Origin of the sequence: Corynebacterium sp., from assembly GCF_030530965.1 — a bacterium.
Lineage (GTDB): Bacteria > Actinomycetota > Actinomycetes > Mycobacteriales > Mycobacteriaceae > Corynebacterium.
In genome coordinates this window covers 1,368-43,651 of the sequence record NZ_JAUMTY010000016.1, presented here as the reverse complement: position 1 = coordinate 43,651, position 42,284 = coordinate 1,368, and the positions used below count along the sequence as shown (strand labels likewise).

Below are 42,284 nucleotides of genomic sequence, written 5' to 3'. Positions count from 1 at the left end.
AAGAGGATCCGTAAACGGGCTGCCACCAGCATGGTTGCCAAGGCACTTCCGCTGGGCATTGGCGCTCTCATGGGCGGTACCCTCAACAGGAAAATTGCCTCGAAAGCCATCGAGCACGTCAGCGCAACGCTAGGCGAACCGCCGCTCGTGTGGCCCGACACTACCCGTGCCCTGGAGCAAGGTGACGCCGGATCATCCGACGCTGCCACAGCGTTAGAAAACGCATGGGAAAAGATGGCCCAGAGCGGCGATGACAAGAGTAACGACACAAGCAGCAGCGACTAACGAGCAAGCGCTAATAATCATTGGAAACAAGGAACACGACAACGACGAACACCAAGGACACCTCCACTGGCGCCGTCGCCAGTGAGAAGACTGATGCCGAAGCCCCACGAAAGCATGATCTACGTGGACTTTTCCGCGTATGCATGATTCACCCGTACTACACGTGGGGAGCGATGGAAGCCACATTGGCCGTCACCATCGCAGAAATCTTGATTCCGCTTGTCACCGCACGAGCCGTCGACACAGCGACGGAACAAGCGCGCCCGACCGCCTTGTGGTCGTGGATAACTTCCTCGACCGGGTGGACGCCGCTGACCGCGGTGATTGTTGTCATGGTGGTCATCGCGCTCTTGAGATACGCGTTCCAATTCTCGCGACGCTACCTAGCAGGGCAGATGAGCCAGTGGGCGCAGCATGAACTCAGGATTCGTGTCCTTGGCAGCCTTGTCCGCCTGGGCGGTAAGGATCAGGACGACATCCGCACGGGGCAAGTTGTCTCTCGTTCAATTTCCGACCTCAACATGGTCCAGGGGCTCCTAGCGATGTTTCCTCTCGCGGCAGGAAGCGTCGTTAAGTTTGCCATCATTCTTGTGGTCATGTTCACACTGTCGTGGCAGATGTCGCTGGCCGCGGTGATCGTGACGCCGATCCTGGTCATCGTCGGTTTATGGAGTAAGCGTTCGATTTTTGCGTCGACCTGGACGGCCCAGCAGCAGGCCGCGAATGTCGCTACACATGTTGAGCAAACCGTGACGGGTGTGCGGGTTGTTAAGGGATTCGCGCAGGAGGAGCGCGAGATCACCACTCTGGACAAACTGGGCCGGACGCTGTACGCGCTGCAGATGCGCGCTGCTCATCAACAGGCGAAATTCTTGCCGACGCTTGCTGAGCTGCCGAACCTCGCGTTGGTTGCCAATGTGGCGATCGGTGGTTGGCTGGCGTTGAACGGTCATATCACCATTGGTATTTTCCTTGCGTTTTCCACGTATTTGACGACGTTGACCGGCATTTGTCGCATGTTGTCCAATATGGCGATCTCGATGCAGATGGCTTTGTCCTCCGTGTCCCGCGTTTTCGATGTTGTCGATCTGGAGGCGGATTCTGATCCCGCTTCTCCCTCGCGCATTCCCGACGGGCCGCTGGGGATTTCGTTCGATAACGTGTCTTTCTCCCAGCCGCAGACAGACGCTGAGATTCAGACGGGCGTCGAGAGTGATCGGCGGGACAGTGACCCAGCGAACTCGTCGGACGCGTCAAAACCTGCGGGTGAGCGTATTCTCAATCACTTCTCCCTGGACATTGCCCCGGGCGAAACCACTGTGCTAGTAGGCCCACCCGGCGCGGGTAAAAGTATGCTCGTCCAACTCGCGGAGGGATTTTATCGGGCCTCAGAGGGGACAATTCGATTAACAACCTCTGGACGTCCCTCCCCCACTCACGACGGCACCCACAACGATGGTGACGTCGGCCGATCTGGATCCGACCACGAGTCCGTCGATATCACCGATATCCGGAAATGCGATCTACGGCACGCGGTCTCCGCTGTGTTCGATGAGCCCTTCCTATATTCGCGGTCTGTGCGCGAGAACATTGCGCTGGCGAATCCGCGGGCGACGGATGAGGACATCATCTCCGCAGCTAAGGATGCCAGCGCCCATGACTTCATCATGGAGCTGGAGGACGGCTATGACACGGTCGCTGGGGAACGCGGCCTGACGCTATCGGGTGGTCAGCGGCAGCGGATCGCATTAGCGCGGGCACTGGTCTCCGGTGCAAGGGTGCTGATCTTGGACGACGCGACCTCAGCTATCGACGCCACGACTGAGGCCGCCATCATCGCAGCCTTGAAGGCGCGGAAAGGGTCCGTCACGCTGCTCCTTATCGCGCACCGCCATTCCACCCTTGCACTGGCCGACCACATCGCACTCGTTGAGGCCGGCACCGTCACCGCGTACGGAACTCTGGACGAACTCCAGGAATCGAGCCCGCACTTTTCCGAGCTCATGGCCTTGCCACGCCACGACGCCGACGCATCCGTCGTCCCGTTCGACGACGGGCACGAACCGGACCTGGCGACGCTCTGGCCCGCGGATCAGGACATGGATGAGCCCGGCGCGGCAGCCACCGCGGGGGACGACCTCTCTGCGTCGGGGGCCGCGCTGGCTGGCAGTGGCCTAGGCGCTGGCCTGGGCCAAGGAAGCTCCGCCGCCGGAATGCCCGCCACCCCTGAGGTGCTGGCGATGGTGGAGAAGCTCTCCCCCGCTACCGAACAGCCCAAGATTGACGCGGAATCGTTCCGCAACGACTCCACACCGTTCAGTTTGCGCGGGTTACTTGGCACGGTGAAATGGCTACTCGTCGCGGTCATTGCCACGTTATGTGCCTTGGTCACTGCCGACGTCGTCTTCCCGACCCTCGTGCGTCACGCCATTGACGCCGGCGTCGGCAATAAAGATACGGGCGCTCTGGTCACCGCAACCGTGTTGGGGCTGATCATCGTGGTGGCGGCATGGATTGCCAGCACGATTAACACCATTTTGACGTCGCGGGCAGGTGAACGGTTGCTCTATGGGCTCCGTTTGCGGTCCTTTGCTCATGTTCAGCGCCTCGGGCTCGATTACTTCGAGACGACTCAGTCCGGTCGGATCATGACCCGCATGACCACCGATATCGACTCCTTGTCGAAGTTCCTCCAAGAGGGTTTGGCCCAGGCCATCGTGTCGGGGGCGACCTTGATCGGTGTCAGCATCATGTTGCTGGTGACCGCCCCTCGCCTGGCGCTGGTGGCATTGACGTCGTTACCCATTGTGATTGTGGCCACGGTGATCTTCCGGCGAATTTCGTCGCGCTTGTATTCGGAAGCTCGCGGCCAAATTTCGACGGTGAATGCGGATTTCCAGGAGCTGGTTAATGGCATCCGCACCTCGCAGGTGTACAACCAGCAAGACTCCGATGTCGAGCGTTTTACGCATAGTGCGCTGGAGTATCGGCGGTTGCGTATGCAGGCGCAAACGGTGGTCTCCATTTACTTCCCTGGCATTAATGCGCTCTCCGAATTGGCCTCCGCTGCCGTCGTGGGGGTAGGCGCGGTCATGGTGCTCAATGGCACGGTGACAGCCGGTGTGCTTGTGGCGTTCATGATCTACATGAACCTCCTTTTCGCGCCCATCCAGCAGCTATCCCAGGTTTTCGACATGTATCAGCAGGCCGAGGTTGGGTTGCGACGCATTAGTGACTTGTTGTCGCAGTCGACATCGGTCCCCGACTCTGGACGCGAGACACATGTTCCGGAGGGCTCCTTATCCTTAGACGACGTCACCTTCGCGTATTCGAACGGTGTGGACGTCCTCCACGAGGTGTCAGAGACTATCGACGAGGGCTCCACGGTGGCAGTCGTCGGGGCGACGGGCGCGGGTAAATCAACGATTGTGAAGCTCTTGGCCCGTTTTTATGATCCGACAGCTGGCGCGGTGCGGGCGGTGGATACCGATATCCGCGACGTCACCCTGGCGGCGTGGCGTGGATCGCTCGGATTCGTCCCACAGGAATCACACCTTTTTGCGGGGACTATCGCCTCGAATATCGCCTATGGCAAACCTGAAGCAACGCCGAATGAGGTCATTCATGCCGCGCGCTGCATCGGCGCCCTCCGCGCCATCGCCGCCATCCCCGGAGGCTTCCTTGCGCCGGTGGGTGAAGATGGGCGCGGGCTGTCCTCCGGCCAGCGTCAGCTCATCGCACTCGCGCGCGCAGAACTGGTAAAACCGCAGCTCATGCTTCTCGACGAGGCGACGTCGACACTTGATCCGGCCACGGAAAAAACGATTCTTTCCGCTAGCACGCGGTTGATGTCGAATCGAACGAGCGTGATTGTGGCCCACCGTTTGGCTACCGCGGCACAAGCGGATCGCATTCTCGTCATGGATGGGGGGCGGATCGTCGAGACGGGGAATCACGATGAACTTCTCGCCCGCCAAGGAATCTACGCTGACCTGTGGAAACATTCGGTCTCCGGAGGAAGCGACACCTAGTTGACACCAACGGGGGCACCCTCTTGTGCGGAAAAGACCTCCAAAAGGGCCCCGTTTTGGGCGACAAAAGGCATAAGCGGTTACTCTGTAGAGAAGTGAGTCACAATCGACGAAATGAGGCGAGCACCCGCTGTGAACAGCGATAATTCCTTCGGCCAGAACCAGTGGCTGGTCGACGACATGTACCAGCAGTTCACGAAGGACCCGGAGTCAGTGGATAAGGAATGGCGCGAGTTCTTTGAGAAAAATGGCGCCCCCGAATCGTCGGCTGGCACCGAACCCTCCGGAGCTCACAAAGCTACCAATAGCAATACTGCTGCAAAGAAATCTGATACAGCTTCTTCCGGATCTGGCGAAGCTAAAACTATTAAGGGCAAGCGCGCTGAACACCAGGCCGCAGAGAAGAAGCCCTCTCAACAAAACGTGGCAGAGAAGACGGCCGACCGGACAAAGTCACACATTGAGGAGCCTTCTGCCCACACCCGAAACACGAACCAAGCATCGGCACCTGCCGCGGCGAAGCCCGCCCGTCACGACGAACCGAAGGTTCATAAGCGCGCACAAGTGCAGCGCGAATTACGGGCCAAGAAAGAGGCACCTTCTCAGAAGCGTGACCACGTAGATATTCCTTCGTCCTTGCCTGAGGCTGGGTCGAAGAAGATCCGTGGCCCGCAGAAGGCCATTGCGAAGAATATGGACATCTCGCTGGAGATTCCGACGGCAACGTCGGTGCGCGATATGCCCGCGCGGCTCATGTTCGAAAACCGCGCCATGATTAATGAGCAGCTCAAGCGTACGCGTGGTGGGAAGATTTCCTTCACACACATTATTGGCTACGCGCTGGTCAAGGCCGTTTTAGCTCACCCGTCGATGAACAACCGCTACGAGGTTGTCGACGGCAAACCCACCATCGTCACCCCAGAGCACATCAATTTGGGCCTGGCCATCGACATGACGAATAAGGATGGCAGCCGCAACTTGGTTGTTGCCTCCATCCCGGCCGCGGAGACGCTGTCCTTCTCCGAGTTTGTCGACGCCTACCAAGACATTGTCGTCCGCGCCCGCAATGGCAAGCTGACGATGAAAGATTTCCAAGGCGTCACCATTTCGCTGACGAACCCGGGTGGCATCGGCACTCGCCACTCGATTCCCCGGTTGACGAAGGGACAGGGAACGATCGTCGGCGTCGGATCCATGGATTACCCCGCGGAGTTCCAAGGTGCGTCAGAAGACCGCCTCGCGGAATTAGGCGTCGGCAAGCTAGTTACTATTACATCGACTTATGACCACCGGATTATTCAGGGTGCGGAGTCCGGAGAATTCCTCCGTGAGCTGGGCCGTCTCCTGATTAACGACGAATTCTGGGATGACATTTTCAAGTCACTGAAGATCCCGTATGTCCCCTTCCGGTGGGAGCAGGATCTGCCCAACATTGGGGTGGATAAAAATACGCGCGTGATGCAGCTGATTGAGGCGTATCGGTCGCGTGGTCACTTGATCGCGGATACCGACCCGCTGCAGTGGCACCAGCCGGGGCTTCCCATCCCCGACCACCGCGATCTCGATTTCGCGACGCATGGGCTGACCTTGTGGGATCTTGACCGACGCTTCCATGTCGGTGGATTCGCTGGGCAAGAGGTCATGACGCTTCGCGAAGTGCTCAGCACCTTGCGGTCTGCCTACACCCTCAAAGTCGGCTACGAGTACAACCACATTCTGGACCGCGACGAGCGCCTCTGGTTGGAAGAGCGCATTGAGGCCGGCCAACCCAAGCCGTCACGAGCTGAGCAAAAGTACATTCTGCAGAAGCTCAACGCTGCGGAGGCGTTTGAGAACTTCCTCCAGACGAAGTACGTCGGGCAGAAACGATTTTCCCTCGAAGGCGCGGAGTCTCTTATTCCGTTGATGGATGCCGCCATTGACACTGCCGCTGCTCAAGGGCTCGACGAAGTTGTCATCGGTATGGCTCACCGCGGGCGTTTGAACGTCCTGGCGAATGTCGTCGGCAAGCCCTTCTCGCAGATCTTCACCGAGTTTGAGGGCAATATCGACCCCGCCTCCCCCGGTGGTTCCGGTGACGTGAAGTACCACTTGGGTGAAACTGGCCACTTCATCTCCATGTTCAATGACGGTGAAGTCGACGTCACCCTCACGGCGAACCCGTCACACCTGGAGGCCGTGAACCCCGTCGCGGAGGGCATTGCTCGAGCCAAGCAGGACATTCTGGACCGTGGCAATGAGGGCTTCTCTGTGATGCCCATCCTGGTCCACGGCGACGCTGCTATGACGGGCCTGGGCATCATGCAGGAAACCGTCAACCTGTCGCAGCTTCGTGGTTACACCGTCGGCGGTACTGTCCACATCGCAGTGAATAACCAGATCGGGTTTACGACGACCCCGGATTCGGGCCGGTCTAGCCAATACGCGACGGACCTGGCCAAGGCATTCGGGTGCCCCGTGTTCCACGTCAACGGGAATGACCCTGAGGCTGTGGTCTGGGTTGCCAAGTTGGCCGTCGAGTATCGACGCCAGTTCGGTAAAGATGTGTTCATTGACCTCATCTGCTACCGGCGCCGTGGCCACAACGAGGCTGACGATCCATCAATGACGCAGCCCGAGATGTACCAGATCATCGATAACAAGCCGACTGTGCGTGACATTTACACCCGCAGCCTGGTCGGGCGTGGTGATCTCTCTGAGGATGAGGTCGAGATCGTTAAGCGCGACTTCCGCGAGCAGCTGGAAACCGTGTTTAACGACGTCCGCGCCGCAGAGAAGGGCGGCAAGCCTGCTGAGCAGTCGGGTATTACCTCGGCACAGGAGCTGCCTCGTGGGCTGGATACTTCGATTACGGAAGAAGAAGTTGCTGCTATCGGCGATGTCTTCACCAACCCGCCCGAGGGATTCCACCTCCACCCGCGTGTTGCTCCTCTGGCGAAGAAGCGTGGCGAGATGTCGCGTAACGGCAAGATCGACTGGGGCTTCGGCGAACTTCTCGCATTCGGTTCGTTAGCGCGTGAGGGTAAACTCGTTCGCCTGGCCGGTGAGGACACCCGCCGCGGCACGTTCACCCAGCGTCACGCGGTCTACATCGACGCGGAAAACTCCGATGAGTACAACCCGCTGCAGAAGTTGGCGCAGGACGGCGACAACGGTGGCCGCTTCCTGGTTTACAACTCCGCGCTGACTGAGTTCGCGGGCATGGGATTTGAATACGGCTATTCCGTCGGCAATCCCCATGCCGTCGTCGCGTGGGAAGCACAGTTCGGTGACTTCGCCAACGGTGCGCAAACGATTATCGACGAGTATGTGTCGTCGGGTGAGGCCAAGTGGGGCCAGCAATCGAGCTTGATCCTCCTGCTGCCGCACGGCTATGAGGGCATGGGCCCGGACCACTCCTCCATGCGTATCGAGCGCTACCTGCAACTGTGCGCCGAGGGTTCGATGACGGTGGCTCAGCCGTCCACGCCGGCGAACTACTTCCACCTGCTCCGGCGTCATGCTTTGGGTGATCTTCGCCGTCCGCTGATCGTTGCGACGCCGAAGTCGATGTTGCGTAACAAGATGGCGACCTCCTCGGTGGAGGACTTCACCCAGGTCAAGCGCTTCCACTCGGTGATTAATGATCCGAACTTCGTCGATGCCGACGGCAACGCCACCGGTGATACGTCGAAGGTGAAGAAGATCCTGCTGGTGTCCGGCAAGTTGTACTGGGATCTGGAAAAGCGGCGTCAGAAGGATGGCCGTGATGATCTGGCCATTATCCGTCTGGAAATGCTGCACCCGGTACCGTTCCGTCGCTTGAAGGAAGCGTTCGACATGTACCCGAACGCCACCGAGATTCGGTTCTGCCAGGATGAGCCTGCTAACCAGGGACCGTGGCCATTCCTCGCGCTGCATCTGCCTGAACTTGTGCCCGACATGCTCCCCATGCGGCGTGTGTCCCGACGGGCTCAGTCCTCGACGGCCACAGGTGTATCGAAGGTTCACCAGATCGAGGAGAAGCAGCTGATCGAAGAAGCTTTCGCGGACTAAGGCGCAACACTCCTACTCCACGAAACCAGTGGCCCGTCACGTACTCACGTGGCGGGCCCTTCGTGTGTTCTGATGCGGGATGCGCCTACTGGCTGCGCGTGATGCACACTCCCCTACCGGCTGCTGAGTACGCCTAGTCTTCTTTGGAAAATGCCAACCCTTGTGATTGCAGATAGTTCTTCGCCACACGGTCGGCGGGCGCAGACTCCGCTTTCTTGTAGAGCTTATCCAAGTCACGCGTCGAACCAAGGTTGCCTGACACCCACGTGAGAGTGCGTCGGTCCTCGGTGCTCATCGTGGGCTTGAGATACACCGGCACGATGTTCTGCGGAAGCGTGACCTCGTCCTCGGGAGTATCACTACTGGCGTTCCGCGTCTCCGTTTCCGTGGAGCACTGCGCATTCGACGCGTCCGTCACGCTGATATCAGAAGGCAGGGATTGCGCGATCTTCTCCCACACCTTGCCTATCGTATTGCCCGGGGCTTTGCCCTGCCGGACATTCTTCTTCATCTGGTCGAGAATTGTGCTGGCCGCATTCTTATCCAGATAGTTCAGCAAATCACCCGCGCACACCAGGACGAGCGTATTTTTCCCGGCGCGCACAGACTCAATCGCGTCCTGCACATTATCTTCCGACGGCTGCGTTTTGGCTTTTCGCGGCGTTGGACGCCCAGCGTTGGTGGTGTCGAACACCTGGTCATAAAGCGCGGCGGTAATGTCGTCGTATTTCCCGACGGCTGCTGAGATCAGCACGGGGTCGGTGTCGGTGTAGGGCAGCTTCTGCACGGTGGACACCGCGGTTGACGAACCCCCTGAGTGACCGTCGTCGCCAAAATCTGCTGTGACATGGCATGATGTCAGTCCACTAAGGGCAAGGGCGGCCACCACACTGGCAGCAACGCTCTTTGTCATTCTGGTGACTTTCTTCATGCTATGACCACCACATCCACCACAGAACAATTGCAATAATGACCAGCGCCCCCACCGACCAAAGAGCCGCCCCAAGGCTCCTCGAGCGGTCCGCACGGTGAACCATGAGAACGGCCACGACCGCGCTCACAGCATGGGCAACGACCATTTGTCCCCCATGTGTTGTCCAATCAGTGCTCGGCACCAGCTGGACCACGATTAAGACCACCGTGGCCAGCACCATTCCCGACGCCAACCCTGCGGCTATGCCGCGAATCAACGACACGAGAGGGGTGACCCGAGTTTTCTGATACCACTGCCGCGTTTCCGCAATGTCATACTGTCCGACCATCGTCTCGAGTTTAGCCAACCTGGCCGGTAAACCAACCTACGGCTCGGCATGGGCCACCACGCCCCTCAAGAGACACCCCGCACGCGACAAGGTGGTGAGGTTTTCTCACCGGCGCTCGGTAGCATAAGTAACTATGCCTCGGAATGATGACTACCCCGACACCGGTGAGCTAGTTCGGGCTGTGGAACATGAAGCCGTCATGAACGCGCCGGACTGGATTATCAACACCACCGACGCCACTCATTCCCCAGAGCCCTCGCACCATCCCGTGGCGCGGTGCGCGGTTTTCGTTGAGGGGCGCAAAGTCGATGGCCCCTTCACCATTGCGTCGGCTCTGGACCGTGTTCACCAGGAAAACCAGCACGATTCTTCCGATCCCCACACCTCACACTCCGAGGAGGACCCCACCCCACGGGCGTTTGTCTGGGTGTCGCTGGTCTCTCCCACCATGGAGCACATGGAGCCCATTGCGCGACTATTTCATCTCCATTCCTTGACCGTGGAGGACATCGTCAAAGCCCGCCAGCGTCCGAAGCTCGAAATCCTGGGCGATTATGTTTTCATCGTCGCGCGCACGGTTCATTACGACCCGTCCCCCGTCGACAGTACGAATGAGTTCATCGAGACCAATGAGCTCCATATCATCCGGGGCAAGGATTTCGTCCTCACTATCCGACACGGCGACGTGCCTATTCCCGACAATGTTCGGCAACGGCTTGAGCGTTCGCCTCAGTTGACGTCGGTGGGGCCTGCGTCGGTGGCGTATGCCCATTTGGACTGGCTTGTCGACGATTACCTCCACATTGCCGAGGAACTCGAGGAGAAGGTTGACACCATGGAAGACCAGGTGTTTATCCCGGATTCGCCGGTGCATATTGAGCCGATTTATATGCTCAAGCGGGAGAACCTTGAGATGCGGCACGCTCTCGACCCTATGACGGCGGTGCTCAAAACCCTGACCGTGACCAAAGGGACCGCGGGTAAGAGTGTTCGGTCGTTGTATGGGGACATCCTGGATCACCACACCATTGCGGCTGATCGGATCATTAGCTACGACGAACGCCTGTCGACGCTGCTCGATTCCGCCGTCGCCAAGGTGTCGTTGCAGCAGAATACGGATATGAGAAAGATATCGGCGTGGGCTGCGATGGCGGCGGTGCCGACACTGATCGCTGGTATTTACGGCATGAACTTTGACAATATGCCGGAGACGCATTGGGCCGCCGGGTACTTCATTGTGCTCATTGTCATGTTGTCCGCGTGTGTCGGTTTATGGATGATTTTCCGACGAAACAAGTGGCTGTGAGGGCTACTTACTTCCTGGTCTTACTTCCTGCTTGACCAGTTTTTGCGCGACAAAATTTCGCGGCCACGCTGTGCTGACCGGGGTTTACTCAGAACGTCGTATCGGCCCGCAACGATCTGCGTCGTCGACGCAAAATCTCGGCGTCCCTTCATCGCACCATACGGAATAGCGACGGAAATCAGGCCGAAGAGAGCACCCATGGCCGCACCCAAAGCGAGCGGGCCAAGAAACTCGTTGGTAAAGAGTCCGACGAGGAGGCCGAAGAAAACACCCATCCACGCGCCTGAGATCGCACCGCCAGAGAGCACCTTGCCCCACGACAAACGTGATGTGACACGTTCAACCTGCATCAGGTTCACACCGACGATGGTGATGTCATCCACCGGGAAATCTTCCTCGTCAGAGAGAGAATCCACCGCGTGTTGTGCAGATTCGTAATCCTCGAAGCTACCGATGGGCCATCCTTCGGGGCGTTGAGGAAGCCCTTGGGAACCTTGTGCGCCCAAGGTGGCACCGAAACCTGAGGCAGAGGGTGTAGTCATGCCCTTAGCCTACTGAAATACGGCTATGAGGTAAACACCCAGTACACTGTCGGACGTGAGTGCCGTGAATCGAGTTTTTGCTGGTCGCCTAGCGGGAATGGTTGTCCTTGGCCCCGATGGTGAATCGATTGGTCGCGTCCGCGATATCGTCGTCACCATCCGGCCCCGTGGCATGGCTTCCCGCACGATTGGCCTAGTTGTTCAAGTTGCTGCGCAAAACAGACAGATCTTCGTCCCTATGCTTCGCGTCGCGTCGATCGATCCGCGGGAAATCACCCTTGTTTCAGGTTCTGTCAACCTTCGGCCGTACCAATCTCGCGCCGGTGAATTGCGCGTCATGTCCGAGTTAGTGGGCTCCAAGATCCACATTGACGATCCTGAGCATGAGGATTTACATGGTCGCCCGGTGGATATCGCGGACGTGGAGATCGAGAAGTCGCGTACCCGTGACTGGATTATCAGCCGCGTGGCGGTGTCTAAGGAACGCAACCGGTTCGGCCGTCGGCCACCCCTGTCGGTGGTGGAGTGGAACCATGTTCATGGTTTATCCGTCTCCGGTGCGGGTCCTGCTGATGCAACGGCGGAAATCCTTGCGGAATTCGACGACATGCGCCCCGCCGACATTGCTCAAATCCTGCATGACCTTCCCAGCACCACACGGAATAATGTGGCCTCTGAGCTGGAAGATGCCCGCCTGGCCGACATCCTCCAGGAGCTTCCTGAGGACGAGCAAATGGGCGTCCTGGAAACGTTCGACATCGAGCGTGCCGCCGACGTGTTGGAAGAGATGGATCCCGATGACGCCGCGGACCTCCTGGGCGAGATGCCTGATGATAAGGCCGATGTCCTCCTTGAATTGATGGATCCGGAGGAATCGGAGCCTGTCCGCCGACTGATGAGTTTCTCCCCAGAGACCGTGGGTGGTTTGATGACATCGGAGCCGATCATTTTGACTCCGCAGGCCACGGTGGCTGAAGCTCTTGCCCATGCGCGCAACCCTGATTTATCGACGTCGCTGAGCTCGATGGTGTACGTGGTGCGCCCGCCGAAAGCAACGCCGACGGGTAAGTACTTGGGCACGGTTCACATCCAGAAGTTGCTGCGTGAAGCACCGTCGACCCTGGTCTCCAGCATTCTGGATCCGGATCTTCCCCCACTTTTTGCCGACGACACCCACGAGACGGCTGCTCGTTACTTTGCAACCTATAACCTGGTGTGTGGTCCGGTCCTGGATGAGGACAATCACCTGCTCGGCGCCGTCGCGGTGGACGACTTGCTGGATCACCTCCTCCCCGAGGGGTGGCGTGAGCAGGAAATCCGCCCTGAGGCGGGATCATCGGGCCACCAGGCTGGCACGTTAGGGCGCGCTGCTGGAGCGCACGGTGCCCCCGGCCGCAGTTCTCGTGCCCAGAAGGCGGGGTCGGTCATCGTGAAGAAAGCTGGTGAGCGGCGACGCGACCGCCAACAGGGATCCACTCCGCAGGGTCCGTCGGCAGGGAATTCTCACTCAAACTAACCCACGAGAGGGGCTTATTATATGGCTGATTCGTTTGCTCGAACTGACCTGGACACTCCGGTCCGCGCTAAGCGCCGCTCGTTACTGTCGATGGATGGTGATGCGGTCGGTGTTGCTGCGGAAAAGGTTGCGCGTTTCCTCGGAACCGGTAAGTATTTAGGCTGGCAGACCATCATTGTGACGGCCTGGATCCTCCTGAATATCGGTGGAATGTGGTGGAACTGGGACCCGTACCCATTCATCCTGCTTAACCTCGCCTTTTCCACGCAGGCGGCCTATGCAGCTCCCCTGATTTTGTTGGCGCAGAACCGCCAGGATGACCGCGACCGCGTCACGCTGAACGAAGACCGCCGCCGTGCGGCCCAAACAAAGGCGGACACGGAATTCTTGGCACGCGAGCTCGCCGGGGTTCGTATCGCCCTGGGAGAAACCGTGACCCGCGACTACCTGCGGCACGAGCTCGAGGACCTCACCACAGTCCTTCAGCGCATTGAGGGCCGTCTGGATGACGCTGCCGCGGATGCGCCGGTAGACCTGGAATACATGGGCGATGATGAGCGTCGCGCGGGATTGGACAGCCCTAGCGGCCAACACAATGAGTCGTCGTAGGATGGTGGCGTTATGGCATCTGAATCTACAATCACCGAATCCACTGTTCGCGACGCATTAGCCCAGGTCAAAGACCCCGATATCGGCATGCCGCTCACCGATTTAGGCATGGTGAAATCGGTCGCCGTCGACGGCGCTGATGTTTCGGCGGAGATTTATCTCACCATCGCCGGTTGCCCCATGAAGAACAAGCTTGTCGACGATTCTCGCGCAGCGATCGAGGCCATCGAGGGTGTTGGGAACGTCACCGTCACCACGGATGTCATGAACGACGAGCAGCGCCGCGAGTTGCGGAAAAAGGCCCGCGGTGGCGTCGACGAGCCGGAGATTCCGTTTAGTAAGCCTGATTGTCACACGCGCGTGTACGCCGTGGCCTCCGGCAAGGGTGGCGTCGGTAAGTCCTCGATGACTGTCAATATTGCCACTGCGCTGGCCGCGAAGGGGCTGAATGTCGGGGTGCTTGATGCCGATATTTACGGCCACTCGATCCCCGGAATGTTAGGGTCCGACGACCGCCCCTACCAGGTGGATGACATGATCATGCCGCCGCAGGCACACGGCATCAAAATGATCTCCATCGGCCACTTTATTGAGGGCAACTCCCCAATCGTGTGGCGCGGCCCGATGCTGCACCGCGCTATCCAGCAGTTCCTTGCCGACGTCTTTTGGGGTGATCTTGACGTTCTGCTTCTCGATCTTCCCCCCGGCACCGGTGACATCGCGATTACCGTCGCCCAGCTCATCCCGAATGCTGAACTCCTCATTGTGACGACGCCCCAGATGGCTGCGGCTGAAGTCGCTGAGCGGGCGGGGTCCATCTCGCAGCAGACTCAGCAGCGCATCGCCGGTGTTATCGAAAATATGAGCTACTTCGTGATGCCCGATGGCTCACACAACGAGATCTTCGGCGAAGGCGGCGGAGAAATTGTCGCCGACCGGCTGTCCCGGATTACGGGGACTAAGGTGCCGCTGATGGGGCAGGTTCCTCTTGATCCCGCGTTGCGCGAAGGTGGCGACGGTGGCGAACCGATCGCCATTTCTTCCCCGGAATCTGAAACGGGTGCGGCGCTGAATGCCATCGCGGACCAGCTCACTCACCGTCGGACGTCTTTGGCGGGTAAGTCGCTGGGCCTTGGAGTGACGCCGTAGCGCGGTGCAACGGGCACTTTTAGAGGACTTCGTCGAACCCGCTCCAGGAGCCGTACACCGGCTTCTTAGCGTCGGTGGATTGTTCTTTTCCTGGCTCCCCTGTTGCCGGTGCCTGTCCGCCGTCACGGTTCTGGGAATCCGAGTGGGAAGTGGCTACGTCACTACCCTCGCCGCCCTGGCTTTGTTTCTCCACTGAGACACTCGATGCTTGGGACCCCGCGCCCGACTTCGCCGTCGACGTAGCGTCGTCAGCATTTTTCGTCGAAGAAGGTTTGTCAGCGGCGAAATAGTCTTGGATGGCCCGCTGCGGGGTGGTTGTCCTCATGGTCTGCAAGGGCTTATCGATGGCGTCTTTCGTCGCATCAAGGTCGGTGGTGTCGTCGTCGAAGAGAGCTTTGGCAATGAATCCCTTCGCCCCCATTGATCGGTACGAATTGAATTGCCGGAGGGGTTCGCTAAATTCTTTGATCGGCTCGCTGAATTCTCGGAGATCCTCGCCTAGTTCACCGTCGATTTGTTTCCGCGCATCTGCGACGGCGTTTTTAATGGCCAGCCGGACCGCGCGGATTTCCTTCATAACGCCTGGTAAACGGTCGGGGCCGATGATGAGGAAGCCCACCACCACAATGATGATGACTTCCATCCAACCGATACTTGAGAACACGTCAGATATTGTACAGAGCTTGGCAAATGGGACGACGGAGTGACGGCGAGACTTCTAGCGTTAGCGTTTTGGTGAGTTACTGCGATCTTTCCATGCGCATCGCAGCTGGTCAGCGTACTCACCGACCGTGTCCATGGCGCTCATCGCCCCGTTCTCGACGGTGCGCATCACCCCAAAGGCAGCACTTTTCGCGGCGCTCAACGCGTTGTCGTGCCGTAGGTCGCTCAATTCGTCGCCTGCTGCATAGACATCAGGGCGGTCGGAATCGGCATTATTATGACCACCGGTAGCCTGAGCTTTCTTCCCCTGGCCATGGTGTTCGGTCTTCGCTGGTGATCCGCTCGGATTCTGCGGGTCACAGTTGGTCGGGATCGCGGCCAACTTGTGCAAAAGCTCCGTCGACATATGGACGGGTTCGTTAGCTGCTTCCCTCATACGCTGGGCCGCGTCGCGCTGGGCTTTGACATCGCGTCGACATTCCTCGCAATGCACGAGGTGGCGGAGAACTCGACGTTGGGCTCGCGGGGGCATTTCGCCGTCGACAAATGCGGCCACAGCTTCTTCTGAAAGATGCTCAATCGAAGAGAATTGTCGTGGCTTTGACGAACGGCCCATTGGACATCACCCCTTGCACACTACAATTCGCCCGGCCAGGCTCAGCACGCGAATCATCGACGAAGCACTGACACCGTCAGGCTATGTTCCGACGATGGGTGCGTCGATCATCTCTTTCTACCCAACGTAGTGCAAAATGCCCTCGGATGACTGCAAACTCTTCCTCAACTGGGCGCGACCACGGTGGATGCGGCTACGCACGGTGCCCATTTTGATCCCTAAGGTGTCTGCAATTTCGTCGTAGCTCATGCCGACAACATCACACAAGACGACAGCAACGCGGTAATCGGTCGGCAACGAATCCAGGGCTTTTTGCAATTCCGGATCAATATTGGCGTCGATATAGGACTGCTCGGGATCATTCCGAGTCCCCGGCACTGCGTCATAATTCTCAGGCAGCGCTTCCATTCGGATTGTCTGACGTCGACGCACCATGTCCAGGAACAAATTAGTCGTGATCCGGTGGAGCCAACCCTCAAAAGTTCCGGGCTTGTACCGTTTGAGCGACCGGAAAACCCTCATAAACGTTTCCTGGGTCAGATCTTCCGCGTCGTGCGTATTACCACTCAGACGAAGGGCGAGGCGGTACACTCCATCCGCATGCTCCGAAACAAGCTCACTCCAGCTCGGCATTTCCCCTGATCCAGCATCGAATGCTGCGGTACCAGTGCGAGGTTCGCTCCCCGCAGGGTGGTTAGCCATTACATCATCGCCTTTGTGTGGGTCGATTGTGGAAGCTGAGGTCGTGCGAGTGCGTGTATTCCGTTCGGAACGGTGAAAAGCGCCTGACGCCAGTGTCATGATTTAACTGTCACATGCATTCGTTTCCGAAGCATGAATTCCGCCTGGGAAATTCCTGTGAAGGTGAAACCACTGAAATCACGAACCCGCGAGGGCATGTCACGAGGGGAATTGTAAACCATTCCCGCAGTAAAAGCCACGAATGTCTGCTTCATTGTCGCAGTTATGGGCGAGCCACCCCCTTTACTCCGTCTCTATCACTAGCATGAATAACCGTGACCGATTCTGCTCTTGACCTGATGACTGATTTTATTAACGCCACCACCGACGAGTCCGACGCGATGGGCTTTGCGCGCGATGCCGCCGACGAGCTCGGCCTCACCGCTCCCGACGAACTCACGGCGTCGTTTTTAACAACGATTAGCTCCTCGTACTGCAGGGATAAGTCGGCAGTTGTTGTCTCCCCCTCCGCGTGCGTCTCAGGCTTGGCCATCCTCGCGGGAATGGGCCCGAACGGTCATGTGACCTGCATTGACACGGAAGCGATCCACCAGCGTGTGGCCCGCCAGGCATTCACGGCGGCCAACATTCGCTCCAACCAATACCGTTTTCTCCCCTCGCGCCCGCTCGAGGTCATGACCCGGCTGGCAGCGCGCTCATACAGCCTGATCTACGCAGAAATTGCCCCCGCCGACGCATCAACACTCGTCGACGAGGCCCTCGAGCTGCTCGAACCGGGCGGGCTGATTATCCTCGCGGATATTCTTCTCGACGGCACCATCGCGAATCCGGCACGAAAAGATCGCGATACCGCGGCGGCCCGTCGCCTCGACGAATCGCTCCGCGAGCGCGAGGACATCTACCTCTCCCGGCTACCGCTGGGCGCCGGGATGGTCCTGATCTCGCGGAACGAAGACGCACCGGCAAGCTAGCGTCGGCTATTAATCCTCGTCAGCGCCGTGGAGTTCGTAATTCTTCGGGACACACACGACACCGCCCTGGGACAGTGTGAACCGTTCAGAATCGCGAGCCCGATCCACGCCAATGAGCGCATTATCTCCGACGCGGACATTCTTGTCCAAAATGGCGTGACGAACCACAGCGCCTTTGCCGATCCGCACGCCATCCATCAGGACACAGCCCTCGACGCTGGCGCCTTCTTCGACAACAACGCCTGGCCCAAGAACTGAATTACGCACGGTGCCAGCGGAAATAATGCACCCTGCAGCCACAATGGAGGACTGCGCAATTCCGCCTTTGACGAATTTCGCCGGCGGCAAGTTGCTGTCATCAGACGTGTGGATCGGCCACTTGCGGTTGTACAGGTTGAAGACGGGGTACACGCTGATGAGGTCCATATGGGCTTCATAGAAAGCGTCGACAGTACCGACGTCGCGCCAATAGCCGTGGTCACGATCCGTTTCCCCGGGCACGACATTGCGGGAGAAGTCGTGAACGTGCGCCTCGCCCCGGTTCACGAAATACGGGATGATGTTGCCGCCCATGTCGTGCGCCGAGTTTTCGTCTTCAGAATCCTCTTTCAGCGCATCGATTAACGCCTGGGTTGTGAAGACATAGTTGCCCATGGAGGCGAAGGTCACGTCGGGGTCATCTGGGGTAGCCGGCGGATCGGCTGGCTTCTCCAGGAACTCGGTAATCGTGCCGTCGTCATCGGCTTGAATGCAGCCGAATGCGGTTGCTTCTTTGCGTGGCACACGAATTCCGGCGACGGAGCACGCAGCTCCCGACTCGATGTGCTCCTTCACCATCTGCTCGGGGTCCATGCGGTACACATGGTCCGCGCCGAACACGATGATGTATTCAGGATCTTCGTCGTAAATGAGGTTGAGCGATTGCAAAATGGCATCTGCTGAACCTGTGAACCACCGTTTCCCGAGCCTCTGCTGGGCGGGCACTGGGGTGATGTATTCACCTGCTAATCCGGAGAGTTGCCATGATTGCGAAATGTGCCGGTCAAGTGAGTGAGATTTGTATTGGGTTAAGACGCAAACCTTCATGTACCCGGCGTTGACCAGGTTCGATAAGACAAAGTCAATTAAACGATATGAACCCCCAAAAGGAACAGCTGGCTTGGCACGGTCGGCCGTGAAGGGGAAGAGTCGCTTCCCTTCGCCGCCCGCGAGGACAATGGATAGGACGTGTGGTTGGCTCCTCATGGGTACTAATTTATTCAGTCCTCGCTATTTATGCTGGACAAGTACCCCTGTTCTCTCCCCCGTTGCCTTTGCCGGCGGGCAGTGTGTCACCCCGACCGACTAGGCTCACAGTCATGCGCGTAGCGATGATGACTCGAGAATATCCCCCGGAAATCTACGGTGGCGCCGGTGTCCACGTGGCTGAGCTCACCCGGCATTTGCGCGAGCTGTGCGATGTCGATGTTCACTGCATGGGTGAGCCTCGTGACGAAGCCAATGTGTACGTGTCCAATTCCGACGATGCTCTTGCCGACGCTAACCCTGCCCTCAAAACCTTGTCGACGGGGCTACGGATGGCGAATCTGGCGTCAGCATCAGATATTGATGTTGTCCATTCACACACGTGGTACGCGGGGCTTGGTGGGCATCTGACCGGGCTGCTCAAGGGTATTCCCCACGTAGCGACGGCTCACTCCCTTGAGCCGCACCGGCCGTGGAAGCGTGAGCAGCTGGGCGGCGGGTATGACGTGTCATCGTGGTCAGAGAAAAACGCGATGGAAAACGCTGATGGGCTGATCGCGGTCTCTCGGAAGATGAAGGACGCCATCCTGGATGCGTATCCGCGTATCGATCCGGACCGTATTCACGTTGTTCTCAACGGCATTGATACGAAGTTGTGGCGTCCGCGCCCGACGTTCGCCGAGGCGGAGCACTCCATCTTGGCTGAGCTGGGCGTTGCTGAAGATAAGCCCATCGTCGCTTTCGTGGGGCGAATCACACGGCAAAAGGGTGTGGCCCACTTGGTGAAGGCCGCGCACAACTTCGACGAGGACATTCAGCTCGTGTTGTGCGCGGGTGCACCGGATACTCCGGAAATTGAGGCTGAGATCGCCAACCTGGTCGAGGAGTTGAAGTCCACTCGCGACGGTGTGTTCTGGGTGCGTGACATGCTCCCCCATGACTCGCTGCAGGAGATCCTCAGCGCCGCCTCGGTTTTCGTGTGCCCGTCCATTTATGAGCCCCTGGGCATCGTGAACCTGGAGGCCATGGCGTGCGATACCGCCGTTGTCGCCTCTGATGTGGGAGGTATCCCTGAGGTTGTCAATGACGGTGAGACCGGTGAACTGGTCCACTACGATGCCGACGATATCGGCGCATTCGAAGAAGGGCTGGCCAGTGCTGTCAATCGCATCGCCGGCGACCCTGACCTTGCAGGCCGAATGGCGAAAGCCGGGCGTGAGAGGGCCGTCACGACATTTAGCTGGTCAACGATCGCACAGCAGACGCTCGATGTGTACCGGTCATTGATGTAGGATCCCCCGAACTACACCACGTGGACGGACCTGCGCGACGTGGGACAACACCACGTACGGCCGGTGCCTGGGGGCGGGCCCTAGGCAAGGGCCCGGGCGCTCACGCTAGGATTAGCGCTCGCCTTCGCTGACGAGCTTGCGCATCACGGGGAGCGCTTCAGCCAGGACTGTCAGTTCGTCAAGCGACAGCGACGCGAAATCTTCCGCCACCGCTTCACCCAAGCGATCCTGCCACTCATTGCACAAGTTGCGCCCCTTAGGCGTCACCGTCAGAAGCGACTGGCGTGCGTCGGAAGTATCTTTTTCCTTATTGACCAGACCCTGCTTGACCAGGCGGTTGACCAGTGTGGACACAGTCGCCATCGTCGACCGCTCGCGGCGGGCAACGTCGGAAATTCTGACCGGGCCATTGTTCTGAATGAAACGAACCACTCTCCACGTAGCAGACGAGGGGGCCATTCCCGCCCGATACAGTGCGGTCCGAATGACGCGTGAACACATCATCGCAACTTCTGCCGCGAAAGCAGGAGTTTCCAAGGCGTCGGACGGAACAGCCGAACCTGGTTCGTAAATGCTCGATCCAACTGATGAGTTCACCGTGCCGTGGCCGATGGGTCCGTCGAAGCCGTCAGAAGCTGTGCCACGGCGCAAATCCGCGCGTCCGTTGACTCCTGCGACCGACGTCTCATGAGAATTACTATTGTCAGGATTCATCGTTAGGGTTGTACTCTCCGCGATAGTGCTCAAAACGCTACTGTCCAACGCGGCATTTCCGGCGGCTGCGCCAAAGGACGCATCGCACCCGGTTGTACCACGTGCTAGTGCCGTACTGATCGCTTCTTTACTGAGAGACTTCCCGTCATCCGCACCACGTGGGTCCTTCAATGGGTACCCCACAACGGCAGTTTCCGCTGCATCGACTGAGGGGTCATCGGACATCTGATGTCGAGGACCATTAAATTGTGGCGCAGTAACGGTGACAGACTTCATGTCAGTAAGTTCCTCCATGATTCGATATGGTCAGTGAGTTCAGCGAGACTCCCAGCGGGCCATGATGACGCGATCAAGCGACCACCTAGCAACCACATGAATCAGTGAAGGTGCGATAGTACGTGTTCCTTGGTTAGAGGAACCTCACTTATTAATTCGCTTTTGCAGCTTTTTTGTTAACACCTGCAACCAATTTTTTGTGGTTAAGAACGGACTCCCCCAACATATTCTTACGAACCCGTGCGTGAGCCCTGTTGTAAAGCCAGGAACTCCACGAGTACGTGTCAGCTACAGGCAGTACTTTCGGAGTATCCCCCCTGAATGAAATTAACCATAGCACACAAAGACCGTTAAGGGGACCTACCTATGGTTCTTTTTTAACCTCGTCACCGTGGCACGCGCAGTCACCGTCATCGAGTCCGGCAAGGTCGCAATTCTCTCCTTTAAATCCTCCGGACGAATGTGCCGAGCAGACGGACTCATCCCCACCTGAGCTTCAATAGCATCACGGCCCAGATTCATCTCGAATTCAACCTCTTCAGGCTCGCCATCAGGGGTAAGGTGCCCCGACGCCTGCTGAATCATTCGGTGAACTTTGTTCTTTTCAACGTCAATAATTCCAAGGGGCTCGCGAAGCTCAGCTAAATAACCGGGCGCAGCTGTCAAAACAACAACTTGTCCTTCGTCGGTAAGAACTCGCGCGAATTCTTCCGCGTTACGCGGCGCGAAAACGACGGTAATCGTGTCGATCGACTTATCTTTGACAGGAAGCCTGGACCACGCATCAGCAATAACAGCTCCCGCTCGAGGGTGACATCCAGCGATGCGCTTAGCAGCAGGAACGGAAACGTCAATTCCAATTCCGCGCGAACCCGGAACGGCGTCGAGTGTATGAGCTAAGTAATAGCCGGTCCCCGCGCCCACTTCCATGACGACGGGATGCTCGTGATCGCCAACCCCCGCATCGTCGAGAACATCCTGCACATTCCCCGTCACGGCCTCAACGAATGGACCAAAATGGCCACTGGCAAGAAATTTTTCGCGGGCCTGAATCATCGAGGCATCGTCGCCCTTGTATCTCAGGCCGCGGCCACCCACAAGGGACACATACCCCTGGCGGGCAACGTCGTAACTATGGCCTGTATCAGAGACAAGAGTGGCTAAATTACCGCCATCGTGGAGCGAAGAGCCGTCGATGGGGTCAGATAAAACATCAAGAACGTCGGAGAGCAAGGTCTACCTCATCTTCAATCGATAACGTGTGGACTCTACTCTAGCCAGCGCACCCGACATCGGGCGATTACTGTGCCTAACCAGCAGCTTCTGATAATACCGAGGCAAGCTCACCGGCTTCCTCGTGGTTAAGTTCGACGACCAAACGGCCGCCACCGTCAGTTGGAATACGCATCACAATCTTGCGTCCTTCTTCAACTGCTTCCATCGGGCCATCACCGGTCCGGGGCTTCATTGCTGCCATGGGCGAAATCCCTTCACTATAAAAAGCTTGATAACTCCAGAGTAGCCCTGTTTTCCCGAAAGCGTTGCGACAACCGCCAATCCGGGCCTCTGAAGCCGTGCTCCTGCCTCCCCCGATGCCACTTCCGACGCTATTAGCGACGTTATTACCGACGCTTCGATTTCTTGCGCTTTTTCTTCCGCTTGCCCTGCGCACGGTTCGTCTTCGCGGAGTTGGAGTGAGTCGAGTGCTGGTGAGCGGAGTGCGAATGCGCAGAGTGTTGGTGACGGTCGTCGACGTGTGCGTCCCCAGAGTGTGACACCTCTCCACGCTCTGCAGCTGCGGCTGCCCCATTCGTGGACTGAGCCTCGTCCGGTTGGAGCTCCACAGGTGCACTTCCTGTGTTCGCTGTGCCCTCGGCAGCGCCCGCGTCGTTGCTAGACCTAGACGCCGTGCCCGCACCCGACGCCTTCAACTGTTCTTCTGCGTCATCAGCGCGACGTCGATAACGATCGCGGTCGTGCTCCAGCTCGATCATGTGTTCCTTGGCGCGTTGCAGCGCCATATCAACTTCGCGCGGGGAATAACCGCGGAAGGACAAGGAAAAACGCATCGTCGACAATTCATCGGGACCAACGGTGGCGCCAGGCTCCAAGTCTTTCCGCTCATCAGGGCGTTCGGCGGGGCCTAATTCTTCTCCCCGGCCGAACAAGGAGGAGAACACCCACCACAAACCGGCAGAGACAACGATGAGGACAATGAGGGTCACAATCCAATACAGCACGTGCATAGTCTACTGATTGCCGGGCGTTGGATATGTTCTCACTCCACACCGCGAGTCGTCGCATACGGAGGAATAATGCCCTGCACTGCCAATGCCATGCGGCACGCATCGAGGTTTTCGGCCACCTCGTGGACACGAAATACAGACACACCCTGCGCTGCTGCCAGGGCAGTTGCCGCCAGAGTGCCTGCCAATCGCTGATCCACCGGACGCCCGACAGTTTCTCCCACGAAGTCCTTATTCGATAGGGCCATGAGCACCGGCCACCCCGTCGACACGAGATCGCGAGCATGACGCACCAACGCCAAACTATGAAAAGTGTTCTTCCCGAAGTCGTGGGTCGGGTCGATGAGGACTTTATCCTCGGGAACGCCGCAGTTCACCGCATGTTCTGCGCGCTGTGTCGTGGAGCGAATAACGTCCCCGACTAGGTCGTCATAATGAACACGGCGTGGCAACGTGCGCGGCTCCATCCCTCCCGTGTGCGAGCACACATAACCCCGGTGATAATGGCCAGCGACTTCGACGAGCTCGGGGTCTGCCCCCGCCCACGTATCGTTAATCAGGTCTGCACCAGCGGTAATCGCGGCCTCCCCGACCGGGGCACGATAGGTATCAACACTGATGTGAACCGTCGGGAACTCCTCACGCACAGCCGAAACGAAGGGCACTACCCTATCGATCTCCTCAGCGATCGAGACAGGATCACCCCGGCCCGCTTTGACGCCACCGATGTCAATGATCTCCGCGCCGGCGTCGACGCAACTTCTCACCCGCGCTAGGGCGGCATCGTCGGTAAACGTTGCTCCCTTGTCATAGAACGAGTCCGGAGTGCGGTTAACGATCGCCATCATCGCCGGTAAAACGCTGGATTGATAAAAACTGCGGGGGCGGTCTCCAGGGCCTGACGACACATTGTCCCCTTGAGTGGTGGCGAAATCCGACTCCCCGCGACGGGACTCTGCCCCGTGATGATTATGTGTCACGAGAGGAGCCACCATCAGAGGGATCATGGTCAGACGCATCGCCGCTGGAAGGGCCCTCACCAGACGCATCACCGTCCTCAGCAAGCTTTCCTACACTGCGCAAAATTCCAGCCCGCTGCGAATGGGAAAGACTGTTTTCCTCTAACCGCCGCCCCAATTCCTCCACAAAGCCTTCGTGCTTCGTCGTAATGTAGCCGACGGCCTCCTCGACGTCGTCCGTCACGAGGAAGAGATCCGGGTCTTCGGGCGACACCATCTTTTCACTAATCAGACGATCCCGAATCCAGTCCACCAAGCCCGACCAGAACTCGGTCCCGATCAGCACAATGGGGTATCGAGTCACCTTCCCGGTTTGGACCAGAACCAGGGCTTCGAAAAGCTCGTCCATCGTCCCGAAACCACCCGGGAGGCACACGAATGCCTGGGAATATTTCAGGAACATTGTCTTGCGGACGAAGAAGTAGCGGAAGTTCAAACCAAGATTGACCCAGGCATTCAAGTTCTGCTCATGAGGTAGCTCAATACCCAACCCGATGGACAATCCGCCAGCCTCCGCGCAACCACGATTCGCGGCTTCCATCAGCCCCGGGCCACCACCGGTGATGACACCGTAGCCGGCTTCATGCAGTGCGCGACCGACCTCGACGCCCTTTTTATAGTATGGCGAATCTACTTCAGCACGCGCCGAACCAAATACGGTGACCGCGCGGGGAATCTCGGCAAGAGCGCCGAAACCTTCGACGAACTCACTTTGAATGCGCAGGACCCGCCACGGATCGGTGTGCAGCCAGTCCGCATCCTTCTGAACGTCCAAAAGGCGCTGGTCGGTGGTGGATCGTGCGTGCGTGTGGTCATGCGCTTTACCGCCGCGATCGCGAAACACCACTGGGCCACGGAACCGCAGATGGCCTCGATCGTCGTCCTTCCCGCCCATCATGCGGGATGTCTTCCGCCCCATAGTGCTGTCCTTCCCGTCACTTACTCGTCAGATAAGCCATGATCTGGTCTGATACGTCGGTAATCATCTCTACCGGGCACTGCTCATCTTTTTTATGGGCAAAGGCCGGATCACCCGGGCCAAAATTGACCGCGGGAATCCCCATCGCAGCAAAGCGGGCAACATCCGTCCACCCGTATTTGGCGCGAACATTCCCACCGGTCACGTCAATGAGCTCAGCCGCTGCGGCATGGTGCAAGCCCGGCAGCGCACCGGGGGATTCATCGTCGATATCGAGGCGAAAACCAGGCTCCGGATTACCAGGAGTGCCGACGCCGATAATCGCGAAGGTCTCATCCAACGCTTGCTGTGTCGACTTTCCCGGCGCGAAACGGTAGTTCACGAACATCCATGCCTCGTCGGGAATCGTGTTCGTGGCCACTCCCGATTCGCACATCACGATGTTGAACCCTTCGTGGTACTCCAAGCCGTCGATCTCGACGATTTTGTCCCCATCATGGGCGGCAGCGCGCGCGATGACTGGGGCTAGTTTGTGCATGGCATTGTCCCCCAGCCACGATCGGGCCGAGTGGGCGCGCTCACCCAAGGCGGTCACTTTTACGCGGACACTGCCTTGGCATCCCGCCTCGATCACGGCACCCGAGGGCTCGCCCAAGATGGCAATATCGCCCTGCAACCACTCGGGGGAATGCTCGGCTAATTTCCTCAGCCCGTTTTCTGTGGCCGCGATTTCCTCCGCCTCATACATGATGATCGTCATGTCGCGGGCCAGGTCTGGTGACTCGGCCAATTGGGCAAAGGCGTGGAGGAACACCGCATCGCCCGACTTCATGTCGACGGTCCCGCAGCCGAAGAGTGTGTCGCGGCCGTCCTTGTCCGTGCCCCGCGTGGAGGGAACGTTGTCGGCAATGGGCACAGTGTCCAGGTGGCCTGCCAACACCGCGCGTGAGGGCAAACCTCGGTTGGTTTTGGCCATCACGGTGTTATTAAAACGCTCAACCGTTATGCCATTCGCCTCGTCGGAGGACGCAGCGACGGCTCGGAGCGCTGCCTCGACGGCGTCGGCAATATTTTTTTCATTCTTAGAGACACTCTCAATGTCAACGAGTGCCCTGGTGAGATCAATAGGGTGCTGAGTCAGGTCAATCACGCCACCAGACTAACCGCCGGGGCGGACACGCGCATGCGCGATGTATTCGTGCGGGATTCCCATGCTTGACCGACGCCGTGGTCACCCCTGAGTAACGAACCGGCTATTCTGAACAGATCGAATAGATGTATCAGCATGGGCGCGTAGCTCACTGCTCCCCCAATACCAAAGGGCACTTCATGACGAACAATGCTTCACAGGGCGATGAATCTTCCGATTCCACCTCGCAACTGGGACATGGGTTGAAAGTTCGGCACCTCACGATGATGGGGTTGGGATCTGCCATCGGCGCAGGGCTCTTCCTTGGAACAGGCGTCGGCATTAAAGCCGCGGGACCGGCAGTCTTGATTTCCTATATTGTTGCCGGATTCCTTGTTGTTCTGGTGATGCGGATGCTGGGTGAACTCGGTGCCGCCCGCCCCAATACAGGAACATTCTCTGCATATTCCCGACAGGCTTTCGGTCAATGGGCCGGTTTTTCGACCGGCTGGTTGTACTGGTTCATGCTGGTCATGGTCATGGGTGCGGAAATCACCGGTGCCGGTGCGTTTATTGGTAATTGGTTCGGTGTCGACGGCTGGATTCCAGCGCTTGTCTGCGTCATCATCTTCACCTTCATCAACATGGCTAAAGTCCGTGGCTTCGGTGAATTCGAATACTGGTTCGCGTTTATCAAAGTCGCGGTTATCGTCTTTTTCCTGGTCGTCGGCGTTCTTCTGATCTTCGGGCTTCTCCCCGGGCACCCCATGGTCGGATTTGAGCATGTAAGGGAATCCGGCTTCGCCCCGAACGGAGTGGGCGGGATCGCTGCAGGTCTGCTCGCCGTCGCCTTCGCTTTCGGTGGAATTGAGATTGTGACCATCGCGGCTGCTGAGTCTGAGAACCCCAGCCGTGCCATCGCGACCGCTGTGCGCTCGGTTATTTTGCGTATCTCGGTGTTCTACCTGGGATCTGTGCTGGTCATTATCTTCCTGCTTCCCTATTCGACCTTGGGCCAGGCTGAAGGTGCTGCCGATTCTCCCTTCACTCGCGTCCTCGCCCAAGCCGACATCCCTGGTGTCGTTGGGTTCATGGAGATAATCATCACGTTGGCGCTGCTCTCGGCTTTTAACGCGCAGATTTACGCTACCTCCCGCGTGATTTACGCCATGTCCAAAGAGGGCGACGGCCTGAAATTCTTCACCAAGACGAACCACGAGGGCGTCCCCACGCGCGCGGTGTGCCTCTCCATGGCGCTGGCTTACTTATCCGTGGCGCTTCAGGTCTGGGGGCCGGCGAACCTCATCGAGTTGTTCTTCAACATCGTCGGCGGTTCGCTCTTGGTGCTCTGGTTCATGATCGCCGCCTCAGAGATCAAGCTACGGCCCGAAATGGAAGCAGAAGGCACACTCCCCGTGAAAATGTGGGGATATCCGTACATGAGTTATGTCGCGCTGATTGGTCTGCTGGCGTTGACTATTCTCATGCTTTTCGACAACTCAGCGCGCCCACAAGTCATCGCGGTTGGCGTCTTCTTCGCCGCACTGGTTGCCTTGTCGGCCGTCGCCCGTCGTCGGAATGCATCGGCGGTTCCCGCAAAGTAGGCGCTACAGCGGGGCCACTGCGCACCTGGGCGTCGTGTGTCGCAACGCTTGGGTATTGTGGCCCCTATGACTTCATTTTTAACTACAGGTGCCATTGCCGATGGTCTTGCCACCATCACCGACGACGGAATCGTGTTGGATTCGTGGTTCCCGTCCCCGTCTCTCAGCGACGACATCAGCGAAACCACCACCACTGAGCTCGGTTGCGACGCCCCCGAGGAACTCGCTGCGGCGGCGCACAGCGATGAAGATCGCCACGTGCGCCGTGTCGCGATCCGTACTCAGATTAAAGACCTCTCCACCCCGCCCACCGATGCTTACGACGCCTACCTGCGCCTTCACCTTTTGTCTCACCGCATCGCACGGCCCCACACCGTGAACGTGGAGGGCATCTTCGGCAAACTGACCAACGTCGTGTGGACGAATTACGGCCCCTGCTCCACCGAAAACTTCGAATCGACGCGCGCGCGACTATCGACCCGCGGCCCCGTCACCGTGTTCTCCGTGGATAAATTCCCGCGCATGGTGGATTACGTCATGCCCAGTGGTGTCCGAATTGGCGACGCTGACCGTGTCCGCCTGGGGGCACACTTAGCGCCCGGCACCACGGTCATGCACGAGGGCTTCGTCAACTTCAACGCCGGCACACTCGGGCACTCCATGGTGGAGGGACGCATTTCCGGCGGCGTCGTCGTTGATGACGGCACCGATATCGGTGGTGGAGCCTCCATCATGGGGACGCTGTCCGGCGGCGGAAAAGAGGTCATCTCTATTGGACAGCGCTGCCTCCTGGGCGCTAACTCCGGTGTCGGGATTTCCCTCGGTAATGACTGCGTTGTTGAAGCCGGGCTGTACATCACCTACGGCACCAAGGTCGTTGCGCGCGGTCCTGTTGCGGACGCGATGGGGCTGAAGGACAGCTCACCGATTAAGGCCGCTCAGCTCTCCGGTGCGAACAACATCTTGTTCCGCCGCAATTCGCTGTCCGGATCCGTCGAAGCCGTTGCATGGCAGTCCTCCACGGTGACGCTGAACGACGACCTTCACGCGAATTAAGCCATAAAGGTTTTTGAAAGACATGGCGAAGCAAACCAAGCCCCCACGCCCCACTGAATTAGACCGGGCACAAACAACCAGTCTGATTGTTGTGCTGGTGGTGTGCGTGGCGTGCGCCTTCGTCCCCTACACCGCGGTAAAAATTATCGCTGCGATCGTGATGATCAGCTTGGTCGTGGGGCTCGGCCTGCGGGTGTGGAGGGACCGGTCAGGGCGCTGGTGACCTAACCTCTACCCCGCGATCCGCTGCGCTGCAGCGGTGATCTGATCATCGGTGCCCGTCAACGCAACGCGGACGTGCTTCACACCTTTCGGGCCGTAGAATTCGCCCGGGGCCACGAGGATTCCGCGCTCTGCAAACCAATCGACGGTGTCTCGGCATGGCTCGTCGCGAGTGGACCACAAGTACAGGCCAGCTTCGGAATTGTCGATAGTAAAGCCAGCGTCGCGAAGAGCCGCGGCGAGGATCTCACGACGATTCCGGTAAATCTCCCGCTGAAGCTGCTCAAAGCCGTCATCCTTCAAAGCGGCAACAGTGGCAGCCTGAATCGGTTGAGGAACCATGAAACCCGCGTGCTTGCGAACGGCCAGCAGCTCGTGGATGAGCTTCTCGTCGCCCGCCAACCAACCAGAGCGATACGACGCCATGTTCGACGTCTTCGATAGCGAATGAACCGCGATCAGGTTGGTGGTATCCCCATCGCACACATCGGGGTGAAGGAGGGACACCGGCTGCGTGGGCCGTTCACCACGAACACCGTTGGCATTCGTCGTCCAACCCAGGCCCAAGTAACACTCATCCGAGACGACGATGACGTCACGGTCCCGAGCCCAGGACACAACTTTCCGTAGGTGCTCAAGGCCCAGAACTTTGCCCGTCGGGTTTGAGGGCGAATTGATGTACATCAGCGTCGGCGCCTGCGGGCCAAGCTGGAATGTGGAATCCGCCCGGACAATCGACGCCCCCGCCAACAAGGCACCGACCTCGTACGTCGGGTAGGCGAGCTCCGGGATCACGACGGTGTGCCCTTCACCCAACCCCAAAAGATATGGCAGCCACGCAATCGCTTCCTTCGTCCCGATCACCGGCAAAACCTGCCGCTCAGGGTCAAGCGGGATGATGCCGTAGCGACGAGTCATCGCGTCGACAATGGTCTGCCTCAACTCCTGCGTGCCGACAGTTTGCGGATAGCCGGGGGCCCCAGAATTTTCTGCCAGGCCCAGCTGAGCAGCAGGAGACACCGGATCGACGGGTGTTCCCATCGACAAGTTGATGAACCCATCCGGGTGAGATTCGGCCTTCGCGCGAGCATCCGCGAGGGAATCCCACGGGAAATCCGGAAGCAAAGACGAACGAACAATACGGGGCGGGTGCGCCATACAAAGCCTCACAGCAAAAACGGACGCGACACGGGGACGCGAGTGGACAGGAAGAAAAATACGATCATCGGACAGCCCGATACTATCCCAACAATAGCGTTCGGGAACCCGAGTGAAATCCTAGGCTTGCGGCGGGAGTTCTGCGACGAGGGGCGCGTCGAAATCCTGTGGCCCCAGCCGGGCAGCACCACCCGGCGATCCGAGATCGTCAAAGAACGCGGCGTTCGCGTCGTTATAATCGATCCACTCATCGGGGACGTCGTCCTCGTAGAAGATCGCCTCCACGGGGCACACCGGTTCGCATGCCCCACAATCGACACATTCGTCGGGGTGGATGTATAGACTGCGAACGCCCTCGTAGATGCAGTCAACCGGGCATTCTTCAACACATGCCTTATCCTTCACGTCAACGCAGGGTTCCGCGATGGTGTAAGCCATAGTCTCCTCCTCTTTCGCCTTTTCTTCCCGTTGTCTTCCTGTTGTGCAGCGTTGCGACGTCGTCACCGTCGGATCGCTGCGCTGTGGCTGGTCTTGCCATGCCTGTTCTTGTTGTCCGAACTGGGGTCAGGGTGCGCCCAATGTCGTCAAGCGGTTCCATGATGCCACGCGTCAAACAAAAAATGAACCTATCTGTCTACTTTTCGTCTGTGAGGGCAGCGTTTTATGGCCACTACCAGGCGATTTACTTTTTCTTTGTGGGGTTATTTTTCTCCTTGGAACGTTTGCCACCCGTCGTCGTGGTGGGTGGAGGTGGATTGACTTGATCCATCGACGACACCACCGACCTCATCAACGGCCACGCCGCACCCGCAACACCGGCGATCATGAACAGGATTCCGACGAGGTTGGGCACGATCCACGTTGTTCCCCGTGTTCCCGGCAGCGACGGCCACGTGACGGCGATGAAGTAGAGCACGATCCAGGTCACACCAGGGATGCTGGCCCACGCCAACTTTTTCGTCCACAGCAGCGCCGTCGTCCCGAGGACATAGTTGAAGCCGGCTGCAATGAGAATCATGTAGGGGAACGGATAGACGTGGCCGCCGATGGTAATCCGGCTGCCCAAGTACACCATTTCTAAGAAGAAGGACAGCACGGACCCGACGGTTAACCAGGTGATGCCTGCAATGCGCTCGCCCTTGCTCACGTCTTCACGCGGCTGAGAATGGTTGGGGTCTCCCCAATGTTTTTCCATGATTCTTCCCCGCTTATCGACGCTGGCCAGACTGCTCGGATGTATCGTGTGTTGCTCCCTCATCTGTCTGATCTAATGAAAACGCGCTCCGCCCTCGTGCGCGCACGACTGAGGAATCATATGCGTAGCGGGCCGGTGTGGTTTTCGCCCACGGGCCGCTTCCACCGTACGCCACCACATAGTGTTCTTCTCTCATCAGTGGTTGAGCAATACGGTTGGAGAGTGCGAATACCTTCGGCGCCACAGTGGGATCGCTGACCGCCCACGCAGATTCGGGGTTTGTCCAGCTCTGCCGGCCATCGGCGATCCACAATTGCGTGGCGTGAGCAGCCATCGCATCCGCTTGCGCCTCAATATCCGCGTCACTTAGCTGCACGGCAAGGTCCACCAGATCATCGGGGACGAAGGCAAGATCTGGCTCAGTGATCGTGTCTGGGGTTTTCTCCGGGGACGCAGAGTCGACGGCCCTCGCGGCGCCGTCGGCAAAACTGAATTCCATCCCGCTGGGGGCAACCCATCCATCGGGAATACGGGAGATCGCGCGACCCGCCTGTTTAAGAGCTGTTTCGCCGCGAACTGCCCAAAGAACAACGGGATCCGGAATGCCGTGGTCCGAAGAGTTTTCACGACCACCGTGACGGCGTGCCAGCACGGCAGAAAACAGATCCTCATCATCGCCACCTAATTCAGGCGCGGACGTATGGGAGAGCTCCGCAACAGCCGCATGAGTGATCTCATGAGCACGGATATGATCGGGATGCCCGTAACCACCATCAGGCCCATAAGTGACCACGATATCGGGGCAGAACCCGGTCATCAGGACCTTGAGCGCATCAACAGCCTGCTGCCCCGACTTCACGAATGCGCGCGGGTGATCCGCCGACGGCGTTCCCACCATCCCCGAGTCTCGCCAGCGGCCCACACCGCCCAGCACACAGGGGCGATGGTGAACACCATTCACGCCCAGGATCCGGAGCGAATCCTCAAGCTCCCGATAACGAAAGCCGCCAAGCATATCGGCTTCATCAGCAATGAGGCCCTGCATCGGCTCCCCAATGACCTCACCTTGCTCCCCCAACGTGCACGTGACCACGCGAACATCAGCACCGCGGCGGGACAGGTGCGCTAATAAACCACCGGTCCACAGAGCTTCGTCGTCGGGGTGGGCATGAACGGCCATCACTCGGAGGCCACGCAAATCACTCATTACTGGAGGCATCCTCCTTGTCGTCCTTGGCGTCGTCTGTTTTGTCGTCCGCTTTATCGTTGTCGTTCTTCTTCTCGGCGTCCGTATCGCCTTTGTTGTCGGTAGTCGGACTGCTGCCAGGCTGGAGCACCGAGTAGTCCTCGTTCCGCGTCCACAGAGGCGCAGTGACAAAGATTCCGCCACGTTCCGTCGTCGGGAGCTCGCCTGACTTCAGCGGCAAACGAGGAGCTTCCAGGGCCGGCGTCGTCGCGAATACTTCGGTGTCCTGAAGGAGAGCAAGGCTGACGGCCTGAGAATTCACCTTCTCAATAACCTTCTGCTTCGTGTCATTGACATCGGCGAACCCCTCGGCGGCTTCCCTCACCTGGGTATCGATCTCAGGATCACACAACCCCGACATATTGGCTGCTCGGGCGTACTTTTTCTCCATGGACTTGCGCGCATCCCCGTTATCCGCAGCACTAGGTGCAGCGCTGTCCGACGTCGGTTGTGGTTCAGACGATGGCGATGACGGTGTTGAACTCTCCGGCTCCATCAACTCCGAACTCTTATCGGAATCCATCTCTTTCGACGGGCGATCAGCCGACGTACACCCGTAGTGGCTGGCCAACGCGGATGCGGTGGTATCGCCCGACTGCCACGCGACGGTCGCGTCGGCAAGTCCGAGAGGGAGAATAGATTCGACGATGTCCAGCGCCGGCATCACAAGCGCTTTCGCAGGAAAACCGGCCTGAGTGAGCTGATCCGCCACCGTGCGCGCCGCAGTCACCGCAGCGTCATCCGACTGATCAACGGCGATCCGGAAGGGCCTAGACAACGATGGAAATGCGGACTCCGAACCGGGAACAGACGTGCCCGAAATCGTGGCCTCATCATGCGGCGCGCTCACTTCCATCCGCTCCCCCGCAATGCGCGCAACAGTATCCCTATCCACGCTGCTGAGTATCCGCGCACGCTCCCCCACATCATCCATGTGCGGGGCAGCCGTGTTCAGCGACAACATGAGGTACCGGTTTTTCGGCGACAGCTGCACCACGGAATGTGGCACCGAATCCAGCGACAGCTGCGTGGTTGCTTTCGGACGCAACGCAGCCCCTTGGACCTGACCATTGCGCAACATCTCCGCGGCCTCAGCAGCATTGTCCTGGGCCTGGAGAACGATCTTGTCCGTCTTCGCGAGGTTGCTTCCCCAATAGCGGTCATTGCGGACCAATGTCACAATGCCACGGCCGCTATCAATCGACTCCACCGAGAACCGGTTGCCCGAGACGGGAACCGAGTCCCTCAACATCGTTTGGAAGTTACTGGATGAGCGATACAGGTGGCTGGGCAGCAGATTGGTGAACAGCGACCGCCATGCCACGTACGGACGATCAAAATGGACGTCTACTTGGTGGCCACTCTCCGTCGAGGTCACGCTGCTGATCGCTTCGTACCCCGCCGGATCTTCAACCCCAGGCTGCGAGATCATTTGCTTCCACAAATACTCAAAATCAGCACCCGTGATCGGAGTACCGTCCGACCACTGCGCATCCGACGCGATGGTATAGCGCACCGTAAACGGCTGAGACGACGCTACCCCAGAAGGCGCCGCCGACTCTGATGACGGCGTCGATGCTGAGGATGCTGTCCCACTGCCTTCCACCACGTCCGCAGAATCAAGCAAATCCTGGTTCAGCTCCAGCTCACCGTCATCCTTTTCGACGAATGGGCTGGGCAGCACCAGTGAGGCCATGTGATCGACCAACGGGGTGTCGTCGGAAACCAAATGCGGATTAAACCCCGGGCTGACATCACTGACCGCAAACGTAATTTTTTCCGACTGCTGGGACACGGTGTCGGCATTGTTTTTATTCCCGTCACCGGAATTGACGACGGGCGCTGACCCGGGGCGCGCGCTACACCCAGCCAGTAACGATGTGGACGCAACCCCCACAGCAACGCCCGTGGCCACGACCGCCCTCACGGCAGTGGACGTCACACCACGCGGGTGAGCATGGAAGCGCACCCGCATAGTGGGTCGATGTCGTTTACGCGTTGTGTTCATTGTCCATCGCGGCCATCAAGGCCACCGTCGTTATTTCTTACCCTGCTTCGCTTTCTGCTTAGCGTGCGCAGCAGCGCGTCCTCGTTCTTTGGCGTCCAAGATCACTTTACGCACACGGATGTTCTTCGGTGTGACCTCGACGCATTCGTCGCCACCACAGAATTCCATGGCCTCGTCCAAAGAAAGAGTATGCGCTTTGGCCAGCGTGACCGTCGTTTCCGCCGTCGCGGAACGCATGTTGGTCAGCTTCTTTTCCTTGGTGATGTTGACGTCCATGTCTTCTTCGCGGTTATTCGCGCCAACAACCATGCCTTCATAGGCCTCAACACCCGGTTCGACGAAGAACTGACCTCGGTCCGCCAGCTGCTGCAAGGCGTAGGCGGTGATCTGCCCGGCGCGGTCAGCAACCAAAGATCCCGACGCCCGGTCTTTAATGTCGCCGGCCCACGGCTTGTACCCGTCACTGTAGGAGTTCGCGATACCCGTACCCCGGGTTTCCGTCATGAACGTGGTCCGGAATCCGATGAGCCCACGAGCAGGCACGGAGTACTCCATGCGAATCCATCCGCCGGCACCGTTGTCCATGGACAGCATCGTGCCCTTACGAGAGGCCATGAGCTGCGTAACAGCACCTTGGCGCTCCGACGGGACGTCGATAACGAGGTGTTCGAAGGGCTCATGCAGCGTGCCGTCGATAGTGCGGGTCACGACTTGTGGTTTGCCGACGGTCAGCTCGAAGCCTTCGCGGCGCATGGTTTCGACCAGCACGGATAATGCCATTTCGCCGCGGCCCTGAACCTCCCACGCATCTGGGCGCTCGGTCGGCAAGACTTTCAACGAAACGTTACCGATGAGTTCTTGCTCCAGACGGGACTTCACCAGCCGAGCGGTGAGTTTGTCGCCGCCGCCGCGACCGGCCAAGGGCGAGGTGTTCACACCGATGGTCATCGAGATCGCCGGCTCGTCGACGGTGATCGGCGGCATTGCTTCGGGGTGCTCTGGATCCGCGAGGGTGTCGCCAATCATGATTTCGTCGATACCAGCGACGGCTCCGATGTCGCCGGCGATGACCTGGTCAGTGGGGACGCGCTTCACGCCGTCCTGGCGCAAAAGTTCCGAAATTTTCGCGGTCTTGGTGTGCGGGTTTCCGTCGCTATCGTGGTGAATCCAGGCGACCTGCTGGCCCTTCTTCAGGATGCCGCGGAACACGCGAACGAGGCCGATACGTCCCAGGAACGAGGAGGAGTCCAAGTTGGTGACGTGCGCTTGCAAGGGGGCGTCGATCTCAGCAGAGGGCTCCGGCAACACGTCGTACAGCACGTTGAAAAGGTCCTGCAGATCCTCGGCCTCCGGGACATTTCCGTTGCCGGGGTTTTCCGTGGACGCCTTCCCAGCGCGACCGGACGCATACAGAACGGGCAGCTCCAGGTTCTTTTCGGCGGCTTCCTGCGCCTCCGGGTCGTCCAAGGACGCGGCCAGTTCGAGCAAAAGGTCCTGGGCTTCGTCGACAACCTCGTCGATACGAGCGTCGGGACGGTCAGTTTTATTGACGACGATGATGACGGGCATCTTCGCTTCCAGCGCCTTGCCCAACACGAAACGCGTCTGAGGAAGCGGCCCCTCGGAAGCGTCGATAAGGAGGACAACACCGTCAACCATGGACAGTCCGCGCTCAACCTCACCGCCGAAGTCAGCGTGGCCAGGGGTGTCGATGACGTTGATGATCAAATCGGTGCCATCTTTGCCCATCCCCTTGCGATGGATAGCCGTATTCTTGGCGAGGATGGTAATACCCTTTTCCTTCTCCAAATCCCCCGAGTCCATGACCCGGTCGACGACCTCGTCATGATCGCCGAACACGCCTGACTGCTGAAGCATGGCATCAACAAGTGTGGTTTTGCCATGGTCAACGTGGGCGACAATGGCAACATTGCGAAACTCTGGATGGCTCACTGAGCAAAATCTCCTGGGGTAGAAAAGCTCACCGTAGGTCAAGGGCGATGAGCGAGCGTGACGCGGCATCTCCACCGGTCACACAATGGGGCACCCGAACGTGCGAATCGTGCTCAGGCTACCACCTCCCCCCATCCCTTTCATCTTTCCTATGCTGTGTGGTGGTACAGCCTTGGTTCGTTCTCGGTTCGTTGTCACGCCAACTTCTTGTTAGGACACTGTCATGCGCATTCTTTTTCTCGGATTCGGTGGGTCCATTGCGCTCACTATGCACTCCGCATGGGACGAATTCCGCGAAAAGTATGCCGCAGACACCGCGACTCCCGACGACGAGACCGCTGGGGCTGGTGCTGGCGATGCTGGTGGTGCTGAACCGGTTGATTTACGTCACCGGCCTTTCGATGCTGGGACGCTCGCAACCGCGGACGATCTTGATGCCGAACTGGCCGCTGCCGATGCTGTGTTTGTACAAGGTCCGATGACGCCGGAGGATATTGACGCTCTGGGGGCGGCCCTTGATACGGCCATCGAGGAAGCGCACAAGTCTGAGCGCGCATTCGTGGTCTCCGCATCCGTGCCTTGTGCCGACCCCATCGTTGACCGAGCAACCTCACCACGGCCAGGAATCACAGCGCGTCTGCGGGAAGCGCTCCGGCAACTCACGCCTGAGGGGATGTGCCACGCCATCCGTCTGGTCCAAACAGTTTTAGCCGGGGTTCCCGATCCTGGTTCTCTCGCACAGTCGCGCCCACACGGCATCATTTCTCTTGACGACGACGACCTTTTGCGGGCCTGCGGATATGCCGTGAATCCGACGGGTGGGGAAACTTCGGCCGATGGAGATGACCGCCCCCAGATCGTTCATGCTCCGTCAGGCGTACGCATTGGAATTGCCGCCAGCCCATTCCAGGTTGCCAGCCACGACACGCTCGCGGTCTCGTATATCGCGAAACTCGTTGAGGCCAGTGGCGCTACAGCCATCGTGTGGGCGGGGGATCCCACCGACGTGCCCGATGGCGTCGAACCTCCACCGGCCGTGGACGCGTGGATGAACCTCACCGGTTTCACGCTTGCGGGAACGCACGCGAACCCCCGTGTCGATAATGGCGTCGAATTCCTCACGGAGACAGGCGTTCCCATGATCACCCCGGTCCCCCTCTTGCGGATGGCTTTGGACCGGTGGCAAACGTCGGATCTGCCTGGCCTGACAGCGGGCCAGGTGTCTATGAATATCGCTATTCCTGAATTCGAATCAGGGCTGGCTCCGTGGGTGATCGGCGGGCGCGGCATCCCGGCCGTTGAGACCGACGACCCCGATCGTCCCGTTGACCAGCGACTCGCCGTCGAGCGGATGCTCCCCGACCCCTACATGTGCGCACTCGTGGTGAACCGCACCATCAGAACCGTGGCACTCCGCCGCCTGCCCGCAGAACAGCGAAAACTCTCCATAACCATTTTTGGCCACGATGCCGACGGAACAATCGGTACCGCCGCGCACCTCGATGTATTCCGCTCGCTGTGGAACTTCCTCCACCACCTCCGCGCGGAGGGCTATACCGTCGAGATTCCCAATTCTCCGGAGGCCCTCGTCGATAGTCTTTTTGATTCCGACGCGGGTAACCGCAGCACGTGTCATGTCGCAGCAACATGGCACGCGACGGAGTACAACGAGGCGTTAACGTCGTCGCAGGTCAGACGGATCGATCGGCTATGGACGCGGACTCCCGGAATGATCGACACAGACGGCCGCGAGCTCTTCATCCGCGGCGTGCGCCTTGGCAATGTGTTCATCGGCGTCCAACCGGACTTCGGCGATGTTGCCGACCCCCTCAACGTCCTCATGGCGCCCGAGGCCTCCCCCTCCCACTCTTTCGCCGCCTATTACCTCTGGCTCGAACACCAATTCAGCCACGACGTCATGCTCCACTGGGGTACCCACGGGGCATTGGAATTCATGCCGGGGCGCTCCACCGGCCTGATCAGGGACGACTGGCCGCTGCTCCTCACCGGCAGCGTCCCGCACTCGTACCTGTACGCGATGAGCAACCCCGCTGAGGGCACGATCGCGAAGCGTCGATCCTTCGCCGGTTTGGTCAGCTACCTCACTCCTCAACTTATCGACGCTGGTCTCCACGGTGCCCTGGCCGCTGCAGCCGAGGAAGCGTTCCGGCTGTTGACGTCGGCAAAGGATGGCTCGGTGAAGCTGAATGCTGACACCTGTTCGGAATTGGTGACGCTGGCCGCCGAAGCTGATCTGACCGACTGTCCACCGCCCAACAGCGATGATGCGGACGAGGACGACGGCTCACACAATCCCTGGCACGAATGGGTCAATGGCGTTTCCGCTACCGCAGAGAGGATCCGCCGTACCCCTATTCCAGAAGGTCTCCACACACTCGGCGAACCTCTCAGCCAGGACAAAACCGCGCGGATACTGAGCCTTGCCTGCACTTATCCGTTGGCGACGTCCGATCCACTTGCTGATCACCTGGACGAAGAGCACATCACGGAGGCCGTCGACGCCGTCGTCCACGACGACTTCACGCGATTCACTTCGCTCGTGGCGAGGGCACTCGATAGTGATGCGGAGCCCGCAAACGGCTCCGAGTCCGCAAACGCAACCCCAACGTCGTGGTTCCGTCACCTCCGTCGGCTCCACTCCCTATTAACGTCCTCACAGGAAACCGACGGACTCCTCGCCGCACTATCCGGGGCCTACATCCCACCCGCGCCCGGCGGAGAACCCGCGTCACGCCCCGAATCCCTCCCCACCGGCCGGAACACGCATGGCGCCGACCCAGCCACCATGCCCACCCCCACCGCGGCCCGGCGCGGCGCCGCCACCGCCGACGCACTCGTCGAACAATTACGGCAGGAAGAAGGCCACTACCCCGAATCCATCGCCATGGTGATCTGGGGAATGGACAACGTCAAAACAAACGGCGAGGGCATCGCGCAAGCATTTCACCTGATCGGCGCAGAACCCCTCACCGATGAGCGGGGACGGGTGAGCCGATACCGGATCATCCCCCTCGAGGAGCTGGACCGCCCTCGCGTCGACGTCGTCTGCACCATGTCGGGCGTCGGCCGAGATCTTCTTGCGGGCCCCATGGAGCTCCTTGACGACGCCATCCACGCCATCGCGTCGCTACCCGAAGAACCAGAGGACAACCCCGTCCGCGCCCACGCCATGCAACAGGCGGAAGAGCTTGGCCTGGACCTGGATTCGGCCGCGACCCGCATTTATGCGACCGCGCCGGGCAATTATGGGACCGGCGTCAACAAGCTCGTGCAGTCCTCAGAGTGGGATGACAATTCCGATTTGGCCGAAGTGTATCTGCATCGCATGGGCCACGCGTGGGGCAAGCACGTTAAGGGCAAGGAGAACCGGGCTCTCTTGGAGTCAAGTCTGTCTCGCGTTTCCGCCACATTCCAGAATGTGGATTCGACGGAGATTTCGCTGGCCGGCGTCGACCATTATTTCGAGTTCCTGGGCGGTGTGTCGAGCGTCGTCGAGACGGTTTCGGGTGTGCGCCCGTCTGCGAAGGTTTCTCACGCGTGGCAGCATGAGACCAATGTTGAGTCGCTGGATGATGCGATGAGGTTGGAGTCGCGGACGCGTCTGCTCAACCCGGCCTGGTATGAAGCGCAGCTCAAGCACGGTTATCAGGGTGTGGCAAACATCCGCTCCCGTTTTGAGAACACGTTCGGTATGCAGGCGACGGCCCGCGTCGTCGATAATTGGGTTTTTGACCGAACTGCGTCCACATTTATTACCGACGACGACATGCGCGATCGGTTAGCCGAGCACAATCCTGCGGCCGTTCTCTCAATGACGGAGCGTCTGCTTGAGGCCGCGGACCGTGGTCTGTGGGAGGCGGGCGATGATGTGCTTGACCAGTTGGAAGATATTTCAGATAGCCTGGATGCGACCGTCGAAGGTGTTACTCCGATGTCTTCCGCCCGGCACTAACGCGAATCGTAGGTAACCGAATGAACCGCGTGTATCCGTTTACACACATCCACGGACAAGATGAGCTCAAAGAAGCACTAATCCTCTGCGCCATCGATCCCGGCATCGGGGGTGTGCTGGCTTTCGGAGACCGGGGAACAGGGAAAACGACGACGGTCCGCGCGTTAGGGCAATTGCTGTCACAGCATGGTGAAGGTTCGTCCGGAAACACACCGGTTATCGACGTCCCCCTCGGCGTGACTGAAGACCGCCTGATCGGATCGCTTGATATCGACGCCGCATTAACCACTGGCGAGGCGCGGTTCCGCCCGGGACTATTGGCCGACGCCAACAATGGGTTCCTCTATATCGACGAAATTAATCTGCTCGATGACCACTTGGTGGACGTCTTGCTCGATGTCGCGGCGTCCGGGATCAACATCGTGGAGCGCGACGGCATTAGCCACACGCACCCGGCGCGATTTGTGTTGGTGGGGTCGGGCAATCCTGAAGAGGGTGACTTGCGCCCGCAATTGCAGGACCGATTCGGTCTTGCCTTGCGCGTGGATACTCTTACCGACCCGACGGAGCGCATGACTATTGTTCGCGAGCGGCTCGCTTTCGACGCGGACCCTGAGGCTTTTCTTGATGACGCCCAGGAGGAAGAGCAGAAGCTGGCCACGTCTATTGAGCAGGCGCGTGACCGCGTCCGTGATATTGAGCTCAGTGAAGATGCCGTGCTCACTGCGGTTGAGGTCTGTACTGAAACGGGATGCGTGGGGCATCGTGGCGAGCTGGTTATTACCCGTGCCGCACGTGCGCGAGCTGCGCTCCACGGTCACGACACTGTGACCAGGGAAGATGTTGGGGCGGTGGCGCTCGCAGCCCTCCGACACCGCGTACCGACCGAGGCATTCGAAGCGCCGGGTGATGTTGATGCGCGGTTGACGCGCACGATTCATCAGGTATGTGAATAACTATTTTCCCGACCAGTAATGAGCCCGACCAGTAACGAGAGTGACACCATGGCACATCCTGACTCTTTGGCACATGCCATTGATGCACTACAGGTATGGGTGCAGGCCCACCCATCGTGGCTGTTGCTCACGGGCGATTCGGTGCGGATCAACGAATCGTTAGATGCGCTGGGGGAACTTTGGGCGGGGATGAAGCATGGATCAGTGATCCGTGTGAGTCCCAGCATGACGCCCGCTGATGTCACGCGGATGAGCACGTCGTTTAATCACGAGCGATCCGACGTTGAGGGGGACGACGGGGGTGCACTCAGGGGCGATGGGCTCGAACACAACGCACCCCAGCGCGATGGGCTCGTCATCATTCACAATGCTCATCTTCTTGAGGT

The 42,284-nt window shown here is 59.0% G+C and carries 33 protein-coding genes and 2 pseudogenes; 15 read left to right on the top strand and 20 right to left on the bottom strand.

Translation table 11 applies throughout. From position 1 onward, the window contains the following. The 3 genes and pseudogenes from Q3981_RS04845 to Q3981_RS04835 form a co-directional block, all read left to right on the top strand. A pseudogene (locus Q3981_RS04845) lies at positions 1-285 on the top strand (hypothetical protein); the annotation flags it as partial. A gap of 20 nt (positions 286-305) precedes the next feature. Further along, positions 306-4,316: an ABC transporter ATP-binding protein gene (locus Q3981_RS04840; protein ID WP_303124328.1), complete on the top strand. Its 4,011-nt coding sequence runs from the start codon at positions 306-308 to the stop codon at positions 4,314-4,316. A 114-nt stretch (positions 4,317-4,430) separates the two neighbouring features. Next, positions 4,431-8,351, top strand: a complete 3,921-nt coding sequence (locus Q3981_RS04835; protein ID WP_303124327.1) for a multifunctional oxoglutarate decarboxylase/oxoglutarate dehydrogenase thiamine pyrophosphate-binding subunit/dihydrolipoyllysine-residue succinyltransferase subunit — start codon at positions 4,431-4,433, stop codon at positions 8,349-8,351. 133 nt (positions 8,352-8,484) lie between these two features. Here the strand turns inward: Q3981_RS04835 and Q3981_RS04830 are convergent, their stop codons facing one another. Together Q3981_RS04830 and Q3981_RS04825 are read right to left on the bottom strand one after the other, a co-directional pair. Next, on the bottom strand, positions 8,485-9,264 hold the full coding sequence (locus Q3981_RS04830; protein ID WP_303124326.1) for a hypothetical protein: 780 nt from the start codon (positions 9,262-9,264) through the stop codon (positions 8,485-8,487). Between the two features lie 19 nt (positions 9,265-9,283). Beyond that, positions 9,284-9,613, bottom strand: coding sequence for a hypothetical protein (locus Q3981_RS04825; protein ID WP_303124325.1), 330 nt, complete (start codon positions 9,611-9,613; stop codon positions 9,284-9,286). Positions 9,614-9,746: 133 nt separating this feature from the next. Between Q3981_RS04825 and corA the strand changes: the two genes are divergently transcribed. Further along, on the top strand, positions 9,747-10,919 hold the full coding sequence (gene corA / locus Q3981_RS04820) for a magnesium/cobalt transporter CorA (RefSeq protein ID WP_303124324.1): 1,173 nt from the start codon (positions 9,747-9,749) through the stop codon (positions 10,917-10,919). Between the two features lie 20 nt (positions 10,920-10,939). On the opposite strand, the gene Q3981_RS04815 is transcribed toward corA, so the two are convergent. Continuing rightward, positions 10,940-11,461, bottom strand: coding sequence for a general stress protein (locus Q3981_RS04815; RefSeq protein ID WP_012731299.1), 522 nt, complete (start codon positions 11,459-11,461; stop codon positions 10,940-10,942). A 55-nt stretch (positions 11,462-11,516) separates the two neighbouring features. Between Q3981_RS04815 and Q3981_RS04810 the strand changes: the two genes are divergently transcribed. The 3 genes from Q3981_RS04810 to Q3981_RS04800 are packed head-to-tail and all read left to right on the top strand — an operon-like array spanning position 11,517 to position 14,735. Next, positions 11,517-12,977, top strand: a complete 1,461-nt coding sequence (locus tag Q3981_RS04810; RefSeq protein WP_303124323.1) for a CBS domain-containing protein — start codon at positions 11,517-11,519, stop codon at positions 12,975-12,977. A gap of 21 nt (positions 12,978-12,998) precedes the next feature. Next, complete coding sequence (locus Q3981_RS04805; RefSeq protein WP_012731297.1) at positions 12,999-13,586, top strand: DUF1003 domain-containing protein; 588 nt, start codon at positions 12,999-13,001, stop codon at positions 13,584-13,586. A 12-nt stretch (positions 13,587-13,598) separates the two neighbouring features. Further along, positions 13,599-14,735 (top strand): Mrp/NBP35 family ATP-binding protein, encoded by a 1,137-nt coding sequence (locus tag Q3981_RS04800; protein ID WP_303124322.1) that lies wholly within the window; start codon positions 13,599-13,601, stop codon positions 14,733-14,735. Positions 14,736-14,754: 19 nt separating this feature from the next. Here Q3981_RS04800 and Q3981_RS04795 read toward each other — a convergent pair whose 3' ends face one another. The 3 genes from Q3981_RS04795 to sigE form a co-directional block, all read right to left on the bottom strand. Further along, positions 14,755-15,399 carry a twin-arginine translocase TatA/TatE family subunit gene (locus tag Q3981_RS04795; RefSeq protein ID WP_303124321.1) on the bottom strand — a complete coding sequence of 215 codons (645 nt, stop codon included), beginning with the start codon at positions 15,397-15,399 and terminating at the stop codon, positions 14,755-14,757. A 60-nt stretch (positions 15,400-15,459) separates the two neighbouring features. Further along, positions 15,460-16,014, bottom strand: a complete 555-nt coding sequence (locus Q3981_RS04790) for an anti-sigma factor (RefSeq protein WP_102215035.1) — start codon at positions 16,012-16,014, stop codon at positions 15,460-15,462. 117 nt (positions 16,015-16,131) lie between these two features. Beyond that, on the bottom strand, positions 16,132-16,815 hold the full coding sequence (gene sigE / locus Q3981_RS04785; protein WP_303124320.1) for an RNA polymerase sigma factor SigE: 684 nt from the start codon (positions 16,813-16,815) through the stop codon (positions 16,132-16,134). Positions 16,816-17,030: 215 nt separating this feature from the next. On the opposite strand from sigE, the gene Q3981_RS04780 reads away from it, so the two are divergent. After that, positions 17,031-17,687, top strand: a complete 657-nt coding sequence (locus Q3981_RS04780) for an O-methyltransferase (RefSeq protein WP_303124319.1) — start codon at positions 17,031-17,033, stop codon at positions 17,685-17,687. 9 nt (positions 17,688-17,696) lie between these two features. Here the strand turns inward: Q3981_RS04780 and glgC are convergent, their stop codons facing one another. Continuing rightward, a complete protein-coding gene (gene glgC, locus Q3981_RS04775) occupies positions 17,697-18,932 on the bottom strand; it encodes a glucose-1-phosphate adenylyltransferase (protein WP_012731291.1) in 1,236 nt (411 codons plus the stop codon). Between the two features lie 113 nt (positions 18,933-19,045). Between glgC and glgA the strand changes: the two genes are divergently transcribed. Then, positions 19,046-20,224, top strand: a complete 1,179-nt coding sequence (gene glgA / locus Q3981_RS04770) for a glycogen synthase (RefSeq protein ID WP_303124318.1) — start codon at positions 19,046-19,048, stop codon at positions 20,222-20,224. A gap of 111 nt (positions 20,225-20,335) precedes the next feature. Here the strand turns inward: glgA and Q3981_RS04765 are convergent, their stop codons facing one another. From Q3981_RS04765 to dapE, 7 genes are all read right to left on the bottom strand, one after another. Further along, the gene (locus Q3981_RS04765) at positions 20,336-21,232 is read right to left on the bottom strand and encodes a MarR family winged helix-turn-helix transcriptional regulator (protein ID WP_303124317.1); all 897 of its coding nucleotides are present in this window, start codon (positions 21,230-21,232) and stop codon (positions 20,336-20,338) included. A gap of 342 nt (positions 21,233-21,574) precedes the next feature. After that, the gene (locus Q3981_RS04760; RefSeq protein WP_303124316.1) at positions 21,575-22,447 is read right to left on the bottom strand and encodes a methyltransferase domain-containing protein; all 873 of its coding nucleotides are present in this window, start codon (positions 22,445-22,447) and stop codon (positions 21,575-21,577) included. Between the two features lie 76 nt (positions 22,448-22,523). Continuing rightward, on the bottom strand, positions 22,524-22,691 hold the full coding sequence (locus Q3981_RS04755) for a DUF3117 domain-containing protein (protein ID WP_012731287.1): 168 nt from the start codon (positions 22,689-22,691) through the stop codon (positions 22,524-22,526). 145 nt (positions 22,692-22,836) lie between these two features. After that, positions 22,837-23,454 carry a DivIVA domain-containing protein gene (locus Q3981_RS04750; protein ID WP_303124315.1) on the bottom strand — a complete coding sequence of 206 codons (618 nt, stop codon included), beginning with the start codon at positions 23,452-23,454 and terminating at the stop codon, positions 22,837-22,839. Between the two features lie 38 nt (positions 23,455-23,492). Then, the gene (folP, locus tag Q3981_RS04745; protein WP_368410088.1) at positions 23,493-24,305 is read right to left on the bottom strand and encodes a dihydropteroate synthase; all 813 of its coding nucleotides are present in this window, start codon (positions 24,303-24,305) and stop codon (positions 23,493-23,495) included. Positions 24,306-24,429: 124 nt separating this feature from the next. Continuing rightward, positions 24,430-25,398 carry a TIGR00730 family Rossman fold protein gene (locus Q3981_RS04740; RefSeq protein ID WP_303124314.1) on the bottom strand — a complete coding sequence of 323 codons (969 nt, stop codon included), beginning with the start codon at positions 25,396-25,398 and terminating at the stop codon, positions 24,430-24,432. 16 nt (positions 25,399-25,414) lie between these two features. After that, on the bottom strand, positions 25,415-26,548 hold the full coding sequence (gene dapE / locus Q3981_RS04735; protein WP_303124313.1) for a succinyl-diaminopimelate desuccinylase: 1,134 nt from the start codon (positions 26,546-26,548) through the stop codon (positions 25,415-25,417). A 179-nt stretch (positions 26,549-26,727) separates the two neighbouring features. Here dapE and Q3981_RS04730 point away from each other — a divergent pair, with 179 nt between their 5' ends. From Q3981_RS04730 to Q3981_RS04720, 3 genes are all read left to right on the top strand, one after another. Further along, positions 26,728-28,131: an amino acid permease gene (locus Q3981_RS04730; protein ID WP_303124312.1), complete on the top strand. Its 1,404-nt coding sequence runs from the start codon at positions 26,728-26,730 to the stop codon at positions 28,129-28,131. Positions 28,132-28,197: 66 nt separating this feature from the next. Then, the gene (gene dapD, locus Q3981_RS04725) at positions 28,198-29,187 is read left to right on the top strand and encodes a 2,3,4,5-tetrahydropyridine-2,6-dicarboxylate N-succinyltransferase (RefSeq protein ID WP_303124311.1); all 990 of its coding nucleotides are present in this window, start codon (positions 28,198-28,200) and stop codon (positions 29,185-29,187) included. Between the two features lie 22 nt (positions 29,188-29,209). Then, a complete protein-coding gene (locus tag Q3981_RS04720; RefSeq protein WP_012731280.1) occupies positions 29,210-29,410 on the top strand; it encodes a hypothetical protein in 201 nt (66 codons plus the stop codon). Positions 29,411-29,418: 8 nt separating this feature from the next. Here the strand turns inward: Q3981_RS04720 and dapC are convergent, their stop codons facing one another. The 6 genes and pseudogenes from dapC to typA all read right to left on the bottom strand — a co-directional run bounded on the left by dapC (position 29,419) and on the right by typA (position 36,969). Then, a complete protein-coding gene (dapC, locus tag Q3981_RS04715; RefSeq protein ID WP_303124310.1) occupies positions 29,419-30,567 on the bottom strand; it encodes a succinyldiaminopimelate transaminase in 1,149 nt (382 codons plus the stop codon). A gap of 120 nt (positions 30,568-30,687) precedes the next feature. Further along, complete coding sequence (fdxA, locus tag Q3981_RS04710; protein ID WP_204088261.1) at positions 30,688-31,005, bottom strand: ferredoxin; 318 nt, start codon at positions 31,003-31,005, stop codon at positions 30,688-30,690. A gap of 244 nt (positions 31,006-31,249) precedes the next feature. Continuing rightward, entirely contained in the window at positions 31,250-31,762 is a 513-nt protein-coding gene (locus Q3981_RS04705; protein WP_303124309.1) for a hypothetical protein, read from the bottom strand. A 718-nt stretch (positions 31,763-32,480) separates the two neighbouring features. Further along, a pseudogene (locus tag Q3981_RS04700) lies at positions 32,481-32,969 on the bottom strand (PIG-L family deacetylase); the annotation flags it as partial. Continuing rightward, a complete protein-coding gene (locus Q3981_RS04695; protein ID WP_303124308.1) occupies positions 32,962-34,977 on the bottom strand; it encodes an ABC transporter family substrate-binding protein in 2,016 nt (671 codons plus the stop codon). The pseudogene Q3981_RS04700 and the gene Q3981_RS04695, both read right to left, overlap by 8 nt. Before the next feature lie 69 nt (positions 34,978-35,046). Then, positions 35,047-36,969, bottom strand: coding sequence for a translational GTPase TypA (gene typA, locus Q3981_RS04690; protein WP_303124307.1), 1,923 nt, complete (start codon positions 36,967-36,969; stop codon positions 35,047-35,049). A gap of 223 nt (positions 36,970-37,192) precedes the next feature. Between typA and bchH the strand changes: the two genes are divergently transcribed. The 3 genes from bchH to Q3981_RS04675 form a co-directional block, all read left to right on the top strand. After that, entirely contained in the window at positions 37,193-40,942 is a 3,750-nt protein-coding gene (bchH, locus tag Q3981_RS04685) for a magnesium chelatase subunit H (RefSeq protein WP_303124306.1), read from the top strand. 20 nt (positions 40,943-40,962) lie between these two features. Continuing rightward, positions 40,963-41,898: an ATP-binding protein gene (locus Q3981_RS04680; RefSeq protein WP_303124305.1), complete on the top strand. Its 936-nt coding sequence runs from the start codon at positions 40,963-40,965 to the stop codon at positions 41,896-41,898. A gap of 48 nt (positions 41,899-41,946) precedes the next feature. Beyond that, positions 41,947-42,284 (top strand): hypothetical protein (locus Q3981_RS04675; RefSeq protein WP_303124304.1); only part of this gene is annotated, 338 nt, incomplete at its 3' end.

Coding starts and splice junctions, on each gene's coding strand:
- Q3981_RS04835 (WP_303124327.1), top strand. CDS start 4,431: ATGAGGCGAGCACCCGCTGTGAACAGCGATAATTCCTTCGGCCAGAAC.
- Q3981_RS04830 (WP_303124326.1), bottom strand. CDS start 9,264: ATGACAAAGAGCGTTGCTGCCAGTGTGGTGGCCGCCCTTGCCCTTAGT.
- Q3981_RS04825 (WP_303124325.1), bottom strand. CDS start 9,613: ATGGTCGGACAGTATGACATTGCGGAAACGCGGCAGTGGTATCAGAAA.
- corA (WP_303124324.1), top strand. CDS start 9,747: ATGCCTCGGAATGATGACTACCCCGACACCGGTGAGCTAGTTCGGGCT.
- Q3981_RS04815 (WP_012731299.1), bottom strand. CDS start 11,461: ATGACTACACCCTCTGCCTCAGGTTTCGGTGCCACCTTGGGCGCACAA.
- Q3981_RS04805 (WP_012731297.1), top strand. CDS start 12,999: ATGGCTGATTCGTTTGCTCGAACTGACCTGGACACTCCGGTCCGCGCT.
- Q3981_RS04800 (WP_303124322.1), top strand. CDS start 13,599: ATGGCATCTGAATCTACAATCACCGAATCCACTGTTCGCGACGCATTA.
- Q3981_RS04790 (WP_102215035.1), bottom strand. CDS start 16,014: ATGGGCCGTTCGTCAAAGCCACGACAATTCTCTTCGATTGAGCATCTT.
- sigE (WP_303124320.1), bottom strand. CDS start 16,815: ATGACACTGGCGTCAGGCGCTTTTCACCGTTCCGAACGGAATACACGC.
- glgC (WP_012731291.1), bottom strand. CDS start 18,932: ATGAGGAGCCAACCACACGTCCTATCCATTGTCCTCGCGGGCGGCGAA.
- glgA (WP_303124318.1), top strand. CDS start 19,046: ATGCGCGTAGCGATGATGACTCGAGAATATCCCCCGGAAATCTACGGT.
- Q3981_RS04765 (WP_303124317.1), bottom strand. CDS start 21,232: ATGGAGGAACTTACTGACATGAAGTCTGTCACCGTTACTGCGCCACAA.
- Q3981_RS04755 (WP_012731287.1), bottom strand. CDS start 22,691: ATGGCAGCAATGAAGCCCCGGACCGGTGATGGCCCGATGGAAGCAGTT.
- folP (WP_368410088.1), bottom strand. CDS start 24,305: ATGGCGATCGTTAACCGCACTCCGGACTCGTTCTATGACAAGGGAGCA.
- Q3981_RS04740 (WP_303124314.1), bottom strand. CDS start 25,398: ATGGGGCGGAAGACATCCCGCATGATGGGCGGGAAGGACGACGATCGA.
- Q3981_RS04730 (WP_303124312.1), top strand. CDS start 26,728: ATGACGAACAATGCTTCACAGGGCGATGAATCTTCCGATTCCACCTCG.
- dapD (WP_303124311.1), top strand. CDS start 28,198: ATGACTTCATTTTTAACTACAGGTGCCATTGCCGATGGTCTTGCCACC.
- Q3981_RS04720 (WP_012731280.1), top strand. CDS start 29,210: ATGGCGAAGCAAACCAAGCCCCCACGCCCCACTGAATTAGACCGGGCA.
- dapC (WP_303124310.1), bottom strand. CDS start 30,567: ATGGCGCACCCGCCCCGTATTGTTCGTTCGTCTTTGCTTCCGGATTTC.
- fdxA (WP_204088261.1), bottom strand. CDS start 31,005: ATGGCTTACACCATCGCGGAACCCTGCGTTGACGTGAAGGATAAGGCA.
- Q3981_RS04705 (WP_303124309.1), bottom strand. CDS start 31,762: ATGGAAAAACATTGGGGAGACCCCAACCATTCTCAGCCGCGTGAAGAC.
- bchH (WP_303124306.1), top strand. CDS start 37,193: ATGCGCATTCTTTTTCTCGGATTCGGTGGGTCCATTGCGCTCACTATG.
- Q3981_RS04680 (WP_303124305.1), top strand. CDS start 40,963: ATGAACCGCGTGTATCCGTTTACACACATCCACGGACAAGATGAGCTC.